Source organism: uncultured Marinobacter sp., assembly GCF_947259545.1.
Lineage (GTDB): Bacteria > Pseudomonadota > Gammaproteobacteria > Pseudomonadales > Oleiphilaceae > Marinobacter.
Map to the genome: position 1 here is coordinate 1 of NZ_CAMYMK010000007.1, position 57,211 is coordinate 57,211.

General features: G+C 57.5%; 52 protein-coding genes (1 of these 52 cut by a window edge). 30 read left to right on the forward strand and 22 right to left on the reverse strand.

Annotated elements, in window-relative coordinates:
- From Q0Y21_RS07775 to Q0Y21_RS07805, 7 genes are all read left to right on the forward strand, one after another.
- Window positions 1-98, forward strand: a 98-nt coding sequence (locus Q0Y21_RS07775; protein WP_297795338.1) for an IS3 family transposase, incomplete at its 5' end; no start/stop codon positions are given.
- A gap of 46 nt (window positions 99-144) precedes the next feature.
- Entirely contained in the window at window positions 145-555 is a 411-nt protein-coding gene (locus Q0Y21_RS07780) for a GFA family protein (protein ID WP_366517662.1), read from the forward strand.
- Window positions 556-651: 96 nt separating this feature from the next.
- Window positions 652-1,197, forward strand: a complete 546-nt coding sequence (locus tag Q0Y21_RS07785; protein WP_297793425.1) for a GNAT family N-acetyltransferase — start codon at window positions 652-654, stop codon at window positions 1,195-1,197.
- A gap of 46 nt (window positions 1,198-1,243) precedes the next feature.
- Window positions 1,244-1,783, forward strand: a complete 540-nt coding sequence (locus Q0Y21_RS07790; RefSeq protein WP_297793428.1) for a hypothetical protein — start codon at window positions 1,244-1,246, stop codon at window positions 1,781-1,783.
- Between the two features lie 156 nt (window positions 1,784-1,939).
- On the forward strand, window positions 1,940-2,317 hold the full coding sequence (locus tag Q0Y21_RS07795; RefSeq protein WP_297793430.1) for a cupin domain-containing protein: 378 nt from the start codon (window positions 1,940-1,942) through the stop codon (window positions 2,315-2,317).
- Between the two features lie 158 nt (window positions 2,318-2,475).
- A complete protein-coding gene (locus Q0Y21_RS07800; RefSeq protein WP_297793433.1) occupies window positions 2,476-2,988 on the forward strand; it encodes a hypothetical protein in 513 nt (170 codons plus the stop codon).
- 68 nt (window positions 2,989-3,056) lie between these two features.
- Window positions 3,057-4,025, forward strand: coding sequence for a surface lipoprotein assembly modifier (locus Q0Y21_RS07805; RefSeq protein WP_297793436.1), 969 nt, complete (start codon window positions 3,057-3,059; stop codon window positions 4,023-4,025).
- Window positions 4,026-4,035: 10 nt separating this feature from the next.
- Here Q0Y21_RS07805 and Q0Y21_RS07810 read toward each other — a convergent pair whose 3' ends face one another.
- Window positions 4,036-5,370 (reverse strand): S8 family serine peptidase, encoded by a 1,335-nt coding sequence (locus Q0Y21_RS07810; protein ID WP_297793439.1) that lies wholly within the window; start codon window positions 5,368-5,370, stop codon window positions 4,036-4,038.
- A gap of 112 nt (window positions 5,371-5,482) precedes the next feature.
- On the opposite strand from Q0Y21_RS07810, the gene Q0Y21_RS07815 reads away from it, so the two are divergent.
- Window positions 5,483-5,989 carry an RNA polymerase sigma factor gene (locus Q0Y21_RS07815; RefSeq protein ID WP_297793442.1) on the forward strand — a complete coding sequence of 169 codons (507 nt, stop codon included), beginning with the start codon at window positions 5,483-5,485 and terminating at the stop codon, window positions 5,987-5,989.
- Window positions 5,986-6,711, forward strand: a complete 726-nt coding sequence (locus tag Q0Y21_RS07820) for a hypothetical protein (protein ID WP_297793444.1) — start codon at window positions 5,986-5,988, stop codon at window positions 6,709-6,711. The genes Q0Y21_RS07815 and Q0Y21_RS07820 overlap by 4 nt, the downstream gene beginning before the upstream one ends.
- Window positions 6,712-6,762: 51 nt before the next feature.
- Here Q0Y21_RS07820 and Q0Y21_RS07825 read toward each other — a convergent pair whose 3' ends face one another.
- From Q0Y21_RS07825 to Q0Y21_RS07835, 3 genes are all read right to left on the reverse strand, one after another.
- Window positions 6,763-7,545, reverse strand: a complete 783-nt coding sequence (locus Q0Y21_RS07825; protein ID WP_297793446.1) for an SDR family NAD(P)-dependent oxidoreductase — start codon at window positions 7,543-7,545, stop codon at window positions 6,763-6,765.
- Window positions 7,542-9,812, reverse strand: coding sequence for a molybdopterin-dependent oxidoreductase (locus Q0Y21_RS07830; RefSeq protein WP_297793448.1), 2,271 nt, complete (start codon window positions 9,810-9,812; stop codon window positions 7,542-7,544). The genes Q0Y21_RS07825 and Q0Y21_RS07830 overlap by 4 nt, the downstream gene beginning before the upstream one ends.
- A 140-nt stretch (window positions 9,813-9,952) precedes the next feature.
- Window positions 9,953-10,534 (reverse strand): TetR/AcrR family transcriptional regulator, encoded by a 582-nt coding sequence (locus tag Q0Y21_RS07835; protein WP_297793449.1) that lies wholly within the window; start codon window positions 10,532-10,534, stop codon window positions 9,953-9,955.
- Window positions 10,535-10,748: 214 nt separating this feature from the next.
- Here Q0Y21_RS07835 and Q0Y21_RS07840 point away from each other — a divergent pair, with 214 nt between their 5' ends.
- From Q0Y21_RS07840 to Q0Y21_RS07855, 4 genes are all read left to right on the forward strand, one after another.
- The gene (locus Q0Y21_RS07840; RefSeq protein WP_297793451.1) at window positions 10,749-11,255 is read left to right on the forward strand and encodes a hypothetical protein; all 507 of its coding nucleotides are present in this window, start codon (window positions 10,749-10,751) and stop codon (window positions 11,253-11,255) included.
- 133 nt (window positions 11,256-11,388) lie between these two features.
- Window positions 11,389-12,306 carry a LysR substrate-binding domain-containing protein gene (locus tag Q0Y21_RS07845; protein WP_297793453.1) on the forward strand — a complete coding sequence of 306 codons (918 nt, stop codon included), beginning with the start codon at window positions 11,389-11,391 and terminating at the stop codon, window positions 12,304-12,306.
- Window positions 12,307-12,382: 76 nt separating this feature from the next.
- Entirely contained in the window at window positions 12,383-12,745 is a 363-nt protein-coding gene (locus tag Q0Y21_RS07850) for a hypothetical protein (RefSeq protein ID WP_297793455.1), read from the forward strand.
- Between the two features lie 62 nt (window positions 12,746-12,807).
- On the forward strand, window positions 12,808-13,755 hold the full coding sequence (locus Q0Y21_RS07855; protein ID WP_297793457.1) for a sodium-dependent bicarbonate transport family permease: 948 nt from the start codon (window positions 12,808-12,810) through the stop codon (window positions 13,753-13,755).
- Window positions 13,756-13,780: 25 nt separating this feature from the next.
- Here the strand turns inward: Q0Y21_RS07855 and pyk are convergent, their stop codons facing one another.
- Window positions 13,781-15,229 (reverse strand): pyruvate kinase, encoded by a 1,449-nt coding sequence (gene pyk, locus Q0Y21_RS07860; protein WP_297793459.1) that lies wholly within the window; start codon window positions 15,227-15,229, stop codon window positions 13,781-13,783.
- Between the two features lie 25 nt (window positions 15,230-15,254).
- Window positions 15,255-16,259 (reverse strand): type I glyceraldehyde-3-phosphate dehydrogenase, encoded by a 1,005-nt coding sequence (gene gap, locus Q0Y21_RS07865; protein WP_297793461.1) that lies wholly within the window; start codon window positions 16,257-16,259, stop codon window positions 15,255-15,257.
- A gap of 168 nt (window positions 16,260-16,427) precedes the next feature.
- On the opposite strand from gap, the gene edd reads away from it, so the two are divergent.
- Window positions 16,428-18,248, forward strand: coding sequence for a phosphogluconate dehydratase (gene edd / locus Q0Y21_RS07870; RefSeq protein ID WP_297793463.1), 1,821 nt, complete (start codon window positions 16,428-16,430; stop codon window positions 18,246-18,248).
- Window positions 18,245-19,210, forward strand: coding sequence for a glucokinase (locus Q0Y21_RS07875; RefSeq protein WP_297793464.1), 966 nt, complete (start codon window positions 18,245-18,247; stop codon window positions 19,208-19,210). Before edd ends, Q0Y21_RS07875 begins: the two co-directional genes overlap by 4 nt.
- Before the next feature lie 36 nt (window positions 19,211-19,246).
- On the opposite strand, the gene Q0Y21_RS07880 is transcribed toward Q0Y21_RS07875, so the two are convergent.
- Window positions 19,247-19,981 (reverse strand): nitroreductase family protein, encoded by a 735-nt coding sequence (locus tag Q0Y21_RS07880; RefSeq protein WP_297793465.1) that lies wholly within the window; start codon window positions 19,979-19,981, stop codon window positions 19,247-19,249.
- Window positions 19,982-20,232: 251 nt separating this feature from the next.
- On the opposite strand from Q0Y21_RS07880, the gene Q0Y21_RS07885 reads away from it, so the two are divergent.
- Window positions 20,233-21,753, forward strand: a complete 1,521-nt coding sequence (locus tag Q0Y21_RS07885) for a sensor domain-containing diguanylate cyclase (protein WP_297793467.1) — start codon at window positions 20,233-20,235, stop codon at window positions 21,751-21,753.
- Window positions 21,750-22,349, forward strand: a complete 600-nt coding sequence (locus tag Q0Y21_RS07890) for a uracil-DNA glycosylase family protein (protein ID WP_297793470.1) — start codon at window positions 21,750-21,752, stop codon at window positions 22,347-22,349. The genes Q0Y21_RS07885 and Q0Y21_RS07890 overlap by 4 nt, the downstream gene beginning before the upstream one ends.
- Here the strand turns inward: Q0Y21_RS07890 and glpD are convergent.
- The 3 genes from glpD to Q0Y21_RS07905 all read right to left on the reverse strand — a co-directional run bounded on the left by glpD (window position 22,303) and on the right by Q0Y21_RS07905 (window position 26,628).
- On the reverse strand, window positions 22,303-23,829 hold the full coding sequence (gene glpD, locus Q0Y21_RS07895; RefSeq protein WP_297793473.1) for a glycerol-3-phosphate dehydrogenase: 1,527 nt from the start codon (window positions 23,827-23,829) through the stop codon (window positions 22,303-22,305). The two genes, Q0Y21_RS07890 and glpD, sit on opposite strands and share 47 nt — an antisense overlap.
- An 82-nt stretch (window positions 23,830-23,911) precedes the next feature.
- Entirely contained in the window at window positions 23,912-24,799 is an 888-nt protein-coding gene (locus Q0Y21_RS07900; protein WP_297793475.1) for an aldo/keto reductase, read from the reverse strand.
- 2 nt (window positions 24,800-24,801) lie between these two features.
- Window positions 24,802-26,628: an alpha-amylase gene (locus Q0Y21_RS07905; RefSeq protein WP_297793478.1), complete on the reverse strand. Its 1,827-nt coding sequence runs from the start codon at window positions 26,626-26,628 to the stop codon at window positions 24,802-24,804.
- Between the two features lie 262 nt (window positions 26,629-26,890).
- Between Q0Y21_RS07905 and malE the strand changes: the two genes are divergently transcribed.
- From malE to malG, 3 genes are all read left to right on the forward strand, one after another.
- Window positions 26,891-28,090 carry a maltose/maltodextrin ABC transporter substrate-binding protein MalE gene (gene malE, locus Q0Y21_RS07910; RefSeq protein ID WP_297793480.1) on the forward strand — a complete coding sequence of 400 codons (1,200 nt, stop codon included), beginning with the start codon at window positions 26,891-26,893 and terminating at the stop codon, window positions 28,088-28,090.
- A gap of 165 nt (window positions 28,091-28,255) precedes the next feature.
- A complete protein-coding gene (gene malF / locus Q0Y21_RS07915; RefSeq protein ID WP_297793483.1) occupies window positions 28,256-29,749 on the forward strand; it encodes a maltose ABC transporter permease MalF in 1,494 nt (497 codons plus the stop codon).
- A gap of 10 nt (window positions 29,750-29,759) precedes the next feature.
- Complete coding sequence (malG, locus tag Q0Y21_RS07920) at window positions 29,760-30,650, forward strand: maltose ABC transporter permease MalG (protein ID WP_297793485.1); 891 nt, start codon at window positions 29,760-29,762, stop codon at window positions 30,648-30,650.
- 198 nt (window positions 30,651-30,848) lie between these two features.
- Here the strand turns inward: malG and malK are convergent, their stop codons facing one another.
- The 3 genes from malK to Q0Y21_RS07935 form a co-directional block, all read right to left on the reverse strand.
- Entirely contained in the window at window positions 30,849-31,964 is a 1,116-nt protein-coding gene (gene malK, locus Q0Y21_RS07925) for a maltose/maltodextrin ABC transporter ATP-binding protein MalK (RefSeq protein WP_297793488.1), read from the reverse strand.
- A 37-nt stretch (window positions 31,965-32,001) separates the two neighbouring features.
- Window positions 32,002-33,615 (reverse strand): alpha-glucosidase family protein, encoded by a 1,614-nt coding sequence (locus Q0Y21_RS07930; RefSeq protein WP_297793490.1) that lies wholly within the window; start codon window positions 33,613-33,615, stop codon window positions 32,002-32,004.
- Between the two features lie 186 nt (window positions 33,616-33,801).
- The gene (locus tag Q0Y21_RS07935) at window positions 33,802-35,175 is read right to left on the reverse strand and encodes a sodium:solute symporter (RefSeq protein ID WP_297793494.1); all 1,374 of its coding nucleotides are present in this window, start codon (window positions 35,173-35,175) and stop codon (window positions 33,802-33,804) included.
- A gap of 184 nt (window positions 35,176-35,359) precedes the next feature.
- Between Q0Y21_RS07935 and Q0Y21_RS07940 the strand changes: the two genes are divergently transcribed.
- The 5 genes from Q0Y21_RS07940 to Q0Y21_RS07960 all read left to right on the forward strand — a co-directional run bounded on the left by Q0Y21_RS07940 (window position 35,360) and on the right by Q0Y21_RS07960 (window position 41,636).
- Window positions 35,360-35,680, forward strand: a complete 321-nt coding sequence (locus Q0Y21_RS07940; RefSeq protein WP_297793497.1) for a TraR/DksA family transcriptional regulator — start codon at window positions 35,360-35,362, stop codon at window positions 35,678-35,680.
- Between the two features lie 71 nt (window positions 35,681-35,751).
- Complete coding sequence (locus Q0Y21_RS07945; RefSeq protein ID WP_297793499.1) at window positions 35,752-36,462, forward strand: ABC transporter ATP-binding protein; 711 nt, start codon at window positions 35,752-35,754, stop codon at window positions 36,460-36,462.
- 4 nt (window positions 36,463-36,466) lie between these two features.
- Complete coding sequence (locus tag Q0Y21_RS07950) at window positions 36,467-38,836, forward strand: ABC transporter permease (RefSeq protein WP_297793502.1); 2,370 nt, start codon at window positions 36,467-36,469, stop codon at window positions 38,834-38,836.
- Window positions 38,837-38,859: 23 nt separating this feature from the next.
- Window positions 38,860-40,068 carry an HlyD family efflux transporter periplasmic adaptor subunit gene (locus Q0Y21_RS07955; RefSeq protein WP_297793505.1) on the forward strand — a complete coding sequence of 403 codons (1,209 nt, stop codon included), beginning with the start codon at window positions 38,860-38,862 and terminating at the stop codon, window positions 40,066-40,068.
- Window positions 40,069-40,172: 104 nt separating this feature from the next.
- Window positions 40,173-41,636: a DASS family sodium-coupled anion symporter gene (locus Q0Y21_RS07960; protein WP_297793508.1), complete on the forward strand. Its 1,464-nt coding sequence runs from the start codon at window positions 40,173-40,175 to the stop codon at window positions 41,634-41,636.
- A 3-nt stretch (window positions 41,637-41,639) separates the two neighbouring features.
- Here Q0Y21_RS07960 and malT read toward each other — a convergent pair whose 3' ends face one another.
- Complete coding sequence (gene malT / locus Q0Y21_RS07965) at window positions 41,640-44,396, reverse strand: HTH-type transcriptional regulator MalT (RefSeq protein ID WP_297793511.1); 2,757 nt, start codon at window positions 44,394-44,396, stop codon at window positions 41,640-41,642.
- A 259-nt stretch (window positions 44,397-44,655) separates the two neighbouring features.
- On the opposite strand from malT, the gene Q0Y21_RS07970 reads away from it, so the two are divergent.
- The 4 genes from Q0Y21_RS07970 to Q0Y21_RS07985 all read left to right on the forward strand — a co-directional run bounded on the left by Q0Y21_RS07970 (window position 44,656) and on the right by Q0Y21_RS07985 (window position 49,259).
- Window positions 44,656-45,456: a C39 family peptidase gene (locus Q0Y21_RS07970; protein WP_297793514.1), complete on the forward strand. Its 801-nt coding sequence runs from the start codon at window positions 44,656-44,658 to the stop codon at window positions 45,454-45,456.
- 125 nt (window positions 45,457-45,581) lie between these two features.
- Window positions 45,582-46,526: a transporter gene (locus Q0Y21_RS07975; protein WP_297793516.1), complete on the forward strand. Its 945-nt coding sequence runs from the start codon at window positions 45,582-45,584 to the stop codon at window positions 46,524-46,526.
- A 37-nt stretch (window positions 46,527-46,563) separates the two neighbouring features.
- On the forward strand, window positions 46,564-48,189 hold the full coding sequence (locus tag Q0Y21_RS07980) for an outer membrane protein transport protein (RefSeq protein ID WP_297793519.1): 1,626 nt from the start codon (window positions 46,564-46,566) through the stop codon (window positions 48,187-48,189).
- A gap of 44 nt (window positions 48,190-48,233) precedes the next feature.
- Entirely contained in the window at window positions 48,234-49,259 is a 1,026-nt protein-coding gene (locus Q0Y21_RS07985; protein ID WP_297793521.1) for a MalM family protein, read from the forward strand.
- Window positions 49,260-49,261: 2 nt separating this feature from the next.
- Here Q0Y21_RS07985 and Q0Y21_RS07990 read toward each other — a convergent pair whose 3' ends face one another.
- The 3 genes from Q0Y21_RS07990 to Q0Y21_RS08000 are packed head-to-tail and all read right to left on the reverse strand — an operon-like array spanning window position 49,262 to window position 51,653.
- On the reverse strand, window positions 49,262-50,293 hold the full coding sequence (locus Q0Y21_RS07990) for a polysaccharide deacetylase family protein (RefSeq protein WP_297793524.1): 1,032 nt from the start codon (window positions 50,291-50,293) through the stop codon (window positions 49,262-49,264).
- Between the two features lie 19 nt (window positions 50,294-50,312).
- A complete protein-coding gene (locus Q0Y21_RS07995) occupies window positions 50,313-50,981 on the reverse strand; it encodes a DNA-J related domain-containing protein (protein ID WP_297793527.1) in 669 nt (222 codons plus the stop codon).
- 27 nt (window positions 50,982-51,008) lie between these two features.
- A complete protein-coding gene (locus tag Q0Y21_RS08000; protein WP_297793530.1) occupies window positions 51,009-51,653 on the reverse strand; it encodes a TetR/AcrR family transcriptional regulator in 645 nt (214 codons plus the stop codon).
- 73 nt (window positions 51,654-51,726) lie between these two features.
- Here Q0Y21_RS08000 and ttcA point away from each other — a divergent pair, with 73 nt between their 5' ends.
- Window positions 51,727-52,641 carry a tRNA 2-thiocytidine(32) synthetase TtcA gene (gene ttcA / locus Q0Y21_RS08005; protein ID WP_297793533.1) on the forward strand — a complete coding sequence of 305 codons (915 nt, stop codon included), beginning with the start codon at window positions 51,727-51,729 and terminating at the stop codon, window positions 52,639-52,641.
- Between the two features lie 22 nt (window positions 52,642-52,663).
- Here the strand turns inward: ttcA and Q0Y21_RS08010 are convergent, their stop codons facing one another.
- The 5 genes in view from Q0Y21_RS08010 to ccoG are tightly spaced (at most 51 nt apart) and all read right to left on the reverse strand, a layout consistent with a single transcriptional unit that may run on beyond the window.
- On the reverse strand, window positions 52,664-53,365 hold the full coding sequence (locus Q0Y21_RS08010; RefSeq protein ID WP_297793535.1) for a sulfite exporter TauE/SafE family protein: 702 nt from the start codon (window positions 53,363-53,365) through the stop codon (window positions 52,664-52,666).
- Window positions 53,365-53,580: a cbb3-type cytochrome oxidase assembly protein CcoS gene (ccoS, locus tag Q0Y21_RS08015; protein ID WP_297793538.1), complete on the reverse strand. Its 216-nt coding sequence runs from the start codon at window positions 53,578-53,580 to the stop codon at window positions 53,365-53,367. Before ccoS ends, Q0Y21_RS08010 begins: the two co-directional genes overlap by 1 nt.
- A gap of 51 nt (window positions 53,581-53,631) precedes the next feature.
- Complete coding sequence (locus Q0Y21_RS08020; protein ID WP_297793540.1) at window positions 53,632-56,082, reverse strand: heavy metal translocating P-type ATPase; 2,451 nt, start codon at window positions 56,080-56,082, stop codon at window positions 53,632-53,634.
- A gap of 5 nt (window positions 56,083-56,087) precedes the next feature.
- The gene (locus Q0Y21_RS08025) at window positions 56,088-56,591 is read right to left on the reverse strand and encodes a FixH family protein (protein ID WP_297793543.1); all 504 of its coding nucleotides are present in this window, start codon (window positions 56,589-56,591) and stop codon (window positions 56,088-56,090) included.
- Window positions 56,592-56,635: 44 nt separating this feature from the next.
- On the reverse strand, window positions 56,636-57,211 hold the final stretch of the coding sequence (ccoG, locus tag Q0Y21_RS08030; RefSeq protein WP_297793545.1) for a cytochrome c oxidase accessory protein CcoG. Its footprint extends 858 nt past the window's final position; 576 of the gene's 1,434 nt are visible here — the last part of the coding sequence; its start codon lies beyond the right edge, outside the window; its stop codon occupies window positions 56,636-56,638.

Here is a 57,211-nt window from a genome sequence, read left to right on the forward strand (position 1 = left end):
CTATCTTCGAGTACATCGAAGTGTTTTATAACCGGAAGAGAAGACACTCCGCTTTGGGCTATCTCAGCCCGGTGGAATACGAGCGCAGATGCGCATAACGAGTGTCTATTTTTCGTGGGTAGGACCAACCGAAAGGGAGTACCGATGCTTCATGGAAGTTGCCTTTGTGGCCTAGTCCAATATGAATACAGTGGCGAGCTTGGCCCTATCGCGATGTGCCATTGCTCGCAGTGTCGTCGAGCCCAGGGTTCTGCGTATGCGACCAATAGCCCTATTCAGGCATCTCAATTTCAATTTGTTGAGGGGCGTGATCTAGTAAAGGAGTTCGAGTCTAAGGCGGGTAAAAAGCGAGCATTTTGTAGTGAATGTGGCAGCCCGTTATACAGCCGGCTGGATTCAAAGCCCGATCGTTTGCGCTTGAGAATCGGTACACTGAAAACACCGATAGAGGCTAAGCCCGAGTACCATATTTTCGCTAGTTCTGCAGCGGAGTGGTACGAGTTCACGGATAATTTGCCACGTTATGCAGAGCTGGAAGATGGCCCGCTGGTATAAACCCGGCGGTCGGACGCCAAAAGCGTGGCGCTTCTGGTTCCCTCCGCTGGCTTTTCGGCGCCGGTCACCTTAGCGTTATAAGGCATCACCTGACTCATGCTTAGAACGCAAAGATTAATACTTCGGCAGTGGGATGACGAAGATTTCTATCCCTTTTCGCAGATGTGTCGGGATAAGGACGTGATGGAGTTCTTCCCGAAGCTTCTGACGGAGGAAGAAAGCTACAGTATGGGAAGAAAAATCAAGTCTCTCATTGCTGAACGTGGGTGGGGGTTCTGGGCTGTAGAGATCCCTGGTCAAAGTAAGTTTGCTGGATTTGTCGGGCTGCACGTTCCCAAAGAAAGCATGCCGTTCTCACCATGTGTTGAGATTGGCTGGCGTCTCGCTAAACGATATTGGGGCATGGGTTACGCGACAGAGGCCGCCAATGAGTCGTTGCGGTATGCTTTTACTCACTTGGGTTTAGAAGAGGTGGTTTCTTTTACGACAGTACGCAACATCCGTTCGCAAGCCGTCATGGAAAAAATCGGGATGTCCTATGCCAGCAAGTTTGAGCATCCGGACCTGGAACCTTCTGACCCGCTTTGTGAGCATGTTTTGTACAAGATAGGCAGAGATCACTGGGAGCTACATGCCTTATAACCAGGCCAGTCACGGCGACAGATACATGCATCACAGGGGATGAACCATGTTTGAGGTATTGTTTCTGACCTCCGGCATTGCTGTTATCGGCGGCGCTCTTCTAATGGTTATCGGTTTTGCCTTTTCCTTGTTCCGTCGCACTCGATTAACAAAACTATTTGCCAATCGCCCCGAATATATCGCTCTGTTTACCTCAATTTTTCTGGCTGTAGCCGGCTTCACGGCGCTGTTGGTTGCGCCTGTGTACCAGGGCACGGAGACACGGGGCGAAATATCAATTGATGCTGGCACGGGAATCACGGTCAGCCAGTCAACAACGAAAGAAACCAGCAAATCCTTTGTAGAAGTTAATGGCATTGAAGTCTTACCGCTTTTTATCGCTCCGGTCTTGATCGCGCTGTTACCCTTGCTGTTCTTTAGCCTTGGAATCCGCCCGTTCGTTGAAGGTTTCTGCGCATTACTGCTTGGCGGGCAAGCCGCGATAGGTATGTCTGGTTACGGTACCTTTTTCGGACCAAGTGCTGTGGTCATGGTCATAGCTGGCATCCTGGCGTTGCGATCACGCAATGCCGCATCACAAGAGTGAGCCCTCCGAGTAATTCTCTGCTGCTTTTCAAATTGTCCGTTGCTGGGCGAAGGGACTCCCAAAACTAATCCCGGTATCACCGGTCAGACTACAGAGACCCTGACGCAGGCGGGCCTGGTTGTTGAGTCAACACTCCCAGCAGTGAGGTAGCTAACGATGACGTACTTTCAGAACCTGGATCAGATCGTCGCATCCCTCGAAGCTGATGAATCTACGAAGGGCGACCCCATCAAGCGGACGTTTGTTTTCGACGGAGAGCATGTGACAGCAAATGTTGGCGTAGTCAGTGATAGCGGCAATGCACTGCACACCCAGAATTACCATGATGAACTGCTCGTCATTATCGAAGGTAATGTGGACTTTAAAGTCGGTGAAGAAACAAAGAAGGTGACAAAGGGTGATCTCGTGTTCATTCCCAAGTCGACGCTTCACGGCCCGATTTTAAAGGAAGGGCAAAGTTTTGCGGCGCTGTCAGTTTTTGCCCCTCACTTTGACCGGACGAAAAACAACATCGAATGGGATAAAGACTCTTGAACGTTTGCCTGACCTGAACAATGAGCCGAGGTGAGATCGAAGCATCTTCATTTCCGTACCCGTATGTCACCTAACGGCTTTTTAATGGAATAAACCCTCTCGCCAACCGTCCTCCTGATGAAAGCCACCCGATAAGGGTAAATCAGGAGGAAGTAACCATGAAAAAACATCTACTGACCATCGCAATCTGTTCCATTCTCTCCGCTGGCGCTCTCGCTGACGAAGGCTCTGGCGCTGCCAATGCCAGCGCCGAGGCCGAGGCCAACATGAGCGCTGAAGCCAGCACCCGCAATGGCGTTTCCGCCAACGGAGATGCGGCGGCCGAGTCCGAAAGCAATGCTGACGGTGAAGTGGCTCGTGATGAAGCCTCCGAGCAGGGAGAGGCAGTCAGTAACCAGGCCCGTCAGAGCGCCAATCAGGCAGTAAGCGCCGGCGTGGAAACCGGTCAGAAGGTTCGCAGCACTGCCACTGCCTCTGCGGATGCAGCTGCTGATAAGGCCGGGGAAATGCGCCAGCAAGCGCAGGAGCGCATGAACGAGGCGCGAAATGCCGAGATTCGGGCTGAAACCCATCAGCAAATCGGCACGTCTGTGTCTGAAAGCGTCAGGAGTGAAGTACAGAACACCGTCAAGGGAACTGTGAAAGGTTCCGGTAGTGGCGGCTTGCTGTAACGTTTCACTCCAGACCGGCCGGGCCACAAGGCCCGGCCCTCTTCTGGCACTACAAATGAGGAGCAGACATGCAGCTGATTCCACGTACTTTGGCCGTGCCTCTGGCACTGGGACTTTTCGCACCATCGTTGGTTGTCCACGCCGAGGATAAAGTCCGGATGAACGGGCACCTTGAGGGCGGTTATCAATATGACAGCAACGTGACCGTGGACGAACTGAATACTTCCTCTGATCAAAGCGATGAGGCCTGGGTGTTTGATGCCGGCCTTGAGGGAGTGCTGAAACCCACCAGGGCGCTGAACGTGACCCTCGGTTATTCATTGTCAGGCAGGCGATACCAGAACCTGGATCAGTTTGATCAGGATATTCACCTGGTGTCGGCTGATATCAGTTACGACTTTGATCCGGTAACCGTGGGCACCAGCTATCACTATTCCCATGCGACCCTGGGCTCGGACCCGTTTCTGGATTTCCGGCGGGCCAGCGTCTACCTGGGACGCCTCATCGGGGAAGACGTATACCTGCTGGCCAGCCTGCAGGACAAGAGTAAAGACTTTGACGACAGCGAGGCCCGGGATGCGGACATTCGCGGTGTCAGCCTGGACTCATTTTTCTTCTTCAATCAGGCCAGAAGCCACCTGTTGGTTGGTCTTGATGGTGACCGCGAGGATGCCGAGGCGGACGCCTATGACAATGACCTGCTGCGGGTTCGGCTGGCACTGGTACACAAATTCACCCTGGGTGGTGAGGATAACAGGCTACGCCTTGGCTGGCGCTACGAGGACCGCGAGTACGACGAGGTCACGGTAACCAGCTCGGATCCCTTGCTGAACGACCCTCTGACCGGTGACTTGACGGAGCGTTCGACAAGCAAACGGGCGGACAGGGCGCGTATTCTGGAGGCGAGCTGGCGGATTGGTCTTAATGAGGTATTCAGCCTGGAGCCCAGCATTTCATGGGGCAATTACACCTCCAATGTGGACTCCGCTGATTACGACAAGACTGTGGCGGGCGTTTCGCTGCGGGCAGCTTTCTGACCATCCCTGGTCACAGGTCGAGGAAGCCGTGACCGAAACTGGTGTCACGGCCTTGCTTGCCCAGATCCAAGGCTTCTTCAGTCAGCGCTTTCATAGCCTGGTCTGCCGACTGATCGCCGCGGCGGCAGGCGAGGGCGGCGGCAACCACCGGTGCTGCCAGCGAGGTGCCGCTGTCGGCGACCATGCCCCCATCGGGATGCGCCACCGCAACAGACACCCCGGGGCCGGCAAACAGCACCTGCTCCCCCCGGTTTGCCCATCGGTAGAGCTCGCCTGAGGTATCCACTGCCGTAACACCCACTACCTCCGGATAGGCCGCCGGATACAATGGCGGAGCGGCGGGCCCCTGATTGCCGACGGCCGCCACCAGCAGGATGCCCTGTTTCCGGAGGGCCTCGACGGCTGCGGCGAGCAGTCGGTTATCCGGGCCTGTCAGGCTGATGTTGACGACGGACAGATCCTGATTGGCCAGCCAGTTCAGCCCTTCCAGCAGATGCCCAAGGGTTGCCCCAGAGAGGCTGCGTTCCCGGTCATAGAATACCGAGGCGTTGAACACTGTGGCGTCCGGCAGCCGGGCTGGCCATTGATCCTCGAGGCTACCCACCATCAGGCTGGCGACGGCGGTGCCATGGTCCCTGGGCTCCCGAAGCTCGCCTTCCACATCGGCCAAAGCCAGAAAGCGTTGCTGCACGATCTGTGCATTTCCGAACACCGGATGATCGGTGGCAATGGCGGTATCCACCATTCCAACGCGAGCGGGCTTATCACAGAGGCTTTTCCACTGCGGACTGTCCGCCTCCGGGCTGGCCGTTTCGGGCCCGGCCTGAGGGGCAAAAATATGGTTTCGGTCGAGCCGGTCGGCCAGTTCCGGTAATGCTTCTTCCAGGGCGTCACGGGAATCCAGCTCAGGTCTTACCCGGAACCGGGCGACGGTCATTCCCAGCCCGGACAGCTCGCGGCGTTCCAGAAGAGTGATTCCCGGGTGGCTGAGGCTGTCCATGTCCGAGGCTGTGCCTGTGACCAGCCACTGACGTTCAACGGCCCGGAAGCCATCGTCCAGCGCTACCTCATTGAACGCTTTCTGTCCTGTGGTCGTGTTTATTGAAAGTGCCCGGGGCAGTTCGGCAAGCCGCTCCCTGACGCTGTTGGCCTTTGCCTCAGCGCGTTTCTCAAGGCGTCTGTCCATGGCCCGCTCTACCACCCGTCCCGCTTTCTGTTCCACCTGCCGGGTGATCTGGGTTGCCTGGGTATCCGGAAGACCGCCTCCACCCAATGCCAGAGCTGGGGTGGCAAGCGAATAGAGAGCAATAACGGGGAGCAAGTGTGTCATGACGTGAGCTTTCATCGTGCCAGTCCGGATTTGAGTGTGTTTCACAGGTTACAACGGCCCGGTGCGGAAAAAATTCCTTTGTTGATGGAATAAACCGGTTGCCGATCCGTTTTACAGGTAACACCGATTGAAAAAGAAGGCTATGCAACAGGAAATCACTGAACTGCTACCCAGGCTCCGACGATTTGCCTATTCGCTGACAGGCTCCATGGCCGATGCCGATGACCTTCTGCAGAATACTGTTGAGCGTTTGCTGACCCGAGGTACCCCGGACGACGCCGACCTCACCAAGTGGGCATTCCGGGTTTGCCGTAATGTCTGGATAGACGAATGCAGGGCCAGAAAGGTTCGGCGGGAAGCATCAGAGCGGCCGGAGCTGAGTGAGGGTCAGGTAGTGAATGGCGAGCATCAGACCACCAAATCGATTGAGTGGAACCGGGTGGATGCGGCCATGTCCCGGCTGCCGGAGGACCAGCGTCAGATCATTTCCCTGGTGGCGATCCAGGGGATGCCCTACAAGATTGTGGCTGAAATCCTGGGGGTGCCCAGGGGCACGGTGATGAGTCGGCTGGCCCGTGCCAGGGCGGCACTGAGTGAGACGTTGTCGCCTGCAACCATGAGGACCGATGCATGAACATAACTGATGAAACCCTGTCGGCTTTCCTCGACAACGAGCTGAACGGCGCAGAGATGGAGGCGGTCCGGGACCAGCTGGCGGAGGATCCGGCACTGGCAGACCGTCTGGCGGAACTGGCATCGGTGGATGCCGAGCTGCAGGCGCATTATGGTTCGATCGACGACCATCCTGTGCCGGCTTCGGTGATCCGAATGCTCGAGGTGGAGTCGCCTGAAAGTGCCGCGCCCGCAGAGGATAATGTTGTCATGTTTCCGTGGTGGCGCAGGGTCAGGGGACACACCGGTAAAGCGATCGCTGCTGCGGTGATTGCGGGAGTGGCGCTGACACAATGGCTGACCCTGCCATCGGACAGAGGTCCGGCGTGGCCCGCGGTCGTGGACATTCTGAATCATCAACCCAGCGGTGAGGTCTATCAGCTTGATAGTGAGACAACACTGACACCGAGGCTGACGTTCCGGAGCCTGGCCGGGGAATGGTGCCGCCAGTTCCGTCTGGACATGGAGGCTTCTGCGTCCGAGCAGATTGCCTGTCGCAGGGATGGTGGCTCCTGGGAACGTGTGGCACAGGTGGAAGCAGAACCTGCCGCCGCGCCCGGTACCTATCAGACGGCCAGTGGCGGAAGCGTACTTGACCAGACGTTGGATCAGATGATGGCAGACGTTCCAATCGGGCCCGCTGCCGAGCGTGCTTTGATCCAACATGAGTGGGGTGACCGCTAACAGCTTGAGCTGACGCCATAGACCCTGAGCGGCCATTGCGAAGTCACAGAGCTAGAAGGTTTCCTTGAAAGGGCGCAGGTCCAGTTCCTGGGTCCAGGCGGAGCGGTGCTGGCGGTGCAGCTGCCAGTAGGCTTCGGCCACCGCGTCGGGTAACAGGCTGCCATCATCGCCTTTGGCCATAAGATAGGCCTTGCCCAGGCCAAAGCCAAATCGGGCGGCGCGATCGCCGTTGACGATGCCATCCACTACCACGTGGGCCACATGAATGCCCTTGGGGCCGAATTCCCTGGCCATGGCCTGGGCATGATTGCGCAGAGCGGCCTTGACGGCAGCGAAGGCTCCGAAACGGGCCTTGCCGCGCAGGGAGGCGCTGGCTCCCGTGAAGATCAGGGTTCCATGACCTTGGGGCAACATCTGCTGAATGGCCTGCTGGCCGACATAGACCCCGCCCAGATAGCAGACCCGCCACAATTGCTCCAGATAAGCCGGGGTCATCTCCAGCAACCCCTTGGGTAAGTTACGCTCGGCGGCATTGAAGATCACCAGCTCCGGCCGGTGGCCCGCTTCTTCTACCTTGGCAAACAGCTCGGTAATGGCTTCCGGGGCGCTGATATCGGCCACCACAGGAGTGATCTCTCCCTCTTCCCCTGGAATGCTGGCCACCAGGCTGGCCAGCTTCTCGGTGTTGCGTCCTACAGCGTAGACCGGCAGGCCTTCGCGGGCGATTCTGGCGCAGAGGGCGCCGCCCAGGCCGTCACGGTGGCCGCTGCCGACCACTACGGCGCAGGGTCGAAGACCTGACACGGTTTTTGTGCGACGGGGTTCCAAGGTCATACTGCTCCTGCGGTTGAGCTCTTCTCGATCTGCACTGGCACATGTTTGTGGAACGGGGTGCGCGACAGAGGATCGCAGTGCTGGCTATCGGTGAGCCGGTTTAGTTCAGGGCCGATCGGCGCACTGTCCTTGTAACGCATGCCAAAGCCGTGGGGCAGGGTGACCATGCCGGTGCGCACGCTGTCATCCACTTCCACCACTACCTCGATGCTGTCCCGGGCGGAACGGCACAGCGCCTTGTCACCATTTTCGATACCCAGCCGCTCGGCATCCTCCGGGTGCATGCGCATGGCGCCATGGGGATCTACTTTACGCCAGGCCGGATCGCGGTAGATCTGGTTAGCGTTGTAGCTGCGCCGCTCGCCGGCCATCAGCACAAAGGGGTAAGCCTGATCGGTGATACTGGCTGTCAGGCCTGCGAGCTCGTCAAGCATTTCCGGTATGGCCAGATGAACTCGGCGATCGTTGTGGGCGATCAGCGACCAGATATCCGTGAAGCGATGTTCGCTGAGGGTGATCCCGGAGCGACCTTTGAGAATCGCCTGGAACAGGTTGGAGCCCAGCGTCAGGCGGTTGCCCTGGTGCCCGGCACGTTTTACTGCCTTGTAGTGCAATTGGGCATAGACGTGGGTGAGGGCCAAAAGCGGTGCGCTGGCGGCGGCGTTGTCCGGCAGGGTTTTGCCGATGGTGCGGTAGACAATCGATGCGGCGTGGGGAATCCATTGACGGTTTCTGGCCAGCAGGGTACCGAGGGCGGCCAGGGTCGCCAGGTACTGACCGCGCTTGGCTTCCAGTCGAGCCAGTCGTTCCAGTTTCGGAAATCGCTCCGGTAGCACGCCCATTTTTTCCAGCAACCGGGTGTAGATTTCTGGCTCCGGCAAAGTGCCTTCTTTCGGCAGAAACAGGGGATGGCGCAGGTGGAAGCCGTTCACCGGGAATTCTAGGTTGAAGCCGGTGGCTTCCCACTTCTCGAACTGGGAGGAAGCGGGTAGCACATAATGGGCGGCGCGCGCCGTTTCGGTCATGGTCACGTCGATCACCACTGACAGCTCCAGGGACGCAAATGCCTTCTCATAGGCCCGGGTGTCCGCCCAGGTCACTAACGGGTTGGCACTGTCCACGAATACTGCTCGAATCCGGTCCTCGCCTTGATGAAGAATTTCGTCCGGCAGGATATTGGGTGGGTAAATGCCCGCAATGGGGAACATCCGGTGGTGGGCGGTGCGCCTGTACTTGGGGTTGCGCTCGTCGGTGTCGCCAAGAATCGGCAGCAGCATCGTGTGCAGGTTGTTACCACCAGGTTTGCCGAAGTTGCCGGTGACCAGATAGAGCAGCTTTTCGAGGTAGCCGTTCAGGGTCGTATTGAGGGTCTGCTGGATGCCGAGGTCGATGCGCACGCAGGCGCTGTCTGCGTTGGCAAAACCCCGAGCAACCTCCTCCAGGGTGGCCAGTGGCACATCGGCGCGGGCGGCGTAGTCGGCAATGGGGATGGCGCGCAGGGCCTTTTCCACCTGATCGAAGCCCCGGCAGTGTTTGGCCAGAAAGTCCCGGTCGTGCAGGCCCTCGGTGACGATGATCGCCAGCATGGCGCTCATCAGGTAAGCGTCGGTGCCGGGGCGCAGTTGCAGGTGAATATCCGCCATTTTGGCGGTTTCGGTGCGGCGCGGATCCACCACCACCATGGTGCGCCCGGGGTCCTTCTTGATGTGCTTCAGGGTGTCGCGGGCATTGGGAATGCCGTGGGCCTGGAAGGGGTTGGTGCCGATGAAAAGCACGTAGTCCGCGTGTTCCACATCTTCAGTGGTGTGGCAGGTCTGCTCACCGAACAGGCGGCCGTTGACCCAGAAATCACCGGTTTTTTCCTGGCCAAGGGAGTTGTAACTGAAGTAGCTCTTCATCGCTGCCAGCAGTTGCCGGCTGTAGGCGCCGCCGAGGTGGTTGCCCTGGCCGCCACCGCCGAGAAAGGCGAAGGCGTTACCGCCGTGCTGATCGCGGATCGCCACCAGTCGTTGGGCGATATCGTCCAGCGCTTCGTCCCAGCTTACCGGCTTGAAGGAGCCATCACTCTGGCGCTGTAGTGGTGTGGTCAGGCGGTCATCGTGGTTCTGGTAATGCTCCAGCCGCGCCGCCTTCTGGCAGATATAGCCCTGGCTGAAGGGGTGTGCCTTATCGCCTTTGATCTTCTTGAAGCGGTTATCGTCGATCTCCACGCTCAGACCACAATTGCGGGAGCAGAGGATACAGGCGGTGGTGTCGGTAGTCGTCATGATGACCTCGTTATAATTCCCTGGTGCCAGAGCGTGGGGATTTGGTTGCCTGGGTAACTCAATGGCCGTTAAATAAACGATCGTTTATTTAACGGCTAAAGGCAAGTCCTGTCCTGTAACAGTGCGATGGTTAGGGCGTGCTAATCAGTGTAATTCGGGCCATTTTTGTCGGCAATGACCATGGCCTGCTCTACACAGGCATTTAATACCTGTTCCTGCAGTGCCGGGTTGTTCTGCGCTCTTGCCAGGGTGATACCGCCTACCGCCATGGCCAGTATCGCCCAGGCTCGGTCCGGATCGGGGGTTGGCATAGCGTCGCTGAGGTTGGCTACCAGCTCTTCAAGGTGGCGTTCATAGGTTGCCTTTACGCAGGCGTTCGCGCGGGCGACTTCGTTGCTTAGCGAGGGCAACGGACAGCCCTGCTCGGGGTGGGTCACGTGGCTGCGGCTCAGGTAGCGTTGCAGCCTGTTCCGTAGTGGGGTCGGGCTTGACCCGTCGTTGAGAAACTGAGCACGGGTCAAGCGCATCTCATTGTCGACTATGGCCTCCAGCAACTCCCCCTTGTTCTTGAAGTGGCCATAGAAGGCACCGCCAGTGAGGCCGACAGTGGCCATCAGGGCGTCGACGCCAGTGGTGCCGAAACCCTCCTTCTTGCTGAGGGCGCCGGCGGCGGCAATCAGTTTTTCGCGTATTTCGGCTTTGTGGCTGACTGAGTAGCGCATGGTTACAGCTTGATGACTGAGTGATCGTTTAGTCTAGCAGGAAAGCAGACCCGGCACGATGAGCCCAATTGGGGTCACCACTAAGAGTCTGATGCACAAGTTGGAGTCATACCGCTCATTTTCACCGATTTGCTTTTTTTTGGAACAAAAACCTTTCGCCGGCCGTTCTCCTTAATGCATACCAACCAGGAAAGGTAAAAAGGAGAACGTACCAATGAAAAAGCATGTACTGACCATCGCAATCTGTTCCATCCTGTCCACCGGGGCTTTGGCTCAAGAAGGTTCAGCCAATGCCAGTGCGGAGGCCAAGACCAACATGAGTGCTGAGGCCAGCGCGCAGAACGGCGTTTCCGCCAAGGGTGGCGCATCGGTCAAGGCGGAAGGTGGTGCTGACGGAAAAGCGATGCGAGATGAAGCCAGTAAGAAGGGAAAGGCGGTTAGTGGCCAGGCTCGCCAGAGCGCCGACCAGGCCGTAAGTGCGGGTGTTGAAACTGGCCAGAAGGTCCGCAGTACTGCCACTGGTTCTGCGAAGGCAGGTGCCGAGAAGGCGGCCGAAAAGCGCCAGCAGGCAAAGGAACGCATGAAAGGATCCGGGAATGCCGAGATCCGGGCTGAATCCAATCAGCAAATAGGGACCTCTGTTTCCGAAGGCGTCAAGGGTGAAATGCAGAACAGCGTCGAGGGATCAGTGAAAGGTTCCGCCAGCGGCGGCATGCTCTAACGGTCGCTTTCGACTGTACCGTTTGCCATAAATGATGTGGTTTCCGAACGGTAATTCGGTACGGTCAGTAGCGTAAGTTCAGGTTTTTCAGGCAGGATAGGCATTGCTTCTCATAATGTGAGTGATGTTGGAGATGGATAACCTGAACTTTCGCCACCTCTATTATTTCTGGGTGATTGCGCGCGATGGGTCCATTGCTCGTGCGGCGGAGAACCTCGGACTGACCCCCCAGACCCTTAGCGGTCAGTTGGCTACATTCGAGTCTGCTTTGGGCAATGCACTGTTTCGTCGTGCCAATCGATCGTTGCAGCTGACAGAATTCGGGCAAACCGTATTCAGTTACGCTGACGAGATGTTCCAGACTGCCCAGGCGCTGACGGATGTACTCCGGCAGCCGCCGGAGAACAGGCCCTTGAGCCTGTCCGTCGGCATTGCCGCGTCTATTCACAAGTTGATTGCCTATCATTTGACTGAACCCGCCCTGTCTCTTTCCCGAGAGGTGCGGTTGAGTTGCCGTACCGGAGATACCACGGAACTGTTGAAGCGTCTTGGTCAGCGGGAGCTGGACATCGTACTGACTGACCGAGAGCTGGCGTCTGCGGAGGCAGGCCAGTTTCGCAGCCATCGTTTGGCGAGTTCTTCCATGTCACTGTTTGCTGCCCCGGATCTGGCCGCCAGTTTGATGGCGGACTTCCCCGTAAGCCTTGACCGGCAGCCGTTTCTGGCGACATCCCTCGATGCCCCCTATATCAGTGCTCTGATGAACTGGTTCTCCAGCCAGAACATTCGGGTGAAAGTGGTGGCCGAGGTGGATGACAGTGCGCTGATCAAGGTCTTCGGCCGGGAGGGGCTGGGGTATTTCGCGGCACCCACCGCCATCAGTGAAGAAGTATGTCGGCAGTACCGGGTGGTTCACGTCGCCAGTATCCAGGAGGTGAGGGATACCCTGTATGCAGTCACACGTGCCCGGGGTAGTCACAACGCGGCTGTGGCGGAACTGCTGAGAGAACGACCGGAGCTGGACGATAAGATCGAAAAAACCGAGCAATAAACCAGAAAAAACTATGTTCCTTTCGATTGATTGATTGTGGATGATGGCATTGTGTTCCACAGAAGGAGAAACGGCCATGAAAACGATTCACAAGTTTCGTCTTGAGTGCGGCAAAGAATCCAATACTCTGAAGCTCCGAAAGGGGTATCGCGTGGTTCGCTGCGAGTACGTAGTGCCTCAGAAGGGTGTTTACCTCTGGGTGGAACAGCCGCTGAATGTCGAGATCCCGGTGGTAGAGCGGCAATTCCTGGTGGTGTATTCGGGTGATCCGGTACCGGCCAGCTACCAGTACCTGGATACCGCACTCGACCCGTTCGGTCCTGAGGCCTACCATGTTTTTGAGGTGGCCGAGGCCACAACTGATTCAGCCCATGCAACGAACCAGCAGGTAAGTCCTGTGCTGTTCCGGCCAACCTATCAGCAGGCGGGGTCTGCGTAGATTTTTTTATGATCTTAATGAGGGCCCTGCGGGGCCCTTTGTTTTAGCGGAGTTCGATAGAAATGCCTGACATCATCGTGATGTTCTTCCTGCTCGGCGTGATTGCCGGAACCCTGCGCTCGGACCTGACGATTCCCAAGGCAGCCTACGATGTTCTCAGTCTGCTGCTGATGCTGACCATCGGTCTCAAAGGTGGCATGGCCCTGCACGGCAACCTGCACTGGGGGCTGGTGACTGAAGTGTTGGCGATCATGGCGCTGGGCTTTGCTATTCCCCTTGTGCTGTTTCCGATGCTGCGGCATCTGGTGCGTTTGAATGTGGCGGATGCTGCCAGCTTCTGTGCCCACTACGGCTCGGTCAGTGCAGGTACCTTTGCGGTTGCATTAGCCTGGGTTGAGGCCCGGGGGTTAGCGACCGGAGGGCAGGTTACCCTTTACCTGGTGTTGCTCGAACTGCCTGCGATCCTGACTGGCCTTTGGTTGTACCGTCGTTTTACTCAGAAGGCTGCCCAGTCCAGCAATGCGGGAACACCACTTTGGCAGGAGACACTGACCAATCGAAGTGTGGTTTTGTTGGTCGGCGGTGTGGTTATCGGAATACTTTACGGACCGGATAAGGGAGACGGTGTTACAGCGCCACTGACGGGCGCTTTCTCTCTGGTACTGTCCCTGTTCCTTCTTGAGATGGGCCTTGTAGCGGCAGAAACCCTGCGCAAAGTGCAACTCCGGCACTGGCGGTTGATCGCATTTGCGCTGTGTATGCCGCCGCTTCTCTCCCTGCCCGGGTTGATAACCGGTTACTGGCTGGGGTTGGAGCCCGGAACTGTTGTGGTGCTGGGCACCCTTACCGCCAGTGCCTCTTATATTGCGGCGCCCGTAGCGGTAAGGCATGCCATTCCCGATGCCGATATCGGACTGGCGATGTTGGCCTCTCTCGGTGTTACCTTTCCGTTCAACGTGTTGATTGGTATCGGGTTGTACAGCTACTTCCTGGAGGTTCTGGCAGGGTGAAAGCCCCCGGCCTCCGGAAGCAGGTTCAGCGAATTTCCTGCCCGACCCGAACAATCTTCATGGTGTTGGTTCCGCCCTGGGCATTCACGTAATCGCCCTTGGTCATCACAACCAGGTCACCTTCCTGGACCACCTGTCGGCTGATCAGTTCGGAGACGGCCAGCGCATTGGTTCGCTCGTTGGGAATCTTCGCTGAATCAAACGGAACGGTCTGAACGCCGCGGAACAGCGCAACCCGGTGCTGGGTGGAGTGGTGGCGGGAAAAGGCAAAGATCGGCAGGCTCGACTTGATGCGGGACATCAGCCGTGGCGTGGCGCCGGTTTCGGTCATGCAGATAATCGCGGATACACCTTCCAGGTGGTTGGCGGCATACATGGCTGACAACGCAATCGCTTCGTCCACCTTCTCCATGCTCTCGTGAATCCGGTGCTTCGACTGGTGCATGGAGGGCTGCTTTTCCGCACCGAGACAGATGCGCACCATGGCTTCCACTGCTTCTTTCGGGTAGTCGCCAACGGCGGTTTCCGCGGACAGCATCACCGCATCAGTGTAATCCATGACCGCGTTTGCCACGTCTGAAACCTCGGCCCGTGTGGGCATCGGGCTGGTAATCATCGATTCCATCATCTGGGTGGCGGTGATGACCGCGCGATTCAGTACCCTGGCGCGGGAGATAATGTGCTTTTGTACGCCGACCAGTTCGGCATCGCCGATCTCCACTGCCAGATCGCCACGGGCGACCATGACCGCATCGGAGGCTTCAATCACAGCGTCCAGAGCGTCCACATCATGGGCGAGTTCCGCACGCTCGATCTTGGCGACCAGTCCCGCATCGGAGCCTGCTTCCTTCAGAAGCCGGCGGGCGGTATGCATGTCTTCTGCGGTTCGAACAAATGACACCGCTACGTAATCCGCACCGAGGCGAGCGGCTGTCACGATGTCCTGCTTGTCCTTCTCGGTCAGGGCATCGGCGGACAGGCCGCCACCGCGCTTGTTCAGGCCCTTGTTGTTGGACAGGGGGCCGCCGATAAGAACCGTCGAGGTAATGCTGCTGGCATCTACGGAAGTCACTTCCATCTCAATGCGGCCGTCATCCAGAACCAGGATATCGCCGGGCTCAACGTCCTGAATGAGTTGCTCGTAATCGATTCCCACCCGCTCTTCAGTGCCGGCTTCTTTATCCATTCCCGCATCCAGAACAAACGTCTGGCCTGCCTTCAGGGTGACCTTATTATCCGTAAAGCGGGCAATGCGGAGCTTGGGGCCCTGAAGATCCGCCAGGAGTGCCACAAAACGGTTCTGACTGGCCGCTGTTTCGCGGACGCGGCGAGCACGGTCGATGTGCTCTTCGGCACTGCCATGGGAAAAATTGAGCCGGGTTACGTCAACGCCCGCCTCTATAATAGCTGCGAGGGATTCGGGGGAATCGGTAGCGGGTCCGAGAGTGGCGACAATTTTGGTACGCCTGAGCATGTGTGGTGTCCTTTGGTTTATGGGTTTACTGGCCGGCTTTGATCAGGGCGATGGCATTATCCAACATTCTGTTCGAAAAACCCCACTCATTGTCGTACCAGGCCATGACTTTTACATGACGGCCCAGCACCCGTGTGTGGTTGGCGTCAAATACGCTGGAAAGCGCGCTATGGTTGAAGTCCACACTGACCAGTTTTTCGGTGTTGTAACCCAGAATCGGGCTGTCCTGAGCAGCGGCCTTGACCGCCTCGTTAATTTCTTCAACGGAGGTTTCCCGCTCGGCAATAAAGCCGAAGTCGACCAGAGAGACGTTGATGGTCGGTACCCTGACGGCCAGTCCGTCCAGTTTTCCGTTAAGCTCGGGAATGACCTTACCGATTGCGGCGGCCGCACCTGTTTTGGTGGGGATCATTGACTGGGTTGCTGAACGGGCCCGGTACAGATCCGAGTGGTATACGTCACTCAGTTTCTGATCATTGGTGTAGGAGTGAATGGTGGTCATCAGGCCACTTTCGATGCCGACGGCCTTATGCAGCGCCTCTGCCACCGGAGCCAGGCAGTTTGTGGTGCAGGAGGCGTTGGAAATGATGTCGTGGCTTGCAGTCAGGCTATCGTGGTTAACTCCGTAAACGACGGTGGCATCGGCGTCGGGCGAGGGCGCTGAAATGATCACCTTGCGAGCGCCGGCGGTCAGATGTGCCTGAGCCTGGGCTCGTTTGGTGAACAGCCCTGTGCACTCGAAGACCACGTCGATATGAAAGTCTTTCCAGGGCAGTTCTTCGGGGTTTCGGATGGCGGAAATAGCGATGCGGTCTCCGTTAACGTTGAGCGACTCTGCATCATGGTTGACCACACCATCAAAACGGCCGTGAACGCTGTCATATTTGAGCAGGTGCGCATTGGTTTCAGCGTCCCCCAGGTCGTTAATGGCAACAACCTGAATCTGACTCCGGTAGTTATTTTCATAAAGGGCGCGAAGGACGTTGCGGCCTATGCGGCCAAAACCGTTGATTGCGATGCGAATAGCCATTTCTGACTCCTCTTGTGGTTGTTTTTTGTTCAATTCATGATAGTGATGTAGTAAATATAACAACAAAAAGAGAAGAAATGAACGATTAATGGGTGAAATCATCCGATAAAGAAAGTAAAATTACGTCTAAAAATGACGATATTAATAATTTTTGCTATGGAGCCCGCCATGCATCCGACCGTTGAGAAGGTGACACAGAGAATTATTGAGCGCAGTCGTGCCAGCCGGCAGGACTACCTCAACCGCATGAATGAACTCAAGGCCCAGTCGCCGCACCGGAGTTCGCTCTCCTGCGGCAACCTGGCCCATGGCTTCGCCGCCTGTAATCAGGGGGACAAGGACACCCTGAAGTTCATGAACAAAGCGAACGTGGCCATGGTTACCGCCTACAACGATATGCTTTCGGCCCATCAGCCTTATGAAAAGTTCCCGGATGTGATTCGTGAAGCGGCCCGTGGTATGGGATCAGTTGCTCAGGTTGCCGGAGGCACCCCGGCCATGTGTGATGGGGTGACCCAGGGGCAGCCCGGTATGGAGCTGAGTCTGTTTTCCCGGGATACCATCGCCATGAGTACAGCGGTGGCCCTGAGCCACAACATGTTTGATGCCACGGTGCTGTTGGGTATTTGTGACAAGATCGTGCCGGGCCTGCTGATTGGCTCCCTGAGCTTTGGCTACCTGCCGACCATCCTGGTGCCTGCTGGCCCGATGCCGTCGGGGCTTCCCAACAAAGAGAAGCAGCGGATTCGCCAGTTGTATGCAGAAGGCAAGGTGGGTAAGGACGAACTGCTTGAGGCCGAGAGCAAGTCCTATCACAGCCCGGGAACCTGTACTTTCTATGGTACCGCCAACAGTAATCAGTTACTGGTGGAAGTGATGGGGCTGCATCTGCCGGGATCGGCTTTTGTTAATCCGAATACGCCGCTGCGTGACCAGCTCACCCGTGCCGCCACGGAGCAGGTCATCAAACTGTCCAAACCCCACGGCGGTGAACTTGGTCTGGGGGACATGGTTGACGAGAAGAGCATTGTGAATGCCCTCGTGGCGTTGCTGGTGACCGGTGGCTCCACCAACCACACCATTCACTGGATCGCCATTGCCCGGGCGGCGGGCATTATTATCGACTGGAACGATTACGCAGAGCTGTCCTCCGTTGTTCCATCGATGACCCGCATTTATCCCAACGGTCAGGAAGATGTAAACGCGTTCCATGAGGCGGGTGGCACGCCGTTCCTGATTCGTGAGCTGCTCGACGCCGGTTACCTTCACAACGATGTGGAAACGGTCGTAGGGCATGGTCTTGAGCGTTATACCCAGATGCCGGAACTTGAAGACGATAAACTGGTCTGGCGCCCAGCTCCGGAAAAAAGCCTGCTGCCTGAGGTACTCAGTTCCGCAGCGGAACCGTTTGCGCCGGATGGCGGCCTGAGGGTATTGGATGGCAACCTCGGTCGGGGCGTCATCAAAGTGTCCGCCGTCGCCCGGGAACATCGGACGGTGGAGGCACCGGCCGTTGTGTTCAATGACCAGAACGAGCTGAAAGCAGCGTTTGAGGCGGGTGATCTGGACAAGGATTGCGTGGTGATTGTCCGCTTCCAGGGGCCAAAATCCAACGGCATGCCTGAGCTCCACAAGCTGACGCCGTACCTCGGGGTCCTGCAGGATCGGGGATTCAAGGTCGGCCTGGTGACCGATGGCCGCATGTCTGGAGCCTCCGGTAAAGTGCCTGCGGCCATTCACGTTTACCCCGAAGCACTGGATGGTGGTCCACTGGCCCGGGTCAGGGATGGTGACCTGGTCTGCCTGGACGCCGAAAGAGGCAGGCTGTCCATCGAAGTGGATCAACAGGAATTTGCCGCCCGTGAGTCTGTAAAAGCGGATCTGACCGGGTATCATCATGGGTACGGTCGGGAGTTGTTTGGCTGGATGCGTCGCGCAGCCGGCAATCCCGAGGAAGGAGCCAGCTTTTTCTGGAATCATGAGGCATGACAGCAACAGATTATTCACTGGTAGGGGACATTGGTGGCACCAATGCCAGGTTTGCTCTTGTGCGTTCCGGCGAGGTCCAGCCGGAAGCCGTAGAGGTTCTTGCCTGCTCCGACTACGACAACCTTGACTCTGCCGTGACCGACTATCTTCAGCGGTCCGGAGTGGAGAAAGTGCAGGATGTTTGCCTGGCAGTGGCTTCTCCGGTTTCAGGCACCCAGATAAGGATGACCAATAACCACTGGCGTTTTGACAGTGAGGACGTTCGGCGCCAGTTTGGCTGGCGTGCGTTCAAGGTTATCAATGATTTCACTGCCATGGCTCTGGGGGTTCCCCATGTACCTGGTGATAAGTTGATCCATGTCTGTGGTGGTCCGGGGGATGCCCGCCGACCGCGCCTGGTGATCGGTCCTGGAACGGGACTGGGGGTCTCCGGCCTGGTGCCGCTGCAGCACGGCTGGGTTCCGCTGATGACCGAAGGCGGTCACGTGGATTTTGCCCCGACGGACGATGCCGAGATGGCGATACTGCGGATACTCAAAGCCAGGTTTGGTCGTGTATCTGTTGAACGGATTCTGTGCGGCCAGGGGCTGCTGAATCTTTACCAGGCCCACGCCGAGATACAGGGCTTGGCAGCGCCACTGGATGCGCCGGAGAAAATAACGGCAGCAGCGCTGGAACAGACGGACTCGCTTGCGCGACAGACCCTCCGTCATTTCTGTGAAATTCTGGGCCGTGTTGCTGGCAACGGCGTGCTGACTCTGGGCAGTACTGGTGGTGTCTACCTGTGTGGCGGCATTCTTCCGCGTTTCATCGATTTTTTCCTGGAAAGTCCATTCCAGAAAGGCTTCGAGGACAAGGGTCGTATGCGGCCTCTGTTGGAGGCAACACCGGTATACGTGGTCACTGAAGGCTATACCGGTCTGCTGGGCGCCGCGGAAGCCCTGACAAATCCGGAAGTGTAGGGTGTAAACGCCGTCGCAACGCTGCGACGGCGCTACTCAGAGGTAATGTACCAGCTCATCCTTGCTGAATCGGTACTGGCGGTTGTAAACCCCTTTGTCAGAACGCTTCCCCGCCGCCAGTACCATGGTTACCAGCCCCTTTTCCGGCAGCTTGAGCAGTCGCCGCACCCGGCATTCATCGAACCCTTCCATGGGGCAGGAATCGTAACCGTGGGCTCTGAGCGCCAGCATCAGGTTCTCGGCAGCAAGGGCGGTTGACTTGGTCGCCCAGACCTTCATTTCGTTGATAGAGTAGGGCCCCCTTGGAACCGGCCGCGAGAGCCCAACGAACAGCCCTGCCGTCTTCTTGGCAATCCCCAGGAGTCCAAATGGGCCCTGGTTGTAATGAATAGGGGCGATTTTCGAATAATACTTTTCCACAATCCCCGGCAGTTTTTCTTCAGGCCATTGCTCCAATGCCATACGCGAATGCTGGCGCCAGGTGTCGGTGCGGGCAACCACCACAATCAGCACCGGGGCGGTTTTCGCGGCATTCTGACCAAGACAGGCCTCGGCGAGACGGTCCTTGAGTTCGGGGGTTCTGACAACGAAGAATTCCCAGGGCTGCAGGTTGCTGGAGTTGGGCGCCAGCATGGCCAGGTCCAGGCAATCGTCCAGCACATGCTGCGGCACCGGCTCATCGGTAAAACGACGAACCGAGCGCCGGCTGCGGACCACTTTGCGGAACTCGTCCAGAGTTGGATTCGGTCCAATGTCAGACTTGGCATTCATAGCGGCCGTCCTTTTAGTCAGGGTGGAAATGGCGGTTTTGTTGGATATGCGAGAGCAGGCTTTAAGGTGACGGTAACCGGATGGTTATGCAAGAGTCTGTTAGTCCTGCCGCGGTGAACCAGTCAAAAGGGGCTGGCAATCTCCCTGGAGGGCTAGCTCTTGTTTTTCGAAGGGACTATTCTGGAGATACAAAGTGTCGAGAACACCTGTGCCTATTACACAACTATCATAACGAGCAGTGTTCCCCTTTTATGGAATTCTTAATTTCCCAGTTTGCCCGCTCATTGTCGGGCGCCGAAAACCTTGAGCAGCTGACCCGCCCCATTCTCGAGCTGTTGCAGCGAATTACCGGACTCGAATCGACCTATCTCACAGTGATTGATGAATCGAAAGGCATTCAAACGATTCTTTTTTCAGACAACTCCGGGAGTATCAACTTGCCTGAGGGAATGGAGGTGCCCTGGGCGGATACTTTGTGCAAGCGTGCAATGGATGAACGGAGATTCTTTACTGATGATGTTGAAAAAATCTGGGGTGACTCCGAGGCTGCACGGGAACTGGGCCTGAAGACTTATCTATCTGTCCCTGTTAATAATCTTGATGGGAGCATCTACGGCACCCTTTGTGGCGCTAGCAGTCATTCTTCAACAGTGGATCCGGAAATACTGGATGTACTGGAGCTCTGTTCCGAACTGATTGCCTACCAGATTGCCAGGGATGCAGTGGCCAGGGATTCGGTCCGGCGAGCGCGCAGGGCCGAGAAAAAGCTGGAGTCATTGTCGCTGATTGCTGAAATCGGCGAGCTGTGTTTCCGGTCGTATACGCTTGATTCCGCCCTGATCGATGCCGCCGGCTTGCTCGAAAAAAGCGGAGAGTGGGTAAGGGCGGTGCCTTTTGTCCAGACCGCGCAAGGAGTCGATGTTCTGGTTGATGGTGGTGACGCGTGGCTGGGCAGGATCCGCGAGGTGGTCGCCCTGATCCCGCTGACGGATTCGCTGAATGGCAGTGCTCACCCTGATCCGTTCATCAGTGCCTATGAAGTGGAAATATTGGAAAGTCTCCAGTCAGAGGCAGGCTTGTCGAGCGGTGCCAGCGCCGCTCTGGTCAGCGTGGAGACGGGTGCCCGCCGGGTGGCGGGAATTTTCCTGATTCAGGAAAAGGCGCTCACCGAACCGGAGAATAACCGTCAGGTTATCATCAGTTGTTCCAATTATCTGTCTCTGCTGGCCGATCGGTTGGAGTATCTCACTCAACTTGAACGTGCCAATCAGGAACTCGTTGTCTACGCTCTCCATGATCCTCTGACCGGGCTTGCTAATCGTCGTTACCTGGTGGAGGAGCTTGCGCGAATGCTGGTCGCTGCGGAGCGTAATGGCAGCTGTGTTTATGTTGCCTTTATCGATCTGGATGGATTCAAGTACATTAACGACCAGCATGGGCACGACGCAGGCGATCACCTTCTCAAGGGCATCGCAACGCGCTTGCGGGAGGCGACTCGTGGAGGGGACCTGGTCAGTCGTTACGGTGGTGACGAATTTGTGGTGTTGTCATCGGCAGGAGCCGAGGAGGAGTCATCGGGACTGGAAGCTTTCCTTGACAGACTCAGATCAGTAACGACCGGCCAGTTCATTTTGCCGGAATTGACACTGGATTATGGCGGCGCGAGCGTGGGCGGTGTTGCCAGTCAGCCCGGGGAAAGGGATCCGGATAAGCTGTTGGCAAGAGCGGACGAGGCCATGTATGTCATTAAAAAAGCCAGGAAGCAGTCGTGACTGAGCCATACTCCTCTCTCTCGTTTGACGAGTTAGTTGCCCGGGTACGCCAATGCACACTGTGCTCGGAGCACTTGCCACTAGGCCCGCGGCCGGTGATTCAGCTGAGCGAATCCTCCAGGATACTGGTGGTTGGGCAGGCACCGGGCCGGCGGGTTCATGAAACCGGGTTGCCGTTCAATGACCCCAGCGGGGATCGTCTCCGCAACTGGATGGGCATTAGCCGGGACGTATTCTACGATGAGAGCAAGCTGGCGATATTGCCCATGGGGTTCTGTTACCCGGGTACCGGTAAGTCCGGTGATCTCCCACCGCGCCCCGAATGTGCGCCAGCCTGGCGAGAGGCACTGCTGGCCAGGTTGAAACACATAGAGCTGACACTGGTCATCGGGCAGTATGCCCATGCCTGGCATTTGTCGGACCCCAAAAAGTCAGTGACCGACAATGTGAAGGACTGGAAAAAAGACTGGCCGAGAGTGTTGCCGCTGCCCCATCCCAGCCCCCGAAACAATATGTGGCTGCGGCGCAGTCCCTGGTTTGAACAGGACGTCATTCCTCAGCTTCAGAGACGGGTTCAGCAGATACTCCAGTGCTGAGTTTGAGGTAGGAAGTCAGTTCCCTGACGTCATCGGTTGTGGCGTAAAGGCCCTGCTTGGTCCGGCGCCACAGGATATCTTCTGCCGTTATGGCCCATTCCCCGGACACCAGGTAATCCACTTCGTTCTGGTAAAGGTTGCCGGTAAACCGTCTGCCCAGGGATTCCAGATCAGTCGCTCCATTCACAACCTGGTGAGTGCGTGTACCGTAGGTTCTCACATAGCGGTTTAAGAGTTCTTCAGGCAGCCATGGCCACCGGGACTCCAGCTGTTCAGCCAGAGCGGCCTGGTCAGTAAAGTCACCACCCGGCAGTACGGCGTTCCGGGTCCAGGCCTGCCCGGTTTCCGGAAAGAACTGGCACAGTTTGTCGGTGGCTGCTTCGGCGAGTTTGCGATAAGTGGTGATCTTGCCGCCGAATACCGAAATAACCGGCGCGTTTTCATCAGACGCATCCACCTCGAACGAATAGTCACGGCTGGCTTTCTGGGCCGGTTGTTGTTCGTCGTCCATCAACGGTCGAACGCCGGAATAGGACCAGACCACATCCTTTGTCGTCAATTGGTGTTTAAAGTGGGCGTTTACGATATCCAGAAGATAGTGGGTTTCTTCCGTTGAAATGGTTGCCTTGCGTGGATCCCCTTCATATTCCACATCGGTCGTGCCGATCAATGAAAAATGATCCTCGTAGGGAATCACGAAGACGATACGGTCGTCTTCATTCTGCAGAATGTAGGCCTCGGTATCCTTGTTCAGGCGCGGCACCACAATATGGCTGCCTTTGACCATGCGGATCATCCGCGGGGAGGGCATGGAGAACGCGTCACTGAACAGACGGCTGACCCAGGGGCCAGAGGCATTGACGACGGCCCGGGCGGAGATGGTCCGGGTTGTGCCGTTGGTTGTGTTTTCCAGCGTAACGCGCCACTGGTCGTTCCCCCGGTCGGCGCGGATGCACTTGGTCCGGGTGAGTATGGTTGCCCCGCACTCCTGTGCTTTAAGGGCAGTCAGAACCACCAGGCGAGCATCGTCCACCCATCCGTCCGAATACTCGAATCCCCGGGTGATTTCAGGTTTCAGGGGGCTGTTGGCGTCGAATCGGATGGAACGGGAGCCTGGGAGGAGTTCGCGTTTGGCCAGATGGTCATACAGGAAAAGGCCAGTGCGAATCATCCAGGCAGGGCGCAGGTGCTCCCGGTAGGGCAGGCGAAAGCGCATGGGCCACATGATATGCGGCGAATTCTTCAGCAGTGCTTCACGCTCGGCCAGAGCCTCGCGTACCAGTCTGAATTCGTAGTGCTCCAGGTATCGCAGCCCTCCGTGAATGAGTTTGCTGCTGTTGGAGGACGTGGCCGAGGCGAGATCGTTCATCTCGCACAGCAAGACCTTCAAGCCACGACCGGCAGCGTCCATGGCGATACCCGTGCCATTAACGCCGCCGCCCACAACGACGACATCGTAATCTGTCTGTAGTGCTTTCATTATCCGGTCGTTCCCTGGCACATCTACTCGTTAATTCACCTGAGTATAACGCTGTTGATCAACAGTAACGATGCCCCTTGTATCAGGCGACAGCCGTTTTGCGAACGGATTCAAGAAGACGGTACCAGAGAGGGCGGGGCAGAGAGCACTGGGTGCCGCGAGTGGCGGAATGGATCCTGTCAGGGTTCATGGACCCGAGCACCGGCACCGGTGATCCGGGAAGCTGGTGCAGCCAGGCAATGGCCAGTGCGGTTTCATCCAGTCCGGTTTCCTCGCGCGCGCTGTCGAGCAGGTCGGCGGGAATCCGCTCCGCCAGGTTACCGCCACCCAGCGGGGACCAGGCCAGCCAGCGCATCCCGTCAGTAAGGTGAGCTTCCAGTGTGCCATCGAACAGTGGATCAGTGTGCGCAATGGACAACTGGCTTTGGTTGCACACCAATGGCAGGTCGGTGTTCCGGGCCAGCCATCGCCACTGTTCCGGCAGGAAGTTGGACACGCCAATCTGGCGTACCTTCCCCGCTGATACCGCATTTTCCAGTACCCGGGCTACGTCCTCAGCCTGCAGCAACGGGTCGGGCCGATGGATCAGAAAGGTATCAAGCTGCTCCACGGCCAGTGACCCCAGGGCCTTGTCGATCGCGTTCGCCAGGTAGCCGGCTTCTGCCTGGTAATGTTTCACCTGCCACGGTGAGCTGTCCTGGCCAGCCGGCACGATACCCGCTTTGGTGATAACGCGAACCCGTTTGGCCAGGGTCGGGTGCGCCCGCAGTGCGTCACCGAACAGCCTTTCACATTCGCCGGTGCCGTAGATGTCGGCGTGGTCGAACACATTCAGCCCTTCATCCACGCGTGCTGATAGCCAATCGGCCAGCTTTGCCGGTTGGGTGAGCTCGGGATGATCGTGGAGTCGCATCATTCCCAGAATCAATGGGATATCCGCTGTGAATGCTTCTGTTGGGGCGCTTTGCACGGTTACTCCTTACCAAAGGCGATGACCACGCGGTCGTCACCATGGGTTCTTGAAAAGACGTAGGGTTCGGTGCTGAGGCGTTTGTGTTTGCCCGCGCCAATGGCCGGATGGCGCGCCCGGAACTGCCCCAGTTTTTTCCAGTGGGACAAGACAGGTGTGGCCTTGCCGTTATCAATATCGGCCCAGTTCATATCCGAACGGGTTCCCTGATGGCCGTCTGAACCGGTGGGCCCGAAGCGTCGACCGGTCTCATCCCCGTAGAAGATCTGGCTGGTTCCCGGTGTGAACAGCAGGGCGCTGGCTGCCCGCTTTTGCAAGACGGGGTCGTTATCGGCAATGCGGCTGAATAACTGGGTGTCGTGGGATGAGATGTAGCTCATTACGTTGAATGGCCGGTCGCTATTCATCGTCTTTGCGTAATCGCTGTAGATGTCCTCCATCTCGGGCAGACAGGCGGCACCGTCACGGGCTTCTTCCTGCAGGTCAAAGTTGATCACTGCATCGAAGCCGGAATCAAAGTAGCTGCTGCGGGTGACGGTGTGCGGGAAAACCTCGGCCACCATCCAGAAATCCTCTGCTGGCAGCGCTTGCCCGGGATTGTTGTTGCGATAGGTCGCCAGCGCTTTCTGGGCCTCGGCTTTCAGTTCCTGCCAGGCTTCCGGCTCCACGTGCTTGGCGGTGTCTACCCGGAAACCATCAACGCCGAATTCGCGCACCCACTCCGTCAGCCAGGTAATCAGGTAATCCCGCACGGTGGCATCATCGAGCTGTCGGGCAAGGGTGTTCTCTTTATTTTGGAGGAACACCGGCAGGTCCACGGCTTTGTCGGATGCAGTCTTGAAGTCTGGCAGGAAGGCCAGCGAGCCGCGTACCGGGTCGATGGAGGCATTCGGCGGTGTATCATAGTCCCCGATGCCGGCGCGGACCCAGTCCTTGCCCCACCAGTTGCGCCAGTCCGGGTGATCATAGTCGATCAGGGCGTGGTAGGCGTGGAAATCCTCCCAGGACTCTGGTTGCCAGTGGCCCCACGATTCCGGTAAGTGTTTCTCGAAGCCTTCGCGCAGCCCGCCGAAGTTGAAGGTTTGCATATCCTGAAGCGTGGCATAGCCGGGGTGGTTCATGACTACATCCATGACCACTCGAATGCCGCGGGCGTGGGCTTGTTCAACCAGGGCGCGGAATTCCTCGCGAGTTCCAAAGTTTGCGTCCGGGCGGGTAAAGTCCCGGGCGTAGTAACCGTGATAGCCATAGTGTTGGAAATCCCCCCGGTCGCCACCGCCAACCCAGCCGTGAATCTGCTCGAAGGGTGGAGTGATCCAGATAGCGTTGACGCCCAGCTCGTCGAGGTAATCCAGCTTTTCGGTCAGGCCCGCGAAGTCGCCGCCGTGGAAGGTGCCGATTTCGTCCATGCCGTCGGGTTTGCGGCCATAGTTCCAATCATTATCGGTGCGGCCGTTGGCGAATCGGTCGGTCACGGTAAAGTAAACAGTGGCACCGGCCCAGTTGAAGCTTTGTTCCGGGGCGTTGGCGGCCTCAATCAGTAACAGGCCTTCGGCTTCCGGGGCGGGTGTCAGGGTGACTTCACCATTTTGCACCTGGGCCCTTTCGCCACTGTAGAAGTCCCGCACCCAATCGCCGTCGGCGAAAACCTCACCCACCGAAACCGTCATCTCGGACTGGGTGGGAGTGCACAGGCGGTCACTGGTTGACGGGGTCCGGTTGTCTGAGGGTGGGGCAGCTGTTTCAAGCTGGCCGCCAGCGCAGCCGGCAAGGGAGAGGCAGGTCACAAGGCTGGCGGTTAACCTGAGTTTTTTCGGGTATGGTTTCATGCAATGGGCTCCGGTTCCGTTTATTGTTGTGGTACCGCAATCAAACCAGACTTGAAGGAAGGGGGGTAGACGGAATTTAGTACGCCTTACTACTCCCCCGTTCTACGCCTCAGTGAATGAAATCAGGGCTGATGCCAGCAACGGCAAATTGCAACACAGTTCGGTTACTCGCAATAGAAAGATTTGCGTTAAGCCCGTCCGGCCAACCTCGTGCCAGGGCGGACAACAAGAATAAGGCTAGAACAAGCAGAGGAATAACCTGATGAATCGTCGAACTTTTATCCGCAGCACGCTCGCCGCTTCCATTGTGGCAGCAACTTTTGGTCTGTCCGCTCCTGCCCACGCCGAGATCGAGGAAGGTAAGCTTCTGATCTGGATCAATGGCGACAAGGGCTACGACGGCCTGCAGGACGTGGGTGATTGGTTTACTGAGGAAACGGGCATCCCCGTTGAAGTGGCACACCCGGACAGCGCCACCGACAAGTTCCAGCAGTCTGCCGCCACCGGCAATGGCCCGGACATCTTTATCTGGGCACATGACCGCTTTGGCGAATGGGCTCAGAGCGGCATTATCTCTGAGGTCAAGCCGTCGCAGGGAGTCATCGATGACAATTTCGATTTCACCTGGGATGCGGTGACTGTCGATGGCAAGATGTATGGTTACCCCATGGCGGTCGAATCTATCGGCCTGATCTACAACAAGGATCTGGTGCCCGAGCCGCCGAAGGCGTTTGAGGACATCCCAGCCATCCACAAGCAGCTTGCGGAAGACGCCAAGCGCGCCATTCTTTGGGACTACAACAACACCTACTTCACCTGGCCGATGCTTGCTGCAGCTGGTGGTTACATCTTCGATCAGAATGAAGATGGTAGCTACGATGTGAAAGATACCGGTGTTAACAACGAAGGTGCCCTGAAAGGCGCCAACATGCTGGCCACGCTCATTGAAGAAGGCGTAATGCCCCGAGGTGCGGACTACAGCGCCATGGAATCCGGCTTCAACAAGGGCGAAGTTGCGATGATGATCAACGGCCCCTGGGCGTGGGGCAACCTGGAGAAAAGCGGTATCAATTTTGGCGTTACCACTCTGCCGACGGTTGATGGCCAGCCAAGCAAGCCAATGGTGGGTGTCATGGCGGCAACGCTGAATTCCGCAAGCCCGAACGAGGCCCTGGCCGTTGAGTTCCTGGAAAGCTACGCGCTGTCGGTCAAGGGGCTGAAGATGGTGAATGACGACGTGCCTCTGGGTGCCGTGGCCAACAAGGAATTCATGGACGAGCTGTCGTCTGACCCGAATATTGCAGCAACCTTCGAAAATGCCGAACTGGGTGAGCCCATGCCAAGTGTTCCCGCCATGGGCGCGTTCTGGTCATCCATGGGGCCGGCTCTACAGAACATCACTTCTGGAAGACAATCCGTTGAGGATGCCCTGAACTCCGCAGCACAGCGCATTACCCGGTAATGCCTCAACCGGATGCGCCGTCAGCCGCCGGGCTGGCGGTGTTTCGGGTTGTGCTGACCTGTTGTTGAAAATCTGCCACCGCCGATCGTGGCGACGGCTTTAAACGGGCTGACTACAATGATTACGGAATCCCTGTCCTCCTACGGACCCGAAAACAGACTTCCAATGATGCGAACAATTCTGAAGTGGAGCGCTCTGGCCGCATTCGTGGGAATGGCGCTCTACCTGATACTGGCGCTCTACGCCCAGCAGGAATTTGTGTTTGCGATGCTGTTCCTGGTGCTGACGGCATCAGCGATATTTGTCTTTGTACACAAAAAGCTTTACGCCCACCGCTACATCTTTCCCGCTGTGGCCGGCATGGGGCTGTTCGTTATTTTCCCGCTGATGTACACCGTAGGTATTGGTTTTACCAACTACAGTGCCAGTAATCTCCTGAGCTTCGAGCAGGTGCAGGATAACCTGCTGGACCGGACCTATCAGTCCGGTTCCATCCGCTATGATTACGGCCTTTACGAAACCGATGCCGGTTATGTGATTTACCTGGAAGGTGAGCACCAGGACCTGGTCACAGCACCTCTTGAGCTGGACGGTTCGGAAGCAAGCGTGCCTGTGCTGCCTGCTTCAGTGAAGCCGGCAGGAGACCCGTTAGGTATGCGGGATATCATTCAGCTCAGATCGGAGCTGTCGCAACTGGATCTGCTGACCGAAGACGGCCGTGCGCTGAGCATGGCCAGCCTGCGTGCGTTTGCAGCCATTAAAGACCAGTTCACATTGCACGACAATGGCAGCATTACCAACAATCAGACGGACGTGACCTATTTCCCGGATCATGACGCCGGCTTTTACCGCAGTGCGGACGGCGAGACCCTGTCGCCGGGGTGGACCGTGAACATTGGTTGGGACAACTATCTGAAGGTCGTTTCCGATCCAACGATTCGCGGGCCGTTTTTCGAGATCTTCGTGTGGACGCTCTCCTTTGCGGTGGCAACGGTGGTGTTTACCCTGGCGCTTGGCCTGCTGTTGGCCAACCTGCTGCAGTGGGACCAGATCCGTGGCAAAGGTTTCTACCGCACCATGCTGATCCTGCCTTATGCCGTCCCGGCATTCATTTCAATCCTGGTATTCAAGGGCCTGTTCAACCAGAACTTCGGTGAAATCAACCTGGTGCTGGAAGGACTGTTCGGAATGCGTCCGGACTGGTTCAGCGACCCGGCACTGGCCCGCACGATGATTCTGATCGTGAATACCTGGCTCGGCTATCCCTACATGATGCTGCTCTGTATGGGCCTGCTGCAGGCGATTCCACGGGATCTTTATGAGGCATCCGCCATGGATGGGGCAGGGCCGGTGAACAACCTGTTCAATGTCACTCTGCCGCTGATTATCAAGCCACTGATGCCGCTGTTGATCGCAAGCTTCGCGTTCAATTTCAACAACTTCGTCCTGATCGCCCTGTTGACCGGTGGTGCGCCCGATATTATCGGCGCCAGCACACCCGCAGGCACCACAGACCTGCTGGTGAGTTACACCTACCGCATTGCGTTCCAGGATTCCGGACAGAACTTTGGCCTGGCGGCTGCCATCGCCACAGCCATCTTCCTGGTGGTTGGCGCCCTGTCGCTGATCAACCTGAAACTGTCCAAAGTCAAAGTATAAGGAGCTACCCATGGCGATGGTTCAACCCCGCTCCACCAAATATCGCGTTCTGGCGTCCCATCTCGGGATGCTCGGATTCATCGTGATCATTCTCTTTCCACTGCTGATGGTGATTTCCATCTCCTTCCGCAGCGGTAACTTTGCGTCCGGCAGCCTGCTGCCGGAGAATCCTTCCCTTGAGCACTGGTACCTGGCGCTTGGTATACCTTATACCGGCGAAGACGGTACCGTGACCCAACCACCGTTTCCGGTGCTGTTGTGGCTGTGGAACTCGATCAAGATTGCGGTGGTTTCGGCAGTACTGATCCTGGCGTTGTCCACCACCAGCGCCTACGCCTTCGCCCGCATGCGGTTCGCGGGCAAGGGTTTTGTGCTCAAGTCCATGCTGATCTTCCAGATGTTTCCGCCGGTGTTGTCCCTGGTGGCACTGTATGCCCTGTTTGACAAGATCGGCAATCACGTCAGCTGGTTGGGGCTCAATACCCACGGGGCGGTGATTGTTGCTTCCCTGGGGGGCATGGCGCTGCATATCTGGACGATCAAAGGCTACTTCGATTCCATCGACCGCTCCCTGGAGGAGGCGGCCATTGTGGACGGGGCGACCACCTGGCAGGCGTTCCGCTACATACTTCTGCCGTTGTCCGTGCCGATCCTGGTGGTGGTGTTCATCCTGGCGTTCATCATGACCATCATGGAGTACCCGATGGCGTCGGTACTGCTGGTCGATACCGACAAGCTGACGCTGGCGGTGGGTGCGCAGCAGTATCTCTATGAGCAGAACTATTTGTGGGGCGATTTCGCAGCGGCGGCGGTGCTTTCCGGCCTGCCTATTACTGTCATTTTCCTCTATTGCCAGAAATGGATTGTCGGCGGTTTGACCGCCGGTGGCGTCAAGGGATAATGCCGTTGTTCTGCTGGTTTCTCTGAAGTCTCTCTCCCAGGCCATGACGGAAGATCCCGCATGGCCTTTCCGCGATCCCTGCGTCTTCCAGCGTTAACTTTCGCGACCCGGTCAGGCTGAATCCCCCCTGCTGACCGGGCTTTTTTATGGCCAAAAAAAGGGGGCTGTTGCAGCCCCCTGGAATGGTGTCAGTAAGGTTCAGAAATCTATGCAAGGTTCCTGGAACAGGCGGGGGCAGGCACTGCCATCCTGACGGAACAGGTGGCACTTGTTGGCATTCATGCCCAACGTAACCGGTGTGCGTTCCTGTACCGGGTTGCCGCCATCAGTCCGCATGGTAATGACACCTTCCACGTTATTCATGACCAGGTGCACCAGCGTCTGATACCCAAGGCGCTCGACCACGTGAACTTCACCTTCCAGGTACATGTCTGCCTCCTGGTTTTCGCTCAGGTGTTCCGGGCGGATACCCAGGGTAACTGTTTCGCCCTCGGTGAGTTCTGATCCGTTTACCGGCAGCTCCAGGTGATGGTTGCCCGGTAATACCACAGTCGCTGACTGGCTGGTCGCAGATGCCACCGTGCAGTCGATGAAGTTCATTTTTGGTGAGCCGATAAACCCGGCAACAAAGCGTGTTGCAGGGTAGTGGTACAGCTCCATGGGCCTGCCGACCTGGGCAATGGCGCCGTTGTCCAGGGCAACGATCTTGTCGGCCATGGTCATGGCCTCCACCTGATCGTGAGTCACATAGATCATGGTCGCGCCCAGGCGCTTGTGCAGTCGGGAAATTTCGATGCGCATTTGAACACGCAACGACGCATCAAGGTTGGACAGCGGCTCATCGAACAGGAATACCGCCGGCTCGCGAACAATGGTGCGGCCAATGGCAACGCGCTGGCGTTGGCCGCCGGACAGGTCCTTGGGTCTGCGTTCAAGCAGCTTGTCCAGCTGTAGCAGATTTGCCGCATCCTGGACGCGGCGTTTGATTTCGGTCTTATTGGTCTTGGCGAGCTTAAGACCGAATGCCATGTTCTCCGCCACGTCCATATGCGGGTAGAGAGCATAGGACTGGAATACCATGCCCACTTCCCGTTCTTTTGGAGGAAGGTTGTTTACCCGGTCGTTGCCAATGTACATGTCGCCTGAAGTAATATCTTCCAGTCCTGCGACCATTCGCAACAGAGTGGATTTGCCGCAGCCCGACGGGCCAACAAAGACCACGAATTCACCGTCTTCAATATCCAGGTTTACATTGCGTGTGACCTGGATGTCGTCATAACTTTTGCAGATATTGCGTAAGGTCACGCTGGCCATAACTAGCCTCTTCTTGTTTGATCTGTGTAATGCTATCTCAGCCCCGGGCGATGTCCACGCCCCAGGCCTCAAGTTGCAGTTTCTGTCCACGCCACTGGCCACCGACGAAGTCCGGGGTTCCTGCCACCTGGGCACTTCCTGACGGGAGGTGGATTGTCACCGGATTGTCGCTGAGGTTCAGGGCAATAAACAGGGTTTCACCCTCATAGCTGCGGGAATACAGCAGAGTGTCCTCAGGCGACTTATGGAACTTTATGTCGCCTTTGAGCAGGACCGGTTGGTTTCGTCGCCAACCCAGGAACGAACGGTAGGCCTCGAGCACCGATTGCTCATCTTCATCCTGAAGAGCGACTGCCGCGCTGTAATGATTTTCATAAACCGGCAACCAGGGTTGGGCATCGGAGAATCCCCCGTGGGCTTTCTGATCGTGCCAGAGCATTGGTGTACGGCAACCGTCCCGGCCTTTGTACTCCGGCCAGAAATTGATTCCGTAGGGATCGACCAGATCCTCATAGGCCAGTTCGGCCTCGGGCAGTCCCAGCTCCTCTCCCTGATAAATGCATACACTGCCGCGGAGGGTCAGCAGCATGGTCATGTAAGCTTTCAGCTGTTGGTCGGTCCTGGCGTCCCAGCGGGTGGTAACCCGGGTCACGTCATGGTTGCCGATTGCCCAGCAGGGCCATCCGTCCGTGAGCTTGTCTTCAATGGTGTTGATCGTCTTTCTGAAAAAGTCCGCACCGTGCTGTTCAGTCAGCAAGTCGAACGAGTAGGCCATGTGGAGTTTGTCACCGTCACTGGTGTAGTCCGCCATGGTCTGTAGCGAATGGTCGTCTCCGATTTCGCCGACGGTGGTTGTGCCTGGGTATTGGTCGAGTAACGCACGCAGTCGCCTGAGGAAATCCAGGTTTTCCGGCTGGGTCTTGTCGTACTTGTGGAACTGATACGCGTATGGATTCTCCTGGCGAACGCCGATGGAGCCTTCCGCGACGGATACACTGGGCGGATTGTCTCTCAACTTGCTGTCATGGAAGCAGAAGTTAATGGCATCAAGGCGGAAACCGTCGACGCCTCGGTCGAGCCAGAACTGCACATCCGAAAGCACCTGATCCTGAACTTCCGGGTTGTGGAAGTTCAAATCGGGCTGGCTGGCCAGGAAGTTGTGCAGATAGTACTGTTTGCGTCGACTGTCCCACGCCCAGGCCGGGCCACCAAAAACAGACAACCAGTTGTTTGGTTCTGTACCGTCGTCTTTCGGGTCTGCCCATACATACCAGTCTGCCTTGGGGTTGTCCCGGCTGGCGCGACTTTCCACAAACCACGGATGCTGATCGGAGGAATGGCTGAGGACCTGATCGATCATGATCTTCAGGCCACGTTTGTGGGCTTCGTCAATCAGGGTGTCGAAGTCTTCCAGGGTGCCAAAGATCGGGTCGACGTTACGGTAGTCGGCCACGTCGTAGCCGAAGTCTTTCATTGGCGATGTGAAGAACGGTGACAGCCAGATCCCATCCACATTCAGGCTGGCGATATAGTCCAGCTTGGCAGTGACACCGGGCAGATCGCCGATACCATCACCGTTCGAGTCGTAGAAGCTGCGTGGATACACTTGATAGATGACGGCGCCGCGCCACCAGTCCGGGTTCCTGATCATTTTTCCTCGCTTACACCCTGATGGTGAAAATTATTATTTACTCCGTATCCGTTCCATAGTGCGTTGGGGCTGGCAAGCGTTCATCCTCCTGTCCGACTTTTTGTTGGCGTAGATGGGGGGAGGAGGGGGGAGTAGTAGGGGGAGGCTGACCGGACACCCGAAACTGACCGGCCAGTTCCGGGAAACTTAAGCGTCCGGTTTCCGTCCGGCGAGGGTCGCCAACAATACGCTGGCAACGGCTGAAAACACCAGTGCGCCGAGGAAGGGGGGCAGGGTCGGAATAGCACCGGGGAAACTGGCTGCCTCCAGGCCGGCGATCAGGGTTCCACCGCCAATCCAGCCGGGCAGAATGGCGCCGACCAGTCCGGCCAGCCCACCACCGACGGCCGCAGTTGTCGACATTCTTTTCCACAGACCCATGAGTACCGGAATTACGGCAGTTGCACATAGTAAATCGGCGATCAGGAACAGTCGGAGGACCGAGATGCCCTGCAGTGCCACCAGCACCACCGGAATCATCAGTAACACGGTGATCCAGCGTGCGGAGGTCAGAGACAAACCTTTCTTTTCGGTGACGGCCAGCGAGGCCAGGGCATTCTGCAGGGTATCCACCGATGACGCGACCAGGGTCAGCGCCAGCACCAGCGCCGGAATGGTCAGCCAGGCCGGTGCGCCCGCCAGCATGGCGAAGAAAGGAATGGGGGGTGAACCCAGGTCGGTGCCGCTCATGGCCGCTGCGATCCCCAGGGACCCGACCACAACCACCACGGCAATGGTGATGATGCCGCCAAAGAACGCGCCGCGCTGCAGGGACGAGGTATCTCGGGCGGACCAGAGACGTTGCCAATACCCTTGATGAAACAGATTGGCTGCGGTGACCGCGATGACCAGGGTCAGCGCCACTCCGAGCGCGCTGGCCACCGGTACAGAAGGCGCGGATGCCATGCTCACTTCCGGCAGCCTGTCCGCTGCCACCATGCCCACGATACCAAGCAGGGCAATCAGCAGAAATGCCTGCCACTGATCGGTAACGATGCTGGCTCGCAACCCTCCCCAGGCGGTATAGATCAGTGTGGCGATAGCCACTCCGACGACGGCAACGTTACCGTTGATCTCAGAGAGCAAAGAGGTGATGGCGCCAATGGCCGTCAACTCCGCGGTCAGGAAGCAGAGCATGTACAGAACGGATATCAGGGATACATAGCGACGAACGGTCTGGCCGTAACAGGCATCGGCAAACTCGCCGATACTGCGGCCCTGCGGCAGTAAGCGCCGGATTGCCGGACCACAAAAAGCAAATACGATGAACGGCAGCGCGGCCCCCAGTGCGTAACCGGCCAGCGCCAGGGGGCCGACCAGGGCGCCAACCTCGGGGGGAGCGAACAGTATCCAGCCGCCCATGCCTGACGCCAGGAAGCTGAAGCCCAGGGCCCGTGCGCCCTGGGAGTTCCTCGCGGTGACAAAGTCATCCAGACCGCCATCCGCCAGTCTTGCCCGAACACCGAGCCAGGTGAACAGAATGAGGGCGACTGCTATTGCCGCTGCGGTTGTGTAAAACATTCGGTTTTCTCCGCCGGAGTGATGGGCGAGATAGTGCCATATCTGAGCCGGCCCAGCGAGGGCGGGGGCAGAGGCAGAAAATTTACTTCGGTTGCAACTTTGACAATCATTCTTTCAGGGTTCAGCTTATCATTTAGGTTTATGGCTCAATGATATAATTGGCTGATAGCCACGGAGGTTTGCCATGACTAACCGACAATCAGAACTTGAAACCCTGCGGGCAGATTTAAAGGCCCGCCTTTCCCGCTTCGAAGCCCACCAACACCGTGAGGATGGCGCCCTGGAAAAGGATTTCGAAGAACAGGCCGTGCAGACCCAGAACGATGAAGTGGTGGATTCTCTGGAAACGGAAACCCGTTCCGAGCTCCGTCAGATTGAGCACGCACTGGATCGTATCCGTCAGGGTATGGGAGATGAGTGCGAGCAGTGTGGAGAAGCAATTGATCCGCGCCGGCTTCAGGTGCTGCCTTATACTACCGTTTGTGTGGAGTGTGCCGACGGCTGACTTTACCTCCGGGATAATACTGGTCACTGAGTCTTCAGAGCAACGATCAACCCTTTCGCAGGGATAGGCGCATGGTAAATCAGCCGGTTTTCCAGACCCGCGGGCTGACCAAGGTTTACGACCAGGGAGAGGTTCAGGTCCATGCCCTTCAGGGTGTGGATCTTGATCTGTACGCGGGTGAACTGGTGGTGATGCTCGGTGCTTCCGGATCGGGAAAATCCACTCTGCTGAATATTCTGGGCGGCCTGGATGTGCCCAGTTCGGGTACTGTTTATTATCGCGATGAACGCCTGGACGGTGCTCGGGAAAAGGATCTGACCCGCTACAGGCGTGATTTCGTCGGCTTTGTGTTCCAGTTCTACAATCTCATCCCCAGCCTGACTGCACGTGAAAATGTAGCGGCAGTGACCGAGATTTCGCGCCACCCCATGGAGCCGGCTCAGGCGCTGACGATGGTCGGTCTCGAGGGAAGAATGGATCATTTTCCTGCTCAGCTATCCGGTGGTGAGCAGCAGCGTGTCGCGATAGCCCGGGCCATTGCAAAGCGTCCGGAGGTGCTGCTGTGTGATGAGCCGACCGGTGCACTGGATTCCGCGACCGGTATCCGGGTTCTTGAGGCGCTGGAAAAAGCCAACCGGGAGACCGGAACGACGACCGTAGTCATTACCCACAACGCCGCCATTGCCAAGATGGCGGATCGGGTGATTACCTTGTCCGATGGCAGGATCAGTGGCGAGTACCGTAACGGAACGCGGCAGGATCCACGGTCGCTGAGCTGGTGAGAATATGAGCGGCCACACACTTCGAACCAAGCTCCTGAGAGAACTGTGGCACCTGAAGGGGCAGGTACTTGCTATTGCTCTGGTGATTGGCGGTGGCGTCGCCGTATGTCTGATGTCGCTGGTTAATTATTCGTCCCTGAACGTCACCCGGGGCGACTACTATGCTGAGCACCGGTTTGCGGATGTCTTCGCATCTCTCAAGCGGGCACCCAATCACGTACAGCAGCAGGTTGCGCGGATTCCCGGCGTCTACAACGTCGGCGCCCGAGTGGAAGGCGCGGCCAAGCTTGATATTGCCGGTTTCGATGAGCCGGTTTCGGCCCGGCTCATCTCGTTACCCGATACCGGTATGCCCGACGTGAACCGGCTTTTTTTGCGACTGGGCCGATTGCCGGAGTCCGGACGCAGCAATGAAGTCGTGGTTATAGGCAGCTTTGCCGATGCCCACGGTCTGGTCCCGGGCGATACCCTTTCAGCCATTATTAACGGCCGGCGTCAGCAGATGACAGTGGTGGGTGTTGCGGAGTCACCCGAGTTTGTCTACATCATTCCACCGGGCGCGATGCTGCCTGATTATGAGCGATACGGAGTCCTCTGGTTACCCCGGAAAGCGCTTGCGGCTGCGCTGGACATGAGGGGGGCTTTCAACAGCCTGGTCCTGCAAACAGAGGAGAATGCCCCGGTAGCCGGTGTTATCGACCAACTGGATCGAATACTGGCGAGATACGGTGGTACTGGTGCATACGGCCGGTCGGAGCAGTTCTCCCACCGATTCCTGAACGATGAACTGAATCAGTTGAAGACCATGGCAACGGTGTTTCCACTGATTTTCATGTCCGTGGCCATGTTTCTGCTAAACGTTGTGATCTCAAGGCTGATCAGTACCCAGCGGGACATCATCGCCGTGTTAAAAGCGTTCGGGTATAGCAATAGACAGGTTGGATGGCACTACAGCCAGATGGTGTTGGTTATTGCTGGCGTTGGTCTTCTACTGGGGACAGGGGCTGGCTTATGGTTGGGGCGCGCTCTGGGCGAACTGTATATGGAGTTCTATCGGTTCCCGAGCCTGCTGTTCATTATCAATCCCTGGTGGGTGATATTGCTCGCAGTCATTACCCTGCTGGTCGCCTTGCTTGGAGGCTGGCGCGCGATACGTGCCGCTGCCACTTTGCCCCCGGCAGAAGCCATGCAGCCGGAAGGTCCCGGCCGGTTTAAAGTGGGGACTTTGGAACGGGCCCTGGGGGGGCTCAGGTTCAGCCAGCCATCCAGGATGATCTTTCGCCAGTTTCTTCGCAGACCCACCCGCACGCTGTTATCGGTCATCGGTGTTGCGATGTCGGCGGCCATCGTTATGGTTGGTAATTTCCAGTTCGACTCCGTTGGCTTGATGGTGCACACCCAGTTCGCCCGGGTTCAGCAACAGGACATATCCGTAAGCTTTGTTGATCCGGTTAATCAGGCCGCGCTGTACGGCCTGGCACGGCAGCCCGGCGTTCTTTACGCCGAGGGCCGGCGATTGGTATCCGCGCGCCTGGTTAACGGTCACCGGGAATGGCGCACAGCGCTCACCGGCATCCCCGGCGATGCCAGAGTTCAGTTTGTGATCGATCAAAACCTGAACTCGGTTCCGCTGCCACCCGCAGGCCTGTTGCTGACCGACTTTCTGGCTGCTGAACTGGGCGTGAAACCGGGTGACACGCTGACTATTGAGGTGCTCGAAGGGGATCGGCGCAGGCTGGAGATTCCGGTGGCTGGCGTTACCAGCGAGTTTCTGGGGGTCGGTGCCTACATGAGGCTTTCCGCGCTCAACCACAGCCTCGGTGACGGGGCCTTGATCAATCAGGCGCTGTTGAATATCGAGGATGAGAAAGCCCCCGGTCTTTACAGGCAGCTCCGGGAAACGCCCGGCGTGCTTGGCATCGGAATCCGACAGGCCATGCTGGACAGTTTTTTTGACACTCTGGCACGGAATTTCCTGACGTTCACGCTGGTGAACAGCATCCTCGGGGGCATCATCGCGTTCGGTGTGATCTATAACACCATACGTATCTCCCTGGCGGAGAAAGGGCGTGAACTGGCAAGCCTGCGCGTGCTGGGTTATACCCACAACGAGGTGTCTCATATCCTTTTGGGTGAGCTCGCATTATTGCTGATATTGGGGGTGCCCCTGGGCTGGGTCATCGGTCATGGTTTGGGTGAACTGATTGTGGCCGCAATGCAGACGGAACTCTATCGCGTCCCCCTACTGATTACGCCTCAGACGTTGGGGATCTCAGCTGCCGTTGTCGTTGTGTCTGCGCTGGGTTCCGGATTTATCGCCTGGTGGCGGCTACGGGGGCTGGATCTGGTGGCAGTGCTGAAAACTCGGGAATAGGTCTGTTTGGCAAGGGGTAAATGATGGAGAAGAAAAAAGGGAGCTCCGGAAAGTATGTGTTCTGGGGCTTGATGGGATTGCTGGCGCTGTCATCGGTAGTGCTTGCACTGCGTCCTGATCCGGTCTGGGTCGACCTTGCCAGGGCTGAGAGAGGTGCGCTGGCTGTGACCATCAAGGAGGAGGGAAAAACCCGGGTCAGGGACCGATATGTAGTATCTTCGCCAGTAGCGGGCTATCTCCATCGGGTGGAGCTGGAAGTCGGTGACGCTGTGATCCCCGGAGAATTGCTCACGGAGGTGGAGCCTATGCCGGCCAGCGTTCTCGATGCCCGAAGCCGGGCGGAAGCGCAGGCACGTGTGGCAGCAGCAAATTCAGCTCTGAATTCGGCAAGGCAGAAAGTGGCCGCAGCTAAGGCGGACGCGCAGTTGGCTCAGAGGGAGTACGAACGGCTGCAGTCCTTGAAAGGCTCTGACTTTGTCTCGACCGAAAGGGTCCAGCAGGCAGAACTGGCAGCGGTCCGATCTGCCGCCATTCTGCGGTCTGCCAAATTCGACGAAGAGGTGGTCGCTCACGAGCTGGAAGTGGCCCGCACTCGCCTCGACGTTTCTGCCGCCCGTTCAGCGGGTGACGTCCCGGTGGAAAGGGTGGCGGTACGTGCTCCCGTAAACGGTGCTGTCTTGAGCGTTTTGCGCAAGAGTGAAGGGGTGGTCCAGGCTGGCGATGCCATTGTGGAGGTCGGTGATCCCGGTGCTCTCGAAGTGGTGGTCGATGTGCTGAGTTTTGATGCCGTGCGATTGCAGCCGGGCGGTCGGGTACGGCTGGATGGATGGGGTGGGCCGGAGCTGGAGGCTGTCGTCAGACGGATTGAGCCGGTCGGGTTCGTGGACATCTCGGCATTGGGGGTGGAAGAGCAGCGTGTTCAGGTGGTGGCTGACATTGTTAGCGCACGGGAAGAGTGGCAGGAGCTTGGTGATGGTTATCGGGTGGATGCCTCGTTTCTGCTATGGCAATCCGACGATGTGCTGCACATTCCTGCCTCCGCGGTGTTTCGCCGTAACGGCGAGCCCTTTGTTTTTCGTGTGGTTGATGGGGTCGCACGTATAACCCCGATTGCGACGGGTGAGAGTAATGGGCTTTTGACCGTTGTAGAAAGTGGTCTTGACGAGGGAGACCAGTTGGTCAGGCATCCGGACCGGCAACTGTCAGATGGGGTGCGGGTCAGAGCTCGCTAGCAGGCATAATTTTGGCGGTCAGAATCAGAATTCCGTTTCCCGGGCTTACTGTGTCTGACTACCCTGTCGCAAATAACCGATAATGTGTTGAAGGAGTCCTGTTCATGCCCGCTGTAACCGAGGCTGAAAAACAGAGCGAGGGTTTGCCGAAAAGTCAGATGATTGGTTTGTTTCTGGGGCCGCTACTTCTGGTGCTGACTCTTGTGCTGCCGGCCCCGGAGGGAATGAGCGATGCCGCCTGGGCTGCAGCCGGATTGATGTTGCTTATGGCGACCTGGTGGTCCACCGAAGCCATTCCCATCCCGGCCACGGCACTGTTGCCAATCCTCTTGGTGCCGGCGTTGGGATTGGGCTCGGTCAAGGACGCCACCGCGCCTTATGCCAACCCGATTATCTTCCTGTTTCTGGGCGGCTTTACACTCGGTCTGGCCATGCAGCGCTGGAACCTGCACCGGCGGATCGCCTTGCTGACTCTGCGTTCCGTGGGGGACAAACCCAAACGCCAGATTGCCGGGTTCATGATCGCCACGGCCTTTCTCAGTATGTGGGTGAGTAACACCGCGACATCCATCATGATGCTGCCCATTGGTCTGTCGGTGATCGCCATGATGGGAAACTCGGAGCCCGAAAGTCAGCGCCGGTATGCGACGGCGCTCCTCCTGGCGATTGCGTACTCTGCCAGCATTGGCGGCATTGCCACCCTCATCGGTACCCCGCCCAATGCGCTTTTGGCCGCTTATCTCAGTGAGAACCAGGGGGTGTCCATCGGGTTTGCCCAATGGATGTTGATCGGTGTTCCGGTCACTTTGCTGATGCTGCTGCTGACCTGGTGGTGGTTGACCCGGAAAGATTTCGGCCTTTCCAGTCAGGGTGACAGCGGCGCTATGATTGATGACGAACTGACGGCCCTGGGTTCGCTGCAGAAAGGGGAGAAGTTGGTGGCAACGGTTTTCATACTCACCGCCGCTGCATGGATCTTCCGGCCGTTGTTGTCTGACGGCCTGATGCCGTGGCTCAGTGATACCGGTATTGCGATTGCGGCAGCGGTGTCCATGTTTCTGATCCCCGTCAATGTGAAAGAGCGGGTATTCGTGATGGATTGGGAAACCGTTCAGGGCATTCCCTGGGGTGTGTTACTGCTGTTTGGGGGTGGCCTGGCGATGGCTGGAGTCATCAGCAGTTCCGGACTGGCGGAATGGATTGCCGAGAGCCTGAGTGTCGCCGGTCATCTTCCTGTCATTGTAATGATTGTCCTGGTTGCCGGTGTCATCATTTTCCTGACGGAAGTGACCAGCAATACTGCCACGGCGGCCGCCTTCCTGCCGCTACTTGGTGCACTGGCAATGTCTCAGGACCTGTCGCCCCTGCTGCTGACCGTACCGGCGGCCATCGCCGCGAGCTGCGCCTTCATGATGCCGGTGGCCACACCACCTAACGCCATTGTGTTCTCCAGTGGACACATGAGGATCCAGGACATGATCCACGCGGGATTTGCGCTCAATCTCATGGGCATCATGGTGGTGACGCTGGCCAGTTATCTGTTGCTCGGGCTGGTGTTCAGCCTGTAATGCCTACTCGCCCTGGATCTTGCTCAGAAGGTCCTTGGCCAGTTCAATGGCCTCTGCACGGTGGCTGATGTTCTGTTTCTGGTACAGGCTGCGAATGTGGGTCTTCACTGTGGTGGAGGCCACCTTCAGGTGTTCCGCGATCTGGTCGTTGGACAGGCCGGCATGAATCAGGCTCAGGATCTGCCATTCCCTGCGGGTGAGGGGGGACGTCCGGATCAGTTCCGGCACATCCGGACGATCGATGATGTCCTGGATAATGGCTTCATCCAGCGAGATGCGAATCGCGCGGCTGAAATCCCTCTGTTGCTGGGCCAGTTGAATCAATCGTTCGGCGCGCTGCAGCTCCATGCCATCAATGGCCTCTTCATTGATCAGTGCTTTCAAAATGACAATCAGCACCTTACCCATGCGCAGAAAACTGCCGACTGCCCCAGTGGTACTGGCCAGGGTCAGCGCTGTTTTCATGTGGACCAGAGCCTGATCCCGATTCTCCATTTGCCAGAAAAGATAGGCGAGGGCGACGTGGTTACGATTGAGATCGGTCTTAAGGCCGATTCTCTCTGCCACTTCTGTCAGTGATTCCAATAACGGCAGGGCCAGTTCGTATTGCCCGAGACTCATAAACGCCCGTGCCCGGTTGCGACCGTTGCACTGATGAAAATGGTTGGTGGCCGATGCCGGGTCACAGTGGGGCGCAATGGTCAGCCAGCGCTGAATTGAATCGTGGTCACGAACGGCATCCCAATACGTCAGCATGGTGGCATGGGCATTGGCGACCCAGTCCAGGTGATAGTCCCCGGCTGCCAGCATTTTCTGGATACGGCTGATGTAGTCGGCGCACAAGCTCTGCCGGCCCCGGGCATGGGCCACCTTGGCCAGTGATGTGTGGCTCTGGACATACCAGCGCTCACCCTGTGCTTCCAGAATCTCGATCCCCTGCAATGCACAGCGCTCGGCGCTCTCCAGGTGATGCCATTCCCACATGATCTGACTGCGGATACGGAACAGGAACTCGAGAATGGGCAGGTGATTGAGATGATTCTCTTCGGCGTACTGAAACGCACGTTCCTGAATATTGTAGGCCTTCTGCAGTAATCCCATCGCCACACTGATTTCGGATTGCTGGCACAACGCCCAGAGCACGTTCTGGTGTGCATCGTGAGTTCGGGCAAGGTGTTCGGTATCCTGCATCCGCGCCAGCGCCTCACCAAGTTGCCCTTGCACGAACAGGGCCTCACCAATGACCGATGCGGCCGCAACCCGCGAGGTGGGCAGGAAACGGGCTTCCTGATTGATGGCTTCTCGTGCCAGCACAAGGGCTCGCTCATGGTCCCCGTAGTTCATCGCGACCTGGGCCCGAATGGCACTGAATTCACCTTCAATCGCGCGCTGGGTGTCGTCATTCATGGAAGCCTGCAGCCGGGCTTCCGCCGCTGACAGCCAGTTTTCCACCTCATCAAACTTGTATTGGCCCTGGGCAACCCAGGCTCGCAGCAGCGTTAATGTGGGATCCTGCGCAATAATGTCCTGGGGTAGGGTATCGAGGCAGCGCTGGAGCAGGGTGAATTGCCCCTCGGTGAAGAATTTGCGGCCGTGGGCGGTCAGGACCCGGGTAATACGTTCCACATCTTTTGCTGCGATAGCGTGCTTTGCGGCTTCCTCCGCATGGTCGAGCTCCAGCCACGCATCGACGGCGCGCTGGTGAAGTTCCTGCTGGTTTTCCTGTGTGGTACAGCTCAGCAGGTGGCGCAGGTACACCGAAAACAGCGGATGATAACGGAACCAGAGGGCGGAACTGTCAATGGGGGTGATAAACAGCCCCATTCCCAGGAGGCTGCTGAGAAGCGCCTGGCCATCGCTGTCATTCATTACCCGCATCACCATGGCGGCATTGAAGCGATCAAGGATGCTGGTTCGCAACAGAAAGGTCCGTTGCTGCTCGGTCAGCCCCTGACCGAGCAGTTCGTCAAAGTAATCGAATATATACTGGTTGCCATGGGCCAGTTGATCTACGAAGTCGCTGAACTCGATGCTGGTGGCCGCTGAGGCGGACAGCAGTTGAAATGCGGATATCCATCCCTCTGAACGCCTCACCGCACGTTCAATACTTTCCCGGGAAACCTCGAAGGGCAGCCGGCTTTCAAAATACTGTTGTGCTTCGTCAGCGCCGAATGCCAGGTCGCGAGTGGTTATTTCACTCATCCGGCCCTGCATTCGCAGCTGAGCCACGCCCACTGGTGGCAAGGTACGGCTGATCAACACCAGGGTCAGGTAGGCAGGAATATGGCGAAGCAGGAAGCGGAGGCTGTCATGGATGTCCGGATTGGTGATCAGGTGATAATCATCAAGGACAACATAAAGCGGTTCGTCGTCCTGGGGTAGCTCAGCCAGCAGGTCGGTCAGAAAGGACTCCAGGCTGGAATAGCCCTCGTTCTGCAGTGTTTCCAGTGTGCCCTGGCAGCATCCCGGCACCTGTACCTCAAGCGCCTGGGCCAGGTAGCCCGCAAACCGGGCGGGATCATTGTCACCACTCTCAAGCCGATACCAGGCCGCCCTGGCTTCCAGTGCGTGGAGTCGGTCGGCCATGGTCGTGGTTTTGCCGTAGCCGGCTGGCGCGTGCACCAGGAGCAGGTTGACGGGGGCCAGTCCATGCAACAGGTCATTGAACTTCTCCCTTGGGAGGAGTGCTGTTGGTGGCTGGGGAGGCTGATTTTTCGCAGCAATAAATGTCAGGTGACCCGGGCTAAGTGTTGTTGTCATCAGGATCTTCAAATTGGGTTACAGGCAAATTCAGTAGGTGTGATACCGGCTTTCGGTCCCGCCGTCAACTCTGTGCTGTTTCGCGGCGATGCCTTGAACCAGTTCTCAAAACCCTGCCCCACGGCCCCTTCTGCAGCGATAGATTTGAGGCACAGTTATCTTTAAGCCCCGTGCCTTTTCGGTATCTTAGCGTAACAACATGTAACTCAATAATGCGTGCGAAATACCGTCATTAATAATAACAGGGACTTCTTCTGACATGCTGCTGGTGCTCGCCGGATCCATCCTTACTTTCACCATGGTGCAGGAAGCAACCGTGGTGGAGCCGTATGACAAGGGAACGATAGTCATCGAACAGGATGTCGACAGCAGCCCGGTCGAGCTGCGCTCAGATGTTCGGGTGGAACCCCTGGTAGAGCAGAAGTTTCGCAACATAGTCCGCCAGGCTTATGACTACAGTTGCGGCAGCGCTGCGCTGACTACCGTGCTGAATTTCTATCTGGGGCGGACACTGAACGAGCGACAGGTAATGGAAGGCCTGCTTCATTACGGGGAGAGCGAACGGATCGTTCAGCGCCGTGCGTTTTCCATGCTGGACATGAAACGCCTGGTGACCGCTCTTGGATATCCCTCCGGCGGATTCAAGGCCAGCATCGAAGATCTGATCGACCTGGATCACCCCGCCATCGTTCCGATTCACCACGCCGGTTTCAAACACTTTGTTGTGCTCCGGACCATCCGGGACGATCGGGTTTATCTCGCTGATCCGGCGGTGGGGAATATTTCCTTCACCCTGGCCCAGTTCGAGGAGAAGTGGGACGACAACGTGTTGTTTATCGTGTTTCCAGGCAGCGACCAGCCGCTGGATTACCTGGAGCTCAAGGAAGAGGACCTGCGTTTCATAGATGACCAGACTATGACGCTGCTGGCGCTCCAGCAAGTGCCCGAGTTCCATGAATCAACCGCCAGGCGCATTCAGAATCTGCTTGAACGCCAGAAGAACAACCCGGATGGCAGCGTGGAGAACACGCGTAAGCAGCTTCATTACCGCCGGAATTAATCGCCCGGATTCAGTCTCCGGGAATCAGGAATAATAAAATCAGAATTTAGGGAGTCAGGATGAATCGTTGGTTTGCGCGAGGTTTTATCCTTTGTTCAATCGCAGCCCTTGTACCGGGGTTCGCTATGGCACAGGAAGGCAATGTCGACCAGGCACGGGAAGCACTGGCGAAGCAGGAAGGTGATGAGGATTCCACCCGTCAACTTGAAGAAGTCTTCCAGGCGTCCGAGAAGAACTACTCCCTGCAGAAAAAAGGCTCCCATGCCCTGAATTATTCGTTTGATTACAGTTATACCGCCGATCAGCGGCTGGACCTGGCGATTACCAACGGTTCGGTTCGCAATCTGGACGTGGTGCCCTCGGCCACCCACAGCTTTACCAATGCCTTTTCCTACGACTATGGCCTTCTGGATAACCTGACAGTGGGAACACGGATTCCGTTGGTGGTGAAGTACGACACTCAGGACGAGCTAAACGTTTACGATTTTGGAGATATCTCCTTTACTGCCCGCTGGCAGCCGTTTGCCTATGTGCCCGGCAAGATGTCCACCACACTGTTCGGCACGCTCTCATCCAAGACCGGAGTGAGCCCCTACGAGATCGATATCAACGAGCAGCTCTCCACTGGCAGTGGCTACTATTCGATGGGCGGTGGGGCAAGCCTGTCCAAGGTACTCGATCCGGTGGTCGTGTTTGGCTCCCTCAGTGCCACCTATAACGTGACCGAGTCGGGTCTTCAGCAGGTCCGGGGTGCGAGGCTGCTGGAGAAGGTAGAGCCGGGTTTCAGCCTCTCGGGCTCCGCCGGGTTTGCCTATTCATTGTCCTACGACATTTCCCTCAGTGTTTCCGCTCAGCTCAGCTACAGCGATGAAACCATCCTCAGTTTCACCAATGGTGACCAGGCGGTCGCCCAGGACCAGATGACCGGTTTTCTCAGCTTCTCACTGGGCACCCGTGTCAGTGACACCACCATCGTGAATACCAGCCTTGGTATTGGCCTTACTGAGGATGCCCCGGACTTTTCTCTGGGCGTGTCCCTGCCCATTAATTTCTCCGGCCTCAAAGAGTGATCGAAGTCGCTGACGTTTTACGGGAAGGGAAGACTCCATGGGAATGACCTGCCACAACAAGAAGATTCTCGGGGCCGTGATCGCCGCGACCATCTCGTGTGGTGCCGAGGCCCAGCTCGCACAGAACCTGACTATTCATCCCAAGGCCCTGGCCCTGGGGAATGCGGTGACGGCAGATCCGCCCGGCATCATGGCGATACACTATAATCCGGCGGGGCTGACCAAGCTGGAAGGACGCCAGCTTGAAGTCAACCTGATGAGTGTTTATCTGGATATCGATGCCGATTTCCATGCCCCGGAGGGCTATGAAATATTCGGTATTGATGGTCTGGAGACCGATCCGCTTACTGGCGAACAGCGGGATCCGGTTGCCAATAGTCACAGTCACACCAACAACGTCGCGCTGTACCTGCCGGGGTATGGCATCCTGCGCGCCCCACCGGGACCGGCCATCGCACCATCGGCCGGCATCAGTATCAATCCGCCCGGGTCAAAGTTGACCTTTGGTAACGCGTTTTATCTTCCTCTGGCGGCAGGATTTTACCGGGACAAGGACGATCCGGGGCGCTATCAGCCGCAGGCAACGGCCCTGCAAAGGACCACCTATCTGGCCCCCACCGTTGGATACGAGATCAATGATGAGTGGTCCGTAGGCGTCGGGATACACCTCTCCCATATGGGCATTGCCGCCGATCAGTACATGCGCGCGCCCAATATGCTGCTGGGGGTGGCGGAAGTGCTGCAGGATGCCTTCAACTGCGAAAGTGGTGATGAGCCACTGCAGCCCTGGCTGGCACTATGTGGCGGTAACGTGGGCCCCTGGGACGATATCGGCGCCTTGAGCATTGATGTTCAGGAAACCCTGTCACCCACTTATAACCTGGGGGTGATCTGGGAGCCGACCGACTGGTTTAGCTGGGGTGCGAGCTATACCTCTGAAGCCGATATGAATCTCAAGGGTACCTTCGAGATTGAATACACCGATGACTGGTCCGGTTTCTGGCAGAGTGTGAACGGCTCGGTACTGGGGGCGATCACCTCCGCCATTCTCAGCTTGCCCTCAGGTGCCCCCCGTGAGGCGGGTAATGTCAGCATGGATCTGGTGTACCCACAGCATTTCCAGACCGGTATCAGTGTGGACGTCCATCCGAAGGTGACGATGAACGTGGATGCCGGCTGGACCGACTACAAGCAGTGGGATGCGTTCGTATTCCGCTTTGACCGCAACCTGGAATTCCTCAATGCGGCGCGGATCCTGTCTCCGGAGAACGCGACGCCGAATACCCTGCGGTTGCCCCTTGGCTTCACTGACCAGTGGAACTGGGCCTTTGGGCTGGAGTTCCATGCCTCATCGCGCCTCGATCTGCGGGCCGGGGTGGAGATCCGTGATTCGGTGATCCCGGATGACCAACGATCCATCATGGCGCCGTTTGGGGGCGCTAACCTGTACAGCGTCGGAATGGGGTACCGGTGGGACAAGGACACCGAAATTGATATGAACCTGAGTTACCTCCACTCCGTTGAGACTATTCCGGCGGATACCAGTTGCAACATCAACTGTGACAATATAACCAATATCATCTACAACCCCTACGCCGGACTGGATGTGAAAACCTCGCTGCGTGTTGTGATGGCGGGGCTCAGTTTCCGGACCAAGTTCTGACGCAGTCCCGGGATTCGGTTGCGTCGTTAAGGTGATCAGAAGGTATGCCCAAAAACCGGTTCCCGTGCGCGGCAATTCTCACTGTAACGATGGCCCTGGCCGCTCTTGTCGGCTGCCAGGCCGATGGAAGCTCACCTTCTTCGCGGGAAGGGTATTTCACCTGGGTAGATGATAAGGGGCGGGTCCAGCACTCCCGGATTATCCGGGAGTCCGAACCGGAGTCCGAAGTGTCCACGCCTGGTAAAGACCATAGCGAGCAATCCGGCTCCGCAGATGACTCGGAGTTCAATCTGGAAAACTATCCGGATGGGAACGAGTTGGAGCGGCGAGGTTATGTCCGCCCGGGAGAGCCTCAGCCCTACTTCACCTGGCAGGACGCCGAAGGCAACATCCGCACAAGCTACTATCAACCAGATACCCGATCTGAGGTGGAAAAAGGGCGCATCAAGCCACCCGTCAAGCTGACTCCTGCCAGTATCTATCAACGCAGCAACTCCTCAGCGCCCGTTGTGGAAAAGGACCGTGGCGACCCGGATGCCTTTGCCATTCTGGGCATTGATAGCGCCGCTGAAGGTTTCCTTGAGCGTTGGTCAGAGCATTGCTGTGAGAATCTCAGTCTGGGGGATGCTGCGGACTGGCACAGTGATCGTGAGTTTGGTCTGACGCTTGATGAAAGCACCCCGGTTCATGAATTTATGACCGGGCGCAGTCCGTATGGGCTGATTCGTATACCTGCTGGAGGGGAGAAGCGGGACTTCATCATGCGACTGCGATCCTTCGCAAGAGATGGGCTGTTTGTGCCCTCAGTTGCCTTTCTGGATGCGAACATGAGGCCGGTGAGAATGGTTACCGACCTGGTGGCGGAGTATGTTCCGGAAACCTGGCACCGCCGTGGTTACCTGGAAGCCTTTATTCCGGTGTTTCCCGGGCACGGTGAACGCTGGATGGTGCTCTTCACCCGGGGCGAGGACCTGCGGGGGCAGACTGTTATAGAGGATAAACGGGGGCCCCGCGCCATCCAGCACGGTCTGCGGGGCGAATTGGGCGTGGCAGAGGTCCGTGAGCGATAGGGTCAGTCTTCCGGCTTGCTCAGGTCCAGCCATTGTTGGGACAGCCAGTAATAACTGCCATCGTCGGCCGGGTGGGTGCAGTTGTAGCGGAAACGCCGACTGTTGAAGGCGTCTGGAGCCGTCACCCTGACCGTGCCGCCGTCCATATTGTCGATGTCGATACGGCCCTGGCCGGATGCGAAGCACGCCAGTCGATTTACGCTCAAGTACTCAGGAAGAGTGAATTCCAGGGTTGGCGGATTGTTGGTGATTACACCCGCAGGCAGCGTACTGGCATCCACCGGCAGTGCCTTGCTGAGCAGCTTGTCTTTCAGGGTGCTGAGCTGGCCATAGGCGTTGGCCATAGGGAACCGGGGCAGTCGGGTGGGGCCGGAGTTTTCCCCAACGGCGCCAGATTGCTGTCCGAAGCCGAACCAGCCTCTTTCTGCCAGTTTTGCTTCGAGCCCGACGTCAAATTCGCCGTAGGGATAGGCAAACAGAGGGGCGTCAGTGCCGAGCGTCTCTTCCAGGACAGACTGGGCGCGATCCAGGCTGGTCTCGACTCTCTGCTCCCATTGGGATTGGCTTTCGTCGGGCCGTTTTGCCAGGTGGCCGTGGTCGTGGCTGTGGTTGGCAATAGTGACCCCGGCCTTTTGCCCGAGTTCCCTCAATTGGGCCCAGGTCATGTAGCCGGCGCCACCCACGGCATTGGTGTTTACGAATATCGTGTAGGGATAGTCTCGGTGCGCGAGTCTGGGTGCCGCTTTCGTATAGACGGATTCATAGGCGTCATCGAAGGTAATGGCTACCTGTTTGCGATCCGTCAATTCGCCGTTGAGTGCCGCTTCTGTTCCGGGCTGCAGCGGGACCACCTCCAACTGCAGGTCCTCGATCATTTCCAACTGCCCGTCGAACAGGGAAATGGACGTGCTGGTTGCTGGCGGTGTGGCATTACTGACGTGGTGATACTGGAGGACCACGAGGTCCGCCTGGGCGCTGAGAGCGCCGCCGGTAAACAGTACACCACATAAAAATCGAGTTGTTATCTTCACCATTGATCCTTCCTGGCTCTGATTATTGAAAGTGTGCTTTGAGGACCGAAAAAGCCTGGTTCAGGCTCTGGATGCTTTCGGTATCGCCACCGCGATCCGGGTGGGCCTGCATGACAGCCCGGCGAAACCGGTGCTTCACCTTGCTGAAACTGTCCGGGAGGTGATCAAACCCCAGGAGCTCGGCCGCCTCTATCGCCTCGTGTCGTTGAGGACGTTTCGGGTAGTGTCCGGTCCAGAAGTCGTTCATCATTTTCTGAATACTGTCCTCTGACATCCGGTACTGGGAAATATCCAGGTAAAACTCCCGCAGTGTATCCACCTCGCCCGCAAACCCCGACCCCGAAACGACCGGGCTCGTCTGCAACTGCAGGCGCATGGGGGAAATATTCAGGGTTTCCCCGTTGTCGTTGAGCTGATCACGCAATCGATACAGGGTATGGAATAGCAGAAAGTGAACCGGGTAGAGCTTCTCCGGTTCACTGAATGAGACCTCGCCAATCAGTTCCCATGGTGGGCTTTGAAGACGCTTGATGAGACTGAGTTCGTTCATACCTTCCGGATGCCGGCGCAGTTCGTGCTCGACCGCGACCAGCATGTGCTGGATTTGCTGGTCCAGCACTGCACCGTGATCGGACGCTGATGGTATTGTTCCGTCGGAAGGAGATGCGTTGGTTTGGGATGGTTCGTTCATGGCTCCATGTTAGGGGACCCGACGCGGTTAGGAAAGCGCGGACAATTGCGTCAGCCCGCCGATAAACAGCGTGGAGGCAAAGTGTGCAGCCTGTCGCGCTTCCTGCTGCCTTTTGTCAGGGGCTTCATGAGCCCTTTCTGCTACGCGCAGACTCATTTCGTAAGCGACGCCGGATAAGGCTGCGCCAAGGTAGTGCTGATCCACGTCTGGCAGAAGCCCCCGTTCGACGGCATGATGGATGTCATCCTCCAGAGATAACATCGCCAGGCCCAGCAGGTCGGATCCAAACAGATCCCGGATGGCATGACCGTTCCGGTGAGCCAGTTGGTAAACCAGGGGATCCTCCGCTGTGGCCCGGAACAGGGCAAGATAGGCTGAATGGATGTAGTCCCTGGTGGTTTCGGATGTCTGCCGATAATGGCTCAGGTTGGCGTTGAGCTGGTCAAGGAAGTCGGTCAGCAGGGCGGCGAAAATGTCCTGTTTGCTGGAGAAATAATTGTAGAAGGTACCGGCGGCCAGACCAGTCCGTCGCACGATATCCCGGATGGTAGAGTTGTCATAGCCCTTTTCCCGGAAACATTCCCGGGCCGCTTTCAGGATGGCGTTGCGGTTGCGGATACGGTTGTTTTCCCGTTTGCCAACGGTATCGTCCGTGGTTTGTAACATATCCATGTCGGTATCCTGTCCCTGAGTGTTTCACACGCGTATAATCCTTTGCCCACCAATCCAGTGAACGTAGTGTTTTATGTCCGATGCAATGACAGCCAACCCAGATTATCCCCTGACGTCCGACGCGGATCGCAGGAAGAAACTGGAACTTAACAAGCTGCAGAAGCGTCTGCGCCGTGAAGTCGGGCAGGCCATTGCAGAGTATTCGATGATCGAAGCCGGTGACAAGGTCATGTGCTGCCTGAGTGGCGGCAAGGATTCCTACGCGATGCTGGATATCCTGATGAACCTGCAGAAAAGTGCGCCGGTCCCCTTTGAACTGATTGCCGTCAACCTTGACCAGAAGCAGCCGGGATTCCCGGAAGAGGTGTTGCCCGCATACCTGCAATCCATGGGTATCGAGTACCACATCATCGAAAAGGACACGTACAGTATTGTTAAGGAAAAAGTGCCGGAAGGGAAGACCACATGCGGTCTTTGTTCCCGTCTACGTCGCGGAATTCTCTATAATTTTGCGGAAGAGCACGGTGTCACCAAGATTGCGTTGGGGCATCATCGGGACGATCTGCTGGAAACCCTGTTCCTGAACATGTTCTACGGCGGCAAGCTCAAGTCGATGCCACCGGTGCTGCACAGCGATGACGGCAGGAACACAGTGATTCGCCCCCTGGCATTCAGCCGCGAAAAGGACATTGCCCGATACGCAGGACTGAGGGAGTTTCCGATCATTCCCTGTAATCTGTGCGGTTCGCAGGAAAACCTGCAGCGTCAGGTGATCAAGGAGATGTTCCAGACCTGGGATAAGCAGCATCCTGGTCGACTGGAAACGATGTTCCGTGCCATGTGCAACGTCGAGCCATCGCACCTGGCGGATAGCTCACTGTATGATTTCCGTGAGGGCAAGCGGCTGAATGGGAAAAACGCGCCGGATGTTGGCACTGTGGAGCCCGAGCCCGCAGACTTCGGTCGGCTGGACGTGCTCAATATCTGAACGGAGATCCTGGCGGGCGACTTTACCCGCCGTGCCCGCCACGCATTACCATGTCGAGAGGCAGGGTCCAGATCCCGAAACCGATCAGCAGCACACCGGTTAGCTGGCGGATCTGTTGCTGGCCCTGAAGCTTTCGTATCCAGGTCGCCGCGTATCCGGTGGCCAGCATGGATGGCAGGGTGCCCAGACCGAAGAAGACCATGGTAAGGGCCGCGCTTCCGACGGAGGGCTGCAATGCGGCCCACCCGAGGGTGCTGTAGATCAGTCCGCATGGCAACCAGCCCCACAGACTCCCCAGGGCAAGTGCCTGCCAGGCATGGTGTACGGGCAGGAAGCGTCGGGTCAGGGGGGAAAGTACCTTCCATACCGGGGCGCCAACACGTTCGATATAACGAATACCCTGCCACCACTGGCCCATCGACAGACCCATCAGAATCAGCAAGACACCCGCGATGCTTCTCAGCACCGGCGCGAGCTGGGCCCACTGGTCGGCAGCGCTGGTGGTCAGCAACGCAATCAGGGTCGCAATCACCGTGTAGCTGCCAATACGCCCGCCATTGAAGGCCAGGAGCATCAAGGTCTGACGCAGGCGAAATCCTCTGCCAACCGGCAGGGCCATGGACAGAGAGGCACTGATGCCACCGCACATGGCCAGGCAATGAGTACTGCCCAACAAGCCGATCAGAAAGGCGCTGGGGTAGCTCAGATACAAGCCTTCTGTCATCAGCTGTCTTTTTTCTCGTTGTCGGTCTCGTCGGAGTCAGCGATCTTCCTTTCACTGGGCGGCTTGGCATCATCCGGAATCATGTCCTTGTCATCGTCATAGAGAATGCGATGTGCCGGCCCTTCCAGGTCGTCGTACTGGCCGTTCTTGACCGCCCAGGAAAAAAGAACGATACCCAGGGCCACAAGGATGAGCATGACGGGGACCAGGATCATTACTATTTGCACAGTGAAACCTCGGATTAACTGGGTGTCCTGACTAACGTATCAGGGAGTGGTCAGGGCGCCAACTGCGTGTTCGGTCTGGCGGTCTTCAGCAGGTACCGTGCGACCTAGTCTGAGGGCATTCAATACCACAACCAGTGAGCTCAGGGACATGCCGATGGCTGCAAGCCATGGTGGCACCATGCCGGCGGCCGCCAGTGGCAGCGCCAGAACATTGTACACCAGAGCCCAGCCCAGGTTCTGACGAATGACCCGGCGGGTCAGGCGACTGGTGTTCATGGCCTCGGCCAGCTGCATCAACTGGCCATTGAGCAGCACGGCATCCGCCTTCAGTTGCGTGAGGTCGGCGGCACTGCCCATGGCCACCGAAATGCCTGCGCCCGCCATGGATGGCAGGTCGTTCAATCCGTCGCCCACCATCATCACGTTGCGGCCTTCAGCCACCAGCTTTTGTAGCGTTTCCAGCTTCTGTTCCGGTGTGGCCTGGCCAATGGCTTCGTCGACGCCCACGCTCCGTGCAATCTGCTCCACATGCCCTGACCGGTCACCACTGAGTAGCAGCGTGTGGATGCCCTGAGCCTTCAGCCTGGCGATGGTCGCCTTCGCGTCGGGCCGCGGCTGGTCGTCCAGCGTGAAGCGCGCCAGCCATTCACTATCGGTGGCCAGCCAGATGTCTATACCCTGACTGGCCGGTGCCGATGGTTGTGGAGCGCGGGTGTGCTCCCTGACAAACTCACTGTGGCCGATATACACCGGTTTACCATCATGAACGCCGGACAGACCGCCACCCAGATGGTTGGTAACAGAGTGCAAAGCAGCGCCGGCGAATGGATGGAAAATCCGTGCAATGGGGTGCTCGGAATGTTTTTCCAGGCCGGCGGCGAGACTGATGCAGGCTGATTCGTTCAGGGATCCGGTCACTCGGGTTTCAATCAGGCTGAGCTCACCGCGGGTGAGGGTGCCGGTCTTGTCGAAGATAACCGTGTCGATATCGTTGAGTGATTCCAGGGTGTGGCCGCGGGTCGGCAGAAACCCCAGCCGGCGAAGTCTGACCGTTGCCGAGGTGATCGCCGTCGGCGTCGCCAGCGATAAGGCACAGGGGCAGGTGACCACCAGCACAGAGAGGGTAATATCAAACGCGTTGTCGGCTCCTGCCAGCCACCAGCCGATCCATACCAGCGGCGTAAGGATAAGCACCCGACTGACAAAGGTGCCCGCGATACGATCGGCCATCCTGGCCACCGGAGGTCTCTCCGCCTGTACGCGGTCGAGAATGCGAAGGATGCCGGAGAGACGGGTCTGGGCCCCGGCACAGCTGACCTCGATATCCAATGGGTTTTCGCCGTTAACGCTGCCGGCATGCACGGTATCGCCGGGCTGGCGGGTTTCTGGCAGGTACTCACCGGTCAACGCGGCTTCGTTGAGAGTGGAATGGCCGCTGATGATGCGACCATCCACTGGCAGCGTCTCTCCGGGACGTACTCTGATGGTGTCTCCCGCACGGAGTTCATGGCTGGCGACAATGGCGGTTGTATCCCCGCTGATACGCGTCGCCACGTCCGGCTGAAAGCCGGCCAGGGCGTTACCGGCGAGCCCCGCGCGATATCTCGCCTGCATCTCGATGTAGCGGCCCAGCAACAGAAAAAACGTAAACATGCACACCGATTCGAAATAGACTTCGTCACCGCCCATGACGGTGACCCAGGCGCTGGCGGCGTAGGCCAGGCCAATGGCAATGGCAACCGGTACATCCATGGTCAGGTGGCGGCTTAGCAGGTCCCGGCGGGCATTGCGGAAAAAGGGCCGGGCACTGAACAGCACCACCGGTGTGGCGACCAGCAGGCTGAACCAGCGGAAAAATGAAATGAAATCCGTGGACAGGTCATTGACCAGCTCAAAATACAGGGGGAACGCCAGCATCATGCTTTGCATTGTGCCAATGCCTGCAACCGCGAGCCGAATCAGCATGGTACGGTGTTCTGCCTTGAGCGCTTTCTCTGCTTCGTCGGCCTGATAGGGCCTGGCGCGGTAGCCAAGTTCGTGGATGGCAATGAGCAGGTCGCTCAGCTTCGCGTGTTCCGCAGACCAGACCAGTCGTGCCCGCTGGGTACTATGGTTCACGGAGAATGACTGCACCCCGGGTTGTTTGGCCATGTGGCTTTCAAGCAACCAGATACACGCAGCGCAGGTGATGCCCTCAATGAGCAGCTGGGCTTCCTGGCCGCCTTTGGTGGCAGCGACGAAGGACGACTGAACCAGTGGATGATCCACTTCGCGAATCCGCTCGAGCTCGTTTCCGGTCAGCTGTTTCGGTGTAACGGCGGGTTCCGTTCGGTACTGGTAAAAGCCGGTCAGACCTTCCGAGCTGATAGTTTCACAGACAGCCTTGCAACCCTGGCAGCAGAATTGCCGGGTTATGCCGTCAAGCTCAAGGGTGATTGGCGGCGAGCCTTCAGCTGCTTCGCCGCAATGGAAACAGGATGGGGTGTTCACGCGAACTAACGGTTTACCGCGCCCACTTGAATGGCGGTATCAGAGGGCAGGGACGTTTCGCCTTTGAGGCGCCAGTCGTTGTCGGGACTGCGCAGATCAAAATACCAACGGCCTTTGATGTCCTGATTCATGGTTGCCCGATAGGTGTTCTGGCCGGTCCGGGTGAACTGAACGATCCTGTCCTTTTCAGCGATGGTCGGGTGGAACAGATTGAGGATCAGGTAAGGGTAATCCGTCTGACCGGAATCGCTGTCCAGCACCAGCTTGATGTTCCGGTCGGAGAATGACAGGTTCGCCTGAAGCCCCAGATCACTGGCTTTCTGGTCGCGGGCAATTTCCATGTTGATGCCGCGACCTTCTTTGGAATAGTCATCGGTCACCATGGAGTTCTCGGTGTTAATTGCGATGGTAATGGCAACCGCGCAATAGGTGATGGAAGCCAACGGAAAAATCGTCAGGAACCAGAACCATGGCTGGCGATACCAGGGCTTAACAGTGTTTTCAGTCATAACTCATTTTCTCTCAAATAGGTCCGTAACAGGTAGCCGGAATGCTAGCGGGTAGGACCGACAAATCGGCTTTCAGTTTCGATAATCAGTGATTCATCGGTTTCCGAGGTGATACGGAACCGGATGACGTTGTTGCTTTGGGAAATGGTCTCGGGGTCGACATCCACGACCGTTGGAAGAGCCCGGTTTTCGCCGCTGTCGACTGTCACCTGGGTATCTGTTAAGACCTGAATGCCCTCCATACCGGAAACCGAAATGTTGAAGGTCTGTGGGACCTCCGTCATATTGGCGATTTTGAGGGTGTATGAGTTCTCGACTCGCCCCTGTCCATTGAAGCCGAACGGTGCGCCGCGGTCTTTGAGGACATCCAGTTGCGCCGGCACCCGGGTTGCCAGGACAAACACAATGGCGCCGATCATCAACGCCAGCGCCGCGCCATAACCGAAGGTGCGGGGGCGCATGAGTTTGGAGGGCTTGCCCTCAAGCTCGTTTTCGGTGGTGTAGCGAATCAACCCTCTCGGGTAATTCATCTTGTCCATCACCTCGTCGCAGGCATCAATGCACAGGGCGCAGCCGATACATTCATACTGAAGTCCGTCCCGGATATCGATGCCGGTGGG

Bases quoted from the DNA above. Each gene is read 5' to 3' on its own strand.
- Q0Y21_RS07780 (WP_366517662.1), top strand. From the start codon at position 145: ATGCTTCATGGAAGTTGCCTTTGTGGCCTAGTCCAATATGAATACAGT.
- Q0Y21_RS07785 (WP_297793425.1), top strand. From the start codon at position 652: ATGCTTAGAACGCAAAGATTAATACTTCGGCAGTGGGATGACGAAGAT.
- Q0Y21_RS07790 (WP_297793428.1), top strand. From the start codon at position 1,244: ATGTTTGAGGTATTGTTTCTGACCTCCGGCATTGCTGTTATCGGCGGC.
- Q0Y21_RS07795 (WP_297793430.1), top strand. From the start codon at position 1,940: ATGACGTACTTTCAGAACCTGGATCAGATCGTCGCATCCCTCGAAGCT.
- Q0Y21_RS07800 (WP_297793433.1), top strand. From the start codon at position 2,476: ATGAAAAAACATCTACTGACCATCGCAATCTGTTCCATTCTCTCCGCT.
- Q0Y21_RS07805 (WP_297793436.1), top strand. From the start codon at position 3,057: ATGCAGCTGATTCCACGTACTTTGGCCGTGCCTCTGGCACTGGGACTT.
- Q0Y21_RS07810 (WP_297793439.1), bottom strand. From the start codon at position 5,370: ATGAAAGCTCACGTCATGACACACTTGCTCCCCGTTATTGCTCTCTAT.
- Q0Y21_RS07820 (WP_297793444.1), top strand. From the start codon at position 5,986: ATGAACATAACTGATGAAACCCTGTCGGCTTTCCTCGACAACGAGCTG.
- Q0Y21_RS07825 (WP_297793446.1), bottom strand. From the start codon at position 7,545: ATGACCTTGGAACCCCGTCGCACAAAAACCGTGTCAGGTCTTCGACCC.
- Q0Y21_RS07830 (WP_297793448.1), bottom strand. From the start codon at position 9,812: ATGACGACTACCGACACCACCGCCTGTATCCTCTGCTCCCGCAATTGT.
- Q0Y21_RS07835 (WP_297793449.1), bottom strand. From the start codon at position 10,534: ATGCGCTACTCAGTCAGCCACAAAGCCGAAATACGCGAAAAACTGATT.
- Q0Y21_RS07840 (WP_297793451.1), top strand. From the start codon at position 10,749: ATGAAAAAGCATGTACTGACCATCGCAATCTGTTCCATCCTGTCCACC.
- Q0Y21_RS07845 (WP_297793453.1), top strand. From the start codon at position 11,389: ATGGATAACCTGAACTTTCGCCACCTCTATTATTTCTGGGTGATTGCG.
- Q0Y21_RS07850 (WP_297793455.1), top strand. From the start codon at position 12,383: ATGAAAACGATTCACAAGTTTCGTCTTGAGTGCGGCAAAGAATCCAAT.
- Q0Y21_RS07855 (WP_297793457.1), top strand. From the start codon at position 12,808: ATGCCTGACATCATCGTGATGTTCTTCCTGCTCGGCGTGATTGCCGGA.
- pyk (WP_297793459.1), bottom strand. From the start codon at position 15,229: ATGCTCAGGCGTACCAAAATTGTCGCCACTCTCGGACCCGCTACCGAT.
- gap (WP_297793461.1), bottom strand. From the start codon at position 16,259: ATGGCTATTCGCATCGCAATCAACGGTTTTGGCCGCATAGGCCGCAAC.
- edd (WP_297793463.1), top strand. From the start codon at position 16,428: ATGCATCCGACCGTTGAGAAGGTGACACAGAGAATTATTGAGCGCAGT.
- Q0Y21_RS07875 (WP_297793464.1), top strand. From the start codon at position 18,245: ATGACAGCAACAGATTATTCACTGGTAGGGGACATTGGTGGCACCAAT.
- Q0Y21_RS07880 (WP_297793465.1), bottom strand. From the start codon at position 19,981: ATGAATGCCAAGTCTGACATTGGACCGAATCCAACTCTGGACGAGTTC.
- Q0Y21_RS07885 (WP_297793467.1), top strand. From the start codon at position 20,233: ATGGAATTCTTAATTTCCCAGTTTGCCCGCTCATTGTCGGGCGCCGAA.
- glpD (WP_297793473.1), bottom strand. From the start codon at position 23,829: ATGAAAGCACTACAGACAGATTACGATGTCGTCGTTGTGGGCGGCGGC.
- Q0Y21_RS07905 (WP_297793478.1), bottom strand. From the start codon at position 26,628: ATGAAACCATACCCGAAAAAACTCAGGTTAACCGCCAGCCTTGTGACC.
- malE (WP_297793480.1), top strand. From the start codon at position 26,891: ATGAATCGTCGAACTTTTATCCGCAGCACGCTCGCCGCTTCCATTGTG.
- malF (WP_297793483.1), top strand. From the start codon at position 28,256: ATGATGCGAACAATTCTGAAGTGGAGCGCTCTGGCCGCATTCGTGGGA.
- malG (WP_297793485.1), top strand. From the start codon at position 29,760: ATGGCGATGGTTCAACCCCGCTCCACCAAATATCGCGTTCTGGCGTCC.
- malK (WP_297793488.1), bottom strand. From the start codon at position 31,964: ATGGCCAGCGTGACCTTACGCAATATCTGCAAAAGTTATGACGACATC.
- Q0Y21_RS07930 (WP_297793490.1), bottom strand. From the start codon at position 33,615: ATGATCAGGAACCCGGACTGGTGGCGCGGCGCCGTCATCTATCAAGTG.
- Q0Y21_RS07935 (WP_297793494.1), bottom strand. From the start codon at position 35,175: ATGTTTTACACAACCGCAGCGGCAATAGCAGTCGCCCTCATTCTGTTC.
- Q0Y21_RS07940 (WP_297793497.1), top strand. From the start codon at position 35,360: ATGACTAACCGACAATCAGAACTTGAAACCCTGCGGGCAGATTTAAAG.
- Q0Y21_RS07945 (WP_297793499.1), top strand. From the start codon at position 35,752: ATGGTAAATCAGCCGGTTTTCCAGACCCGCGGGCTGACCAAGGTTTAC.
- Q0Y21_RS07950 (WP_297793502.1), top strand. From the start codon at position 36,467: ATGAGCGGCCACACACTTCGAACCAAGCTCCTGAGAGAACTGTGGCAC.
- Q0Y21_RS07955 (WP_297793505.1), top strand. From the start codon at position 38,860: ATGGAGAAGAAAAAAGGGAGCTCCGGAAAGTATGTGTTCTGGGGCTTG.
- Q0Y21_RS07960 (WP_297793508.1), top strand. From the start codon at position 40,173: ATGCCCGCTGTAACCGAGGCTGAAAAACAGAGCGAGGGTTTGCCGAAA.
- malT (WP_297793511.1), bottom strand. From the start codon at position 44,396: ATGACAACAACACTTAGCCCGGGTCACCTGACATTTATTGCTGCGAAA.
- Q0Y21_RS07970 (WP_297793514.1), top strand. From the start codon at position 44,656: ATGCTGCTGGTGCTCGCCGGATCCATCCTTACTTTCACCATGGTGCAG.
- Q0Y21_RS07975 (WP_297793516.1), top strand. From the start codon at position 45,582: ATGGCACAGGAAGGCAATGTCGACCAGGCACGGGAAGCACTGGCGAAG.
- Q0Y21_RS07980 (WP_297793519.1), top strand. From the start codon at position 46,564: ATGGGAATGACCTGCCACAACAAGAAGATTCTCGGGGCCGTGATCGCC.
- Q0Y21_RS07985 (WP_297793521.1), top strand. From the start codon at position 48,234: ATGCCCAAAAACCGGTTCCCGTGCGCGGCAATTCTCACTGTAACGATG.
- Q0Y21_RS07990 (WP_297793524.1), bottom strand. From the start codon at position 50,293: ATGGTGAAGATAACAACTCGATTTTTATGTGGTGTACTGTTTACCGGC.
- Q0Y21_RS07995 (WP_297793527.1), bottom strand. From the start codon at position 50,981: ATGAACGAACCATCCCAAACCAACGCATCTCCTTCCGACGGAACAATA.
- Q0Y21_RS08000 (WP_297793530.1), bottom strand. From the start codon at position 51,653: ATGGATATGTTACAAACCACGGACGATACCGTTGGCAAACGGGAAAAC.
- ttcA (WP_297793533.1), top strand. From the start codon at position 51,727: ATGTCCGATGCAATGACAGCCAACCCAGATTATCCCCTGACGTCCGAC.
- Q0Y21_RS08010 (WP_297793535.1), bottom strand. From the start codon at position 53,365: ATGACAGAAGGCTTGTATCTGAGCTACCCCAGCGCCTTTCTGATCGGC.
- ccoS (WP_297793538.1), bottom strand. From the start codon at position 53,580: ATGATCCTGGTCCCCGTCATGCTCATCCTTGTGGCCCTGGGTATCGTT.
- Q0Y21_RS08025 (WP_297793543.1), bottom strand. From the start codon at position 56,591: ATGACTGAAAACACTGTTAAGCCCTGGTATCGCCAGCCATGGTTCTGG.